This window comes from Hanstruepera ponticola (assembly GCF_012931685.1).
GTDB lineage: Bacteria > Bacteroidota > Bacteroidia > Flavobacteriales > Flavobacteriaceae > Hanstruepera > Hanstruepera ponticola.
The window spans coordinates 115,344-173,014 of record NZ_JABANC010000002.1 but is presented as its reverse complement, the minus strand read 5'-3'; the positions used below and the strand labels follow the sequence as shown (position 1 = coordinate 173,014).

The following is a 57,671-nucleotide window of genomic DNA, read 5'->3' as shown; positions in this document are numbered from 1 at the left end:
GGAGCTATTATAATAAAGGAAATGTTAAAAAGGCGTTAAGCATTATGGAAGATTATGTGGTTGGTTATACTTTTGAACCGCTTGCTATGTATCACTTGGCAATTATTTATAAAGCCAATGGAATGGATGAAAAAGCCAAGGAATTAAAAGCTGAATTGGAAGCAAGTCTTTATGAACTTGGACCAGTTATGGAGCAAGATATCAAAAGAATTTAACCAACAAACCAACTTTAATTTATGCTTTTTAATATTAAACCCATTTTTTTATTTGTTTTCTTTTTCTGCTGTCATTGGATCATGGCACAAGACGATATTAAAGGTCTTGTTTTAGATGATTCAGGGCAACCTCTAGAAAACGCATATATCTATAATACAAACTCTACAAGTCATGCACATACATTAGCTAACGGGTCATTTATTTTAGAAAATAATCAGCTAGGTGACACCTTAAATATTGGGCTTTTAGGATTTGAAAAAGCCATTATTACTGTCACCAACACACATCTTTCAGAAGGGTTAGAAGTCAGTTTAAAGGCGAAAGCCATATTACTAGATGAACTTATTATCACTGAACAAGTGAGTGCACTTAACAGTGTGGCTAAAATAGATTTGGAAACCAATCCTGTAAATTCCTCACAGGAAGTATTACGAAAAGTGCCTGGCCTCATTATTGGACAGCATGCAGGAGGTGGAAAGGCAGAACAGATTTTCTTACGTGGTTTTGATATTGATCATGGTACCGATATTAGTTTGGCCGTTGATGGTATGCCTGTAAATATGGTATCTCATGCTCATGGACAAGGCTATAGCGATTTACACTTTTTAATTCCAGAAACAGTCAATGCCATTAACTTTGGTAAAGGACCGTATTATGCTAATAAAGGTGATTTTGCTACTGCTGGTTTTGTAGATTTTAATACCAAAGACAGGCTAGAAAGCAGTGAAATTAGTTTGAGTATTGGTCAGTTTAATTCCTTAAGAACATTAGGTATGTTTGACCTATTAAAAAACAACAAACGTTCCAATGCTTATATGGCTCTTGAATACATTGCCTTTGATGGACCATTTGATTCACCACAAAATTTTAACCGTTTAAATCTTTTTGGGAAATTCAGTACCTACTTAAAAGGCAATGATAAATTATCGGTAAGTATATCTCATTTTACGAGTCGTTGGGATGCATCTGGACAAATACCACAACGCGCTGTTGATAGTGGTTTAATCACACGATGGGGAGCCATAGATGATACCGAAGGCGGAACTACTTCTAGAAGTAACGTAAATGTGAGTTATAACGCTTTGTTAAAAGAGGATTTGCAATTCAAGTCTAATGTATTTTATTCCAAATATGACTTTGAGCTGTTTTCTAATTTCACATTCTTTTTAGAAGACCCTATTAATGGTGACCAAATAAAACAACATGAAAGCCGAAATATTTATGGGTTTAACACCCAGTTCATAAAAGACACCCAACTGGGAAATATTGAAACCAAATTAACATCAGGTTTTGGTTTACGCCATGATCAGGTAGATGATGTCGAGTTATCACATACCTTAAATCGGAATGAAACTTTAGATTATTTGGCTTTAGGCGATGTAAATGAAACTAATATGTTTGGGTTTATTAACGCCGAATTTGAGTTGAACAAGTTTGTAATTGCACCAGCTTTGCGTTTGGATTACTTTAAGTTTATGTATAATGACGACTTGATAACGCCTTATGAAACTCAAGCTGAAACTAAAACAACATTCAGTCCTAAACTGAATGTCTTTTTCAATCAGAATAAAAACTTACAATGGTTTTTAAAATCAGGAATTGGTTTTCATTCTAATGATGCTAGAGTAGTGGTGGCACAAGGTGGTGAGGAAATATTACCAAAAGCCTATGGTACCGATTTAGGCGCTATCTGGAAACCCTTTCCAAAAATGGTGTTCAATTCAGCTGTTTGGTATTTATTTTTAGAACAGGAGTTTGTATATGTCGGTGATGCAGGTATTGTTGAGCCTAGCGGAAAATCAGAACGTTATGGTTTAGACATTGGTTTGCGTTATCAATTTACAGATTGGTTGTATTTTGATACCGATGCTACGTTTACACATGCAAGAAGCGTTGATGAACCAGAAGGTTCCGATTACATTCCTTTGGCACCAGACTTTACACTTACAGGAGGTTTGGCTATTAATGATCTAAAAGGCTTTTCGGCAGGCATACGCTATCGTTATATTGATGACAGACCAGCCAATGAAGACAACTCCATTGTAGCTGAAGGCTATTTTGTAACCGATTTAAATATGAATTATGCCCTAACCAAAAACTTGAGTTTTGGCGTAGTTATAGAAAACGTGTTTGATACCGAATGGAACGAAACCCAGTTTGCAACCGAATCACGATTGCAAAATGAACTAAATCCAGTTGAAGAAATACACTTTACACCTGGTACACCATTTTTTATGAAAGGTGTTGTAAGTTATAGATTTTAAGAATTTGTTGTTAATGAAGAAACTAACAAGAGTCTGAAGTTTTATACTAAGAAGTTTGTTAGGAGTTTTTTGTTAGTTGGAAAGCGTCTGTGAAAGCAGACGCTTTTTTTAACTTTCAATTATGGACATTTAAATATTCATCAATTGAAGATACAAGTTCCATTGCCTTAGATAACGCATCTTTTGACCTTTCTATCTCTCCATTAGATCGAAATTTTCTCCCTATTAGGGTATTTTCCAAAACTGTACTTTCTCTTAAAATGGCAGTATTGTCAAGTTCTGGATCCCGTTTTTTTGAATAAGGATTTGAATTTGGCAATAGTGAACCAAACTCAACTTTATTATAGGTAAAATCTTCAATGTGATTCTTTACGAATTGATTGTTTTCATTTGTTAGGCTTGAAATTTTGTCAACCATCGCATAATAGCTGTAAATTGCCTGGGTTAAATCTTGATTTTTAATCCATTGAAAATGAGAACCAGATTCCATAGAATTAAAGGTTGTAGTAGTTGGAAAAAATGTTTTTTCTGTCGCTATATGAAATATACTATCAGCAAAAGTAGATAAAGGTTTGTCGCTATATTCAGGTAATGAAATAACTCGAAAAGAAAAATCAACAGCTTTCAATACTTTTTTGTTATACGCAATTTGCTCATTTAGATTATCTATATCATTTTGAAGATTTAATTTCAACGAGTTTAAAGAGGCATTTAAGATATTCTGTTCTTTTTTGGATTCATTCCAATTATTGATTTGAAGTGCTATCAAAATTCCAATAACCACAAGAATAATTTCTCCAATGGCGTATTTCAAGTATTTAGTAGTTTTTCCTGTTCCCATTAGGTCGTAACGTATTTTTCTAAAAAACTTTATCATATGCTATTTCCCATAAGTGGGTGTTTAAGTGGTTAGTCAATAGCTACAAAGTCTCCTTTGCTATGGGTTTGGGTGTTGGTGTTTGAATTTTTATTTCATCTGAAAATTTCATCCATTCTTTTAACAGTTCGGCATATTTTTCTTTCTCAAATTCCTTAAGATCATTTTGCTCGCCAATATCATTTGAAAGGTTATAAAGTGCAAAATTTTCAACTTTAAAAGGGCGTGTGAAGTTTGTAATTTTCCAATGCCCTTTTCGTAGCATAGCATGTCCGTAATGCTCCAATGCAAAAATATAATCTGAATCATGAATTTCATTGGTTTCCCCAGACACAAAGGGAATTAGTGAATTACCTCTTAATGGATAAACTTTATTCCCATCGTAAGCTTCAGGATACTTAACATTGGCTACCTCATAAAAAGTGGGTGCCAAATCCAATAAGCTGGTAAAACCATGATGGATTTCATTTTCTCTAGTCACATTTGGCCCTTTAATAATCATTATTGTATTTATACCTCCTTGGGTAGCATAATCTTTGAAATATCTAAAGGGAGACGAACCAGCTTCTGCCCATTGCGGGCCATAGGAGATATAAGAATTAGCATTGCCCATATTATCATAATCATCATTGTAATAATCTTTTAAACTTCCAAAACTATCATGACTTATAAAGTCTCTGTAGGCAGCGCCATTATCAGACATGAAAACAAACAATGTGTTTTCATATTCTCCAATGTCTTTTAGGTGGGTAATCAATCGACCAATATTATAGTCTAAATTATCAACCATACCTGCATATAATTCCATTTTTCTAGCTTCCTTCATCTGGTCTTGAGGTGATAAAGAGTCCCAAGGCACCACGTCTTCATGACTAGGAGGAGCTATAACCTCATTTGGAATTATTCCTGCTTTTTTAAGACTGTTTAATCTTCGTTCACGTAACTTTTCATAGCCGTCATCATATTGCCCCTTATATTTTTTCCAATATTTTTCATCTACTTGTAAAGGCCAATGTGGCGATGTATAAGTTGCAAAAGCAAAAAATGGCTGCTTATCATCTTTATTAGAATCAATGTATTCTATAATTTTATCTGTATAAAAATCTGTAGAGTAGTTGCCAGCTTTCCATGAAATAGAATCTCCATCCTCGGTATAATTTGAATATCCATTATGCAAAGCGCTTCGGTTGTTGTAATGATTGCCTGCACCTTCTAGAAGAACAAACGAATGTTCGAATCCTTTTTGATGCGGATTAGATTCAGGCTCTTTACCTAGATGCCATTTGCCAGCCATATAGGTATGGTAGCCAGCATCTCTTAATAATGCTGGAATGGTTACTATCCGGTTGGTTAATTTTCCTTCATAGCCAAACTCGGTCGTAATCCGACCTTGACCACCCATTCCTGCAATATGGTTGTCATTTCCAGACAACAGCATGGCACGAGTAGGCGCACACATAGGAGCCGTGTGGAAACTACTAAACTTAATGCCTTTATGGGCTAAAGCATCTATGTTTGGTGTTTGAATATCTCCACCATAACAACCTATATCACCATAGCCTAAATCGTCGGCAACTATTAACACAATATTAGGTCTCTCGTAGATTTCCTTTTTAGCATCCTTTTCGGAACATGATAATATGATTCCAAATACGAGTAAGATTGAGAAGACATGTGTGATAGACTTGTAACTTTTGAAATTATATGCTTTGATTTGCACGTGTCTAAAATCGAATAGTTGTGATTTTTTCATCGGAATTTATGGTTTTACAATCCCTTTATACACTCTATTCTAGAGTCTTGTAAATAGATTTGACGTAATTTAGTAAATAAAAACCGAATAAACGCAAGTGGAGCTATCTGGCTTAAGCAATTGTAGTTAGTAGGCGAGAGCAAGCAATTATTTTTATACATTGCTAGCAAAAGTTTTTCATTCCTTATTCAAAAATTCAAAAACTATATTGTTCTTTTCAGATTCCATTTCACAAGTCCAACTGTCAATAAACCATCTTCCATTTTCATAATGTAGTTGGATACTATTCAGTCCTCTAATATTAGATTCCGTTTTTGGGTCAGTTCGGATTTCAAAAGCACTCCAAACCTGAGCAATATTTCCATACTTACTTACTATTCTTTTAAGTTCCTTTTCGTAAAAATCCTCTTTAGGTGATAATCCAATTGGTATATATTCCGCTTCAAGAGTATGTGATTCTGCTTTCCCATTTTCGTCTAGTCTTGTTATAACAGCATTTTCCGAATGAATATATTTATCTCGCTCAAATTCCCAAGGCTCACTACTCGAACCTGAAACAACATCATAATATGCATTTATGATTGCATCTACTGATATTACGTCTTTTGCATACTCTTCTTTAGTAGTTTGCCCTAAAATTGAATTGAAAGCAAAAAATACGCTGATTGATGTAAGAATGATTTTGTTCATAAGATTGGTATTAAATTTTTGCTGACGTCTTTATATATATTGTTACGCGTTAAAGCATCTATTTAGCAAATGTTTTTCCATATAAATAAAATGGGTTAATACTTTTCTTTACTATTTAATGCCCTTGGTCATTAAAAACTAAACCGTAAATTATCAACAGCGTATTTTCATAACAATCTAAAATCAGTAGTTTGTGATATGTGTCCTAGTTTATGGTGTACTGGCTACAGCTCCTAATGTGTACAGTTGTTCCATAGTCGGCGTTTCGCTACCACCTGCAGGTTCTAGTGTAATACCAAAGGCTTCAGAAGCATTGGCATTGCTAATAGTAAATACTTTGTTGTCATCCGTAGCAAAGTTGTCAATAGTTCCTAAACTAGTAGGCGTGAGTGGGCTTAATGTTAAAGACCAAACCTGATACACCTTGCCTCGTGGAGGTTCTGGTAAGCCTTGGGCGTCCAGGTAAATGTTATTAGTCTTTTTATCCCAATATACCTTGGCATAGGCTTCCGGATACACAGCTTGTCCGGCTAAAGGCACGGCTATGATATCTTTATCACGTATTACTGAAAGTAGTTTGTTGGCTTCTTCCAAACTTGCGTTGGCTCTGCTTATTTGTTCTTCCAGAAGTTGGTTGTCTATAAGCTGCTTATTAATTTCAGTTTCAACCGTATTTATTTCAGATTGTAAGGCACTATTTTGGTTCAATAACCAGATGAGGCCACCAGCCAGTAATACCGATGCTGCCCAACCTGTATAGGCAAACCAATTGGTTTTTGGTTTTCCAGGTAGCGGAATAACTTTAGGTTCTGTTTTACTCAAACCTAATGCTTCTTTAACAGCAGTAAATATATGTTTAGAATCCGATGGTCTTGCGGCAGCTGTTAGCTTAATAATAGCCGCTTCAATTTTTAAAACTTCATCTAAAATATCTGGATTTTCTAAAAGCTTTTGATACACGGCTTCGTTTTCTTCTTCAGAAAGTGCACCAGCTACATAAAGCTCTAAAATTCCAGATTCTATGTATTCTTTATTCGTCATTAGGTTACATCCAACATATTTCGCAATTCGTTAATACAATTTCTATTGCGTGTTTTTATAGTGCCAATAGGCATTTCTAAAGTTTCTGAAGCTTCTTTTTGCGTATATCCTTTAAAGTATAACAGCTCAATGACTTCAATGCATTTTTTGGCTAACTTTTTTACAAATTTTTTAATGCCAATGGCATCGGTTTGGCTGTTTAGGTTTTCATGGTTCTCAAGTATATCTACGAAAAAATCGGCATGAAGGTTTTTTTTAGAATTTTTAAAGGTTTTAGACCGTGTTTTATCTATAGCGGCATTTCTGGCAATGTTTATAAGCCAGGTAAAAAATCGGCCTTTTTTAGATGAATAACTACTGGCATTATGCCAGGCTTTAATAAACACGTCTTGCATCACTTCTTCGGCAATATCATGATCTCGAACAATGTTATAAATAACGCCATGCATACTGTCACTATACATATTATAAAGTGCTTCAAAAGCTTTTTCATCTTTGTTTTGAAACTTTGAAACCAGAAGCTCTAATTGCATGTAGTGTTTATTTTTCACCAAAGTAGTCAATAATTAGCAATAAAAAAAGCTGCACCAGGCAGCTTTTACAAATTTGTTTTGTGAGATAGTTATTCAATAACACCTGCACAACTTACACGAGCACCAGCGGCTCCAGAAGGTTGCGAGGTAAAATCATCGGCACCTTTATGTACAATAATGGCTTTGCCCAATACATCTTTTGCAGGATCACCACAACCAATGCACCATTGATCAGTAGTTATGGTAATGGTTCCATTACCTTTTTCATCAGCATTAAAATTGCCTATATCGCCTTTGTGATAACCTGCAGCATCACCCCATTTTCCATGTGGTTGTCCCGTAGGGTTCCAATGACCACCTGCTGAAGTACCATCATCAGCCGAACAATCAGCTGTTTCATGCAGATGAATAGCATGTGTTCCTGGCTCTAAACCAGACATGATAGCGGTAAAAGTAACCTGACCATTCTCTTGCCTAAATACAGCATTACCAGTTACATTACTACCGCTTTTTGGACTTAATGCCACTTTTATTTTTTCAACTTCTTCAGTTTTGGTCTCAATCACAGCTGGTTCTTCTATTTCTGTTGTTTCAGTTGTTTCCATTTCTGTGTTTTCCTTTTTATCCTTCTTACAAGCAAAAACAGTAACAAGAATACATAGTGTAAGTAATAAACTTATTTTCTTCATGATGTTTAATTTCGTTTTAGTTACTATAAAATTACATATTATTTAAATCATAATAAAATATGTATAGGTAAGAATATGATAATTATCATATTATGTTTAACGCATTCGCAATAATTTTGAGCCATATTACAAAAGGTATGTCAAGCAAGTTGATAAATAAATATAATATAGCAGGACCTCGTTACACGAGTTACCCAACCGTACCGTATTGGGATAGCGCAACGTTTTCTCAATCAAAATGGTTGCATACTGTACAAACGTCATTTAAAGAAAGTAATCATGATGAAGGTATTAGTTTGTACATTCATTTACCATTTTGTGAAAGTTTGTGTACGTTTTGTGGCTGCAATAAGCGTATAACTAAACGTCATGAAGTAGAGTCGCCATACATTTCCTATGTGCTCAAGGAATGGGATTTATACTGTGAAAAATTTGAAGGTAAGCCCCTAATTAAAGAATTACATTTAGGAGGCGGTACCCCTACTTTTTTCTCGCCAGATAACTTAAAAAGATTGATAGAAGGTATTCTATCTAAAAGTCAGGTTGCCCAGAATCATGAGTTTAGTTTTGAAGGTCACCCTAATAATACAACTCGAGAGCATTTACAAACGCTTTACAATCTTGGCTTTAGACGTGTAAGTTTTGGTGTGCAGGATTATAATTTAAGCGTTCAAAAAGCTATCCATCGTATTCAACCTTTTGAAAATGTGCAATTTGTAACAGAAGCCGCTAGAGAGATTGGTTATACATCAATTGGTCATGATATTATTTTTGGATTACCCTTTCAAACGATTAATCATGTACAGGAAACGATTACAAAAACCAAATTATTAAAACCTGATCGCATTGCTTTTTATAGTTATGCACACGTACCTTGGATAAAAGGAAATGGTCAACGCGGTTTTAGTGAAGCCGATTTGCCAAAACCTGCAACCAAACGTGAACAATATGAATTAGGCAAGCAATTGTTGGCTGATTTAGGTTATCATGAAATAGGTATGGATCATTTTGCATTAGAGACAGACACGCTCTATAAAGCCATGTTGTCCAGATCATTGCATCGCAATTTTATGGGTTATACAGCTTCCAAAACACAAATGATGATTGGTTTAGGTGTGTCGTCCATTAGTGACAGTTGGTATGGCTTTGCTCAAAATGTAAAGGATATAAAATCATATTACAACCTATTGGATAAAAATCAAATTCCTGTTTATAGAGGTCATATTTTAAATTCTGAAGATTTAATTATTAGAACCCACATATTAAACTTAATGTGTCATTTTGAAACAACTTGGGATAATGACCAAATGAGATTTTATGATTTACCTGATGTATTAATAAAATTAAAAGAAATGGAAACTGATGGTTTGGTTGATATAGAATCAAAATCATTACAAGTAACAGAAAAAGGAAAGCCCTTTGTACGGAATGTTTGTATGGCATTTGACCTGCTTTTACAGCGCCAGCAGCCAGAAAAACAATTATTTTCAATGACTGTTTAACGCATGTTAATAAAAGATTAAAGCATTGATAATAAGAAAGGTTCTGTAAAAAATATCGTAAATTATAGTAGTATTTGTTTAACTTAAAATTAGAAACCATGAAAAAAATAATAGTCCCTATAGATTTTTCTGAATATTCAGATTACGCATTAGAAACGGCTGCCATGCTTGCCAAAAAAAACAATGCCGAGATTTTAGCCTTACACATGTTGGAAATGTCTGAAGCCATATTAACTAAAGGCGAGAATGAGATGCAAATGGAAACGGTCTTTTTCTTAAAATTGGCAGAAAAACGATTTAACGAATTTTTAGATAAAGACTATTTAGAAGGCTTAAAAGTAACACCTATTGTGAAGCACTTTAAAGTATTTAGTGAAGTAAATGAGGTTGCTAAAGAACAAGGTGCCGATTTGGTGGTTATGGGTTCTCATGGTACCAGTGGTATTAAAGAATTTTTTATAGGTTCAAACACCGAGAAAGTTGTGAGGTATTCAGAAGTACCTGTTTTGGTTATTAAACACAATCCTATATTAACAGAGTTTGATAATGTTGTTTTTGCTTGTGATTTTTCTGAAGAATCTGTTTCAGCCTACATAAACGCTAAAAACATGTTTGAAAGCTTACAATCAAAAATGCATATGATCTATGTTAATTTACCAAGTGAAAATTTCAGAAGCACTGCCGAAATGGAGGGCAAGGTTGTTAGCTTTTTAAAGAAAGCCGATGGTAATTTAGATAATTTATCTAACGTAACTTATGTAAGTGATTATACGGTAGAGAAGGGTATTACCAATTTCTCTAATTTGGTAGGAGCCGATTTGATAGCTATTGCTACACATGGTAGAAAAGGTCTAGCGCATTTCTTTGAAGGGAGTATATCAGAAGATATTGCCAATCATTCAACACTTCCTGTGATGACATTTAAAATATAAATTCAGATAAATATCATAAAAAAATCAAGCCTTAAGCTTGATTTTTTTTTGTGCCAGAGTGCTTATTATCAGTAGTATTTGTAGTTACAATTTTTAAATAGGATAAAAATATCCGAAATATGATTTTTGTCATGTTTTTAAAGCTTTTTAGTATTTAGTTTTGTTGTACAAATTATAAATAACATGAAAACAACACTAAAATTAATGACCCTATTATTTGTCCTACTAGTTATTAGCTGTGGTGGTAAAGAAGAAAAAAAAGAAGAAAAATTTTCTTACGAAAAGAAATCAACTAAAACTGAAACCGTCACTAAAAAAGAAGAAAAAGTTCCAGCATCAAAACGTGTAGATCTTACTAATAAAGGCGTTGGTCCAATTACTTCAGTTGATCTTGCAGCCGATATTGATCAGTCAATGGCTACCCATGGTGAAGATGTATTCAAGAAAATGTGTACCGCATGTCACAGACCAGACAAAAAATTTATTGGTCCTGCACCTACAGGCATATTAGAACGTAGAACTCCTGAATGGGTTATGAACATGATTTTGAATCCAGAAGAGATGGTTAAAAATGATCCATTAGCAAAGGACTTATTGATAGAGTTTAATGGTTCGCCAATGGCAAACCAGAATCTTTCAGAAGAAGATGCTAGAGCCGTATTAGAATACTTTAGAACACTAAAATAATACATTATGAATACATTTAAACAGTTATTTTTTGTTTTGGCATGTGTAAGTTTACTTTTCGCATGTAAAAACGAGAATCAGGAAGCCTCAACGACTAGTACAGTTACAGAAACTGAAAAAACAACAACTGAACGCTCTGGACAAGCTTTTATTGAAGATGATGAAGCCACGCCCAATTGCTTGCAAATTGCCATTGGTTCACCAGATCACAAGACACTAGTAGCAGCCGTACAAGCTGCGCAAGTAGAGAATGCCTTGGTTAATGTTGGTCCACTTACCGTTTTTGCACCAACTGATGCAGCTTTTGCAGCTTTACCAGAGGGTACTATTGACGATCTACTTAAACCAGAAAATAAAGAAGTTCTGGCTAACATTTTAAAGTATCATGTAACACCTGGTAATTTAAGTACATCTATTCTTACTAAACTTCCAAAACTAGGTCAAGCCAACAATCAATACGTTCAAGTTGAGGTTGTTGATGGTAAACCAGTAATTGGAGGCGCTAACATTATTGCAAGTGTGAAAGCTGGTAATGGTATTGTACATGTGGTTGATAAGGTATTATTACCACCAACAGAAGAAAAATAAATCACTAACTCAATTAATAAATAAACAATGAAGAATATTTTAAAATCAGTAGCTGCGCTTGTAACTGTTCTTATAGCATTTACAAGTTGTGACGACACCAAAAAATCAAATGCAAAATCTGGAGCTTTATCTAGTAATGTTGCAGAAAAGGTGTATGTAGCACCTGGAGAACATGATGAATTTTATGCTTTTATTTCAGGAGGTTATAGCGGTAACTTAACCGTTTACGGATTACCATCAGGGCGTATGTTTAAAGAAATCCCTGTGTTTTCTCAATTTCCAACGTCAGGGTATGGTTATTCTGAAGAAACAAAACCTATGTTAAACACCTCTCACGGTTTTATTCCTTGGGGAGATTCACACCATCCAGATATTTCTCAAACCAATGGAGAGATTGATGGTCGTTTCATTTTTATTAATGAAAACAACACGCCAAGAATTGCGAAAATAGATTTAAAAACATTTGAGACTACCGAGATTATTGAGGTGCCTAACAGTGCTGGTAATCACAGTTCCTCTTTTGTAACTGAAAACACTGAGTATGTAGTAGCAGGAACCCGTTTTTCTGTTCCAGTTCCTCAACGCGATATGCCAATTAAAGACTACAAAGGAAACTTTCAAGGAGCCTTATCATTTATTAGTGTAGAGCCAGAACATGGCCATATGGATATTAAATTCCAAGTTTTAATGCCTGGTTTTAATTATGATTTAGCGCATCCAGGTCGTGGTGCATCTCACGGTTGGTTCTTTTTCTCAACCTATAATACAGAAGAGGCTAGTACCTTGTTAGAAGTTAATGCGTCACAAAATGATAAAGATTTTATTGCTGCTATTAACTGGAAGAAAATTGAAGAATATGTGAATAATGGTGGTGGTACTATGATGCCTGCTGAATATGCTCATAATGTATATGATGAGGCCACGCATACAGCTACTTCTACAATGAAAAAAGAGGTGCTTGTGGTTAATCCATCAGAAGTACCAGGAGCGGTATATTTATTACCAACACCTAAATCGCCTCACGGTTGTGATGTTGATCCTTCAGGTGAATACATTATTGGAAATGGTAAGTTATCGGCAAATTTAACGGTACACTCATTTAAAAATATGTTGGCAGCAATTGAGGACAAAAAGTTTGCTGGAGATGCTTATGGTATTCCAATTTTAAATTTTGAAGATGTATTAGCTGGTGTTGTAGAGCAGGCTGGTTTAGGCCCATTACATACTGAATTTGATGCTAATGGAAATGCTTATACTACGTTCTTTATTTCTTCGGAAGTAGTGAAGTGGAAATTAGGTACATGGGAGGTTTTAGATAGACAGCCAACGTATTATTCTGTAGGACATTTAACTATTCCAGGTGGTAACTCTAGAAAGCCACAAGGGAAATATATGTTTGCTATGAATAAAATCACAAAGGATCGTTATTTACCAACAGGTCCAGAATTGGAGCATAGTGCACAATTGTATGATATTTCGGGAGATAAAATGGAATTGTTATTAGATTTCCCAACACATGGCGAGCCACATTATGCTGCAGCTATGAAAGCTGACCTTATTAAAGAACGTTCTCAAAAAATATATGATTTAGAGGATAACAAGCATCCTTACGCTGCATTTTCTGATGATGATACAAAAGTTGTTAGAGATGGTAATAATGTACATATCTATATGACAACCATTCGTAGTCACTTTTCACCAGATAATATTGAAGGTATAAAAGTTGGTGATAAAGTATATTTCCACGTAACTAATTTAGAACAAGATTTTGATGTACCACACGGATTTGCTGTAATAGGTCAAAACACCTCTGAATTATTGATTATGCCAGGGCAAACTAAAACATCGGTTTGGGAGCCAACAAAAGTTGGTGTATGGCCATTCTATTGTACAGATTTCTGTTCAGCATTACACCAAGAGATGCAAGGTTATATTCGCGTATCTCCTGCAAATGCTAACACACCATTAAAATGGTCAATGGGAGAAGATATAGAATAAAACAGATTAGGAGAATTTTGTTTTAGTGTTTATTTTCCTATCAAAGGCGAGAGTAATTATTTCGCTCTCGCCTTTCTTTTTAAAAACACTATTATTCCTGCACGAGTAGGAGATTAAAACCACTAATTTTATCACGATGAAAAAGTCTAATATCATCATGCTGCTTGCAGCCATTCTACCACTTGGATTATTTTTATTCCCACTTTGGAAAATTACATTAGAAGCACCACAATACCCAACACCATTGGGAATGTATATTCACATTAATGATTTTTCAGATGCTAATCCGCATGATATTAAAAACATCAACCTCATGAATCATTATGTAGGAATGAAGTATATTCCAGATGCTATTCCTGAATTCAAAATTTTCCCTGCAGGCATTATAATAACAACTATAATTGGTTTGGCTATTGCATTTAAAGGCAATTACAAATGGTTTTTATATTGGTTTATACTCATGGTTGTTTTAAGCAGTGCTGGGTTGTATGATTTTTACATATGGGAGCATGACTATGGTCATAATTTAGATCCCAAAGCTATTATGAAATTTACAAATCCTGATGGTACACAAATGGGTTTTCAACCGCCATTATTTGGCAGTAAAGATATTCTTAACTTTAGAGCACATTCATACCCACGATTAGGAGCCTTATTTTTAGGATTAGGAATAGCAACATCCTTAATGGCCTATTTAGTTGGTAAGAAAAACCATAAAAACTCTTTAGATATGTAACAAACAGGTATTACAGTAAAAAACACTAAAACACTAAAAGAAAATGCAAACACTAAAACACTATCTAGCAATTCTATTGATGATAATGCTAGTAAGCTGTAACGTATCACCAAAGCCTATTGACTACGTCAATGACGGCTGTCACTTTTGTAAGATGACTATTGTTGATAAGTTACATGCTGCTGAAATTGTAACCACAAAAGGCAAGGTCTATAAATTTGATGCTACCGAATGTATGATTAATTTTATGGATGAGTTTGACACTTCTGAAATAGAATTGTACTTGTCCAATAATTATTCTGAACCCGGAGAATTAATTGACGCTACAAAGGCTACATTTTTAATAAGTAAAAATGTACCTAGCCCAATGGGAGCCTTTTTATCGGCTTTTAAAGAAGAAGCTGATGCTAAATACGTGCTATCTGAAAAAGATGGAACACTCTACACGTGGCAAGAATTATTAATGCACTTTAACGACTAAACATGAATTTTAAGCTCGGTTTTATAGCTACCATGTTTATGGTAACCAGCATGTATGCGCAAACTATTGAAGTATGCAAAACGTGCCCAGTTACTACCTTGAAGGATGGTATTTCTGCAGCCAAACCCTACGATACTGTTGTAGTAAAAAAAGGAACTTACAAAGAGTATAATGTGCTTGTAGATAAGCCTTTAACGCTTATTGGTGAAAATTATCCAGTAATTGATGGTGAATTAAAAGGAGAGGTTATTACAGTAGTGTCTGATAGTGTTACAGTAGATGGTTTATTTATTATAAATGTTGGGAATAGCTATACAGAAGATTATGCAGCTATACGAGTAAAAAGAAGCAAGCATTTTGTGATACAAAATCTTGTTTTAGAGAAATTGTTCTTTGGTATCTACATTGAAAAATCGAGTTACGGAAAAGTGTATCACAACAAAATAATTGGTGATGCTGTTGAAGAGTATAATTCGGGTAATGGTATTCAATTATGGTACAGCCACTACGTAGATATTGAGCATAACTTTGTTGAACATGTACGCGATGGTATTTATTTAGAGTTTTCTGACAATTGCATTATTAAAAATAATGTAAGTGCTGAAAATTTGCGTTATGGTTTACACTTTATGTTTTCAAATGATGATGTGTATCAAGACAACACGTTTGAAAATAATGGAGCAGGTGTAGCGGTTATGTTCTCAAAGAAAATAAAAATGGTTAACAATACCTTTAAAGAAAACTGGGGAACTGCATCTTATGGTTTACTATTAAAAGAAATAAATGATTCTGAAATAACCGGAAATAGTTTTAAAGAAAATACCATTGGAATTAATATTGAAGGTTCTAACAGAATAACTTATAAAAACAACAATTTTTCTAATAATGGTTGGGCTGTTAAAGTAAAAGGAGCCTGCTATACCAACCGTTTTATTGAGAATAATTTTTTATATAATTCCTTTGATATTTCATACAATAGTAAGGTTAATGATAATATTTTTGATAGAAACTACTGGAGTAATTACACAGGTTATGATTTAGATAAAGATGGTATAGGCGACGTGCCTTATAGACCTGTAAAGCTTTTTTCGTATATCGTAAACCGTACACCAGAAACTATAATTTTATTGCGTAGTTTATTTATAGATATAATTGATTTTTCAGAAAAAGTATCGCCAGTATTTACACCAGATAATCTTATGGATAATAATCCGCAAACAAAACGTATAACATGGTAAATATTGAAAATCTACATAAAAAATTCGGCAAAAACGAAGTGCTTAAAGGCGTTGATTTAAGCATTAAGGATGGTGGTATATTTGCTGTTCTAGGACCAAATGGTTCGGGTAAAACGACTTTAATTAAATCGGTTTTAGGTATGGTAATTCCAGATCAAGGAACCATTAACGTACAAGGTAAAAATATTAAGAAAAACCCTAACTACAGACATCAAATTGATTACCTGCCACAAATAGCTAATTTCCCTAGTAATTTAAAGGTAAAAGAGTTGATTCGTATGATAAAGGATTTACGAAAAATCACCAATGAAGATGAGCGTTTAATTGAGCTATTTAAGTTACAACCCTTTTTAGATAAAAAATTGGGTAACCTTTCAGGAGGAACCAAACAAAAAGTAAACCTAGTTTTAACCTTTATGTTTGATAGTCCTTTAATTATTCTAGATGAACCAACAACTGGGTTAGACCCTATTTCCTTAATTCGTTTAAAGGAGCTTATACAAGTAGAGAAAGCAAAAGGAAAAACAATCCTTATTACCTCGCACATCATGAGTTTTGTAGAAGAAGTGTCTGATGAAATTGTATTTATCCTAGAAGGTAAAATTTATTTTAAAGGCACTATTTCAGAATTAAAAACCAAGACCAATCAGCCAGATTTTGAACATGCTATTGCGTCTATATTATTAGAGAATCATGCTTAAAATTTTAAAATATAGTTTTTTCGACCTTATGCGTAGCCGATGGAGTTATGTGTATTTCGCCTTTTATTTATTGCTGGGAGTCGTGCTTTTGTTTTTGAATAATGATTTATCTAAAGCAGTGATTACTCTAATGAACGTAATCATAGTATTAGTACCATTAATAGGAACCATTTTTGGCGTGATGTATTATTATAATTCAAAAGAGTTTACCGAATTGCTGTTAGCACAACCCTTAAAACGATCGTCCATTTTTCTTGGGCAGTATTTAGGCGTGGCATTATCATTATCTATGAGTTTAATTCTAGGTTTAGGTATCCCATTTGTGTTTTATGGTTTGTTTAAAAGTAATGCCATTTGGGACTTTTCTTTACTGTTAATAACAGGTTCGTTTTTAACACTCATATTTACAGCTTTAGCATTTAATATTGCTTTATCTAACGAGAATAAGATAAAAGGCTTTGGTTACGCCATATTATTATGGTTGTTTTTAGCAGTAATTTATGATGGATTATTTTTAATGACACTTATTTTATTTGAAGATTATCCATTAGACAAATTATCATTAATCGGAACCATGCTAAACCCGATTGATTTGTCAAGGACTCTAATTCTGCTGAAGCTTGATATTTCTGCATTGCTAGGCTATACAGGAGCTATTTTTAAACAATTTTTTGGCACAAGTTTCGGACTCATAGTATCTTTTATTATGCTCATAGTTTGGGTTGTTCTACCCGTATTACGCATTATGTTTAAATCTAAAAGAAAAGATTTTTAATTATGAAAGTATCAAATTTAATAGTTGTTATTGTGTTACTCTCATTAGTGAGTTGTAAAAAAGAAGTAAAAACTGAAGCTAATAATACAGTTGACGATATTTCAATAGTTGATTCCTTAAGTTTAAAATTAAATGCAGGTGACAAATGGTTAGTGAATACAGAAACGCATGAAGGTGTCACAAAAATGAACGCTATAATTTCGGACTTTAAAAAAAAGGAAAACACCAATTATAAAACTTTGGGTGATTCCTTGTCCAAGCAAACCAGTTATATAATTAAAAACTGCACTATGACAGGTGATCCACATGATCAATTGCACGTTGTTTTGGTTCCTATGTTAGATGAAATTTCTATACTTCGTAAAACTGAAAATGTATCAGATGCAACAGAGGCATTGACTAATTTGCAGGCATTAATTCAGGCTTACTTTGAACACTTCAAATTATAATAAAATGTGACCAATATCATGTTTCAACATAAAAAGATGAATTAAATTTGTACCATGATTAAAAGTATAACCCATAAAATAACAGCGTATGTTTTAGTAGTTATTCTACTAGCTCATAATATCAATACGTTGGTTATTGTGGGTGATTATTTAGCAAATCAAGATTTTATAGCCAAAACACTTTGTATTCAGAAAGATGACCAACAAGGTTGTAATGGTAAATGTCATTTAAAAAAACAGTTAGCACAAAACGAATCTGGAACCAATGGTAAAGCACCAGTTCAAGAAAGCAAGCGTGTTGTTTTAGATGTATATTTTGTGTCCGATATTAATGCTGTTGAATCCCAATTTATTTCTTTTCATATAAATAAAAACAAAGTGTTTTATCAAACACCAATCATTACTGAAACATATCTCTCAATTGATACACCACCTCCAAACTTCGCTTAAGTTTCTATCAATTTAAATACGATGTTTTTTTCTTGGTCTAGCTTGATATAATAAGCCAGGAGCGGGATTCTGCATCAAAAGTTCAAAAAATAATACTTTAAACTCAATGTCAATGCATGTAACTTCTAGTGATGTTACCAGCAATTGATATGCTCTAAAACATATTAAAATGAAACTTAAATATATATTACCAATCCTTTTTTTAGCACTATTTACAGTATCGTGTTCAGATGACGAAAATGATGATTTCACACCTCCAACGAGTGAAGTTGAAGGGTTAAGACTTATTCAAGAATTAGATAACGATACGCATACTATTGAATTATACAACAAATCAGGTATGTTCTATACAGGCTATAACGCGGTAAGTATTCGCATTAAAGACAAATCAACCAATAATTATATTGAGAATGCTACAATGAGTTGGGTGCCAATGATGCAAATGCCAACCATGCAACACTCTTGCCCAAACACAAATCCAGTAAAGGCTAGTGGAAAAAACACGGTTTATACAGGAACTATTGTTTATCAAATGACTAATACAGACGGATCAGGTTGGTCATTAATGCTTGACTACATTATTGATGGTGTTGATTATATGGTTTCAGATACGATTACAGTTATGCAAAATGATAATCAAAACGTATCAAGTTTTATGGGAACGGATTCGAGTCGTTATGTTGTTGCTATTATAGAGCCAGAAAACCCAATTATCGGGAATAATGATTTGGTAGTAGGTGTTTATAAAATGGAAAATATGATGTCCTTTCCAGTTGTAGAAAACTACATCTTAACACTAGATCCTCGTATGCCAGGAATGGGTAATCATACTTCGCCAAATAATACCAATTTAACGTTTAATGTGGCTGACAATAAGTATCATGCCAACCTATCATTAACTATGACAGGGTATTGGGTGTTAAACTTAAAACTTATGAATGCAGATGATGAGGTTATAAAAGGGGAAGATGTAACTGATGGCAATGAGCAAAGTAGCTTATATCTAGAATTAGAGTTTTAATTTACTAAATATGAGATTTCATAGATGATATTACCATCTATGAATCTCATTAAACACTAAAGTCATGAAAAAGCTCATAATAGTATTGGGCGTTATATATAGTACGTTTTCATTTGGTCAAGACACTTTACCTTCAATAGAAAAAAAGGATACAACGCAATTAGATGAGGTTATTTTAATCACACAACGTAAATTAAGTAACTACCGTCAAGAGAAAACATTATCTAGTATAGACGATTATTTAGAAAAATCTAATCGTATTACTATGATTAAACGTGGTAATTATGCTTGGGAGCCCACATTGAGCAACATGACTAGCGAGCGACTGAACGTAACCATTGATGGTATGCAAATATTTGGCGCCTGTACAGATAAAATGGATCCTATTACATCATACGTTGATGTATCTAACTTAAAGAAAGTTACCATTGCATCAGGTCAAGAAGGTACCGAAAATGGGCATTGTGTTGGTGGCGCCATTGATTTGCAACTACCAGAATCTAAATATTATGATTTTGGTTTAAAATCGAGTGTAGATTTGGGTTACGAAACTAATGGTAATTACAGAACCGCTGGATTGGATGTTGAATACTCTGGAAATACCTTTTATTTGAATGCTGATGGTATTTTTAGAAAATCTGACAATTATGATGCTGGAGGTAATCAAGAAGTCTTGTATTCACAATTTCAGAAGTATAATATTTCATTACAAGGCGGTTATAAATTATCAGATAAGCATCAGTTAGATGCTAATGTAATTTATGATAAAGCCACCGACGTTGGTTATCCGGCATTACCAATGGATGTGTCGCTTGCTGAAGCTTTAATAACATCGGTTACACATACATTCAAAAGCGACTCTACGTTTATCAAGAATTGGGAATCTAAACTATATTTCAATACCATAACACATATTATGGATGATTCGCAACGGCCAGATGTACCTATTCGCATGGATATGCCTGGATGGAGCGATACCTATGGCTTTTACAGTAAGGTGAAAATTGAAGAAAACAAACACAATTTATTGTTCAATTTAAACGGATTTTATAATCGTTCTTTAGCTGAAATGACCATGTATCCTAACGATTCTAACCAACCGCTTATGTTTATGTACACATGGCCAGATATTAGAACCTTATATTCGGGTATTTATGCTAAAGATACTTATGCATTAAGTGGAACGTCAACTTTTTCGGCTTCAACTAGATTTGGTTTTCAGAATAATACAATAGGCGAGGAAGTCGGTTTAGAAAGTTTACAAATATTCTATCCAGAATTAACCGATTCTAAAAACCGATTTTTAATGGGCGTTTCAGCTGATTATCAATTAAAAAAAGATAATTATGATTTTGCCTTTGGTTTAGGTTATGGCGAACGCGCACCATCTGTAAGTGAAGGTTATGGTTTTTTCTTATTCAACAGTTTTGATAATTTTGATTATATAGGCAATCCGTATTTAAATAATGAAAAATCAATTGAAACGAATATTAAATTTAATTACTACTTAAAAAACTTTAAAGTAGGTATTGAAAGTTCGTATTTCTATATTATGGATTATATAATTGGTGAAATAGATCCAACATTGAGCCCTATGACTATTGGAGCAACAGGTGTTAAGATTTATACAGGAATAGAACATGCATCTATTTTTGATGTGTATTTAAATACATCATATAATTTTTCCAAAACATTATCATTTAATGGAACAATTGGGTATAATTATGGACAAGGCAGTAATGACGAACCTTTACCAATTATAAGGCCAATTTCATATCTAGCTGAAGTAGCGTATACAACATCAAAATTTAATGCAGCTTTGCAATTAGAAGGTAATGGAAACCAAACGCGTTTTAGTAGTTTTTATGGCGAAGATGAAACACCTGCCTATGGCGTATTGAATTTAAATTTAGGTAATATTGTAAACTTAAAAAGTAATAAAATGGTGTTTAAATATGGTGTTGAAAATATTTTAGATACCTTTTATTCAACATATGCCGACTGGAATAATATACCCAGACAAGGTCGAAATTTTTATGTTAATGCGTCGTTTGTAATTAGGTAAAATAAATATCTTATTTCCAAAATGCGTCAGTCAGATTATCTTGAAACGATTCTGATTGATGCATTTTTTCAATATCTAACATTTGGGCTTCACTAGCCATATTTTGTATTTCAGGAAACAGCACACGTTCTTCAAAACGAATGTGTTTTTCCAATAATACTTCAATAGCTGACAAGGTGTTTGTGGCCTTGTTAGATTCTGTAAATAGCATTTGTAGTTCTCTATGTTGCTCTATAGCTTCATTTACGAGATTATTGGTGTTATCAAGAATAGGGAAGACATGTTTTTCTTCAATTTCAAAATGCGGAATTAAATGTGTTTCGTAAAACCAATTGGCATACTTCCAAATTCTTTCAGACGATATATTCTTTTTAAATCCCATTTTTATCTTCCAGCACAGTAATAGGCCATGATGATGTTCTCTGCTTAAGGGTTGCAAAGCTATATGGCGTTTCTGTGGTTTATGATGTTTCATAGGTTGTTGATTTGATATTGATAATTAAAAAGCTTATGCCTAGTGGGAGTAAAATACTAAATAGAAATAACAATAAATAATAATGCGCAATGATACCTTCGCCTATATAATATCTATATCCTTGAAGGGCAATTAATAATTCGGTCAGCAGAAATCCTAAAATAAATGAATAGACTCCAAACTGCATGGTTTTAGAAAATCTAACAAGGTTGTTCTGTAATATTAGAGCAAATAAAAACCCAGAAATAACACCTAGCATAGTAAGATGAATGAATCCAATTACAAAATTTCGATGTTCGTAAACAACTTGAGAAAATTCAGGTAGTAACGCTGTAAATTGTAATACTATTTTTAATACCAAGCAAGCAATGGCAAACAGAAATAGATTTCGAGTAAGACTTGTTTGTTTTATGAAAAATTTTGATAATTGAGGATTAATCAATTTAAAGAACAGGATTAAAGCTATTATTTGTAGGGTAATACCAATCGTGTTTATCCAAAACAAACTATTATGAGGTGCAAACCATTGTATAGGTAATGCAAGGGTTAGAATGGTTGAGATAATTAACAGAATAAAAAAGTGTTTAAATGCTTTTGAGTTTTTAATCTGTAGTAAGTGAAAGAATATAGCAATAACGCCAATTAAAAACCACCCATTAAATTGAAAATGTAGAAAGAATTGAATGGCTATTTGATAAAATGCTGAAGCTTTACCAAATGTTGAAACTGCTGGACCCAAACACCAAACACCAAGGGTTGAAACCAGCATGAATAGGAGCGAAGCTCTCACTAAAAGTTTGGTGACTTTAGAATCAGATTTAAAGTGCTTCCATATTAAATAAACAAAATAGTAACTACATAGAATATGAAGCGTAGAAAACGTTATTGATATGGCAGCATAACCTTGAAAAGGGAAACTCAACAGCATACCAATAACAGCAAATTCAGTGAGCCAAAATAAGCGATTGTAAGTGGGTTTTTTATCAGGAATAAAGTAATACACATAAAAAGTGTATAACATTAAATACACCCAGCCTAACATAGCAACATGTGAATGTGCATGTGTTAGATATCGATAATTAATGGGTAAATCTCCCAAAAATGAATACCGTAATAACAAACCCATTATTGCGGCAATCAGGAAGTTTAATAAGCTAACTAATACTAGTTTTTTGAGCATGAAATATTTTATAGAAATTTAAAATAGGAATTTTTAAATAAAAATTCCAGAAAGCCTTTAGGTTAACTTTCTGGAATTTAAACAAACAAACTAATTATTAAGTACTACTCACTAAACAACTGTTCCAATTTTATGGCTTGAGGAAACAGTATATTATTTTCTAAATGGATATGTAAATGTAAATCTTGCTCAAACTCATTTAGCATAGCAAACGTAACTCTATACGTGTTACATGCATCTGTAGGCGGATTGTAATTATCGGTTAAGGCTGCTATTTCTCTAAAACGACCACCTTCATTATCATGTTCCTCTTTCATCAAGGCAATAGGGTTTTCGACCGTACCAAAATGTGGTGCTTCAATAGCTTTTCCGTCTAAAGTTGCGTTAACCATTTTTTTGATATATGGAAAAAGAATGAGTTCTTCTTTTTTCATGTGAGCTGCCAAATCACCAGCTGAACCAGTAAACAATTCATTAATTTTAAATAATTCTGGATGACGCTCACCATGAACACGACACAGTTTGTTTAAAAACTGACGAATTACAGGAATTTTTTCTTCAACATAGCGATGATGTTTTTTCTCTATATAATCAATTAACAAATCTAAAGGCCACGATTTGTAGTCTATGGCTTGGTTGCCTTTATTATTTAAAACAGCATTAAGTTCATCGAGCAATTGGTTACTGTCTATATCCTTTTTTTGGCAAGCTTCATCTAGGGTTCTGCCACCATTACAGCAAAAGTCAATTTTGTATTTCGAGAATACAGCAGCCGTTCTATAATCTTCTGCAACATATTCACCAATTTGTTTTTGAGTATTTTTTTCTAATGTTTCCATATTGTTTTTATTTCGGATAAAAATATCCTATTTAATATTAATTTTTTTTAGACTTTTAAAAACGAAGCACCAGATTTAATATCAAGGGCTAGTTCCTCTAATGTTGTATGTTCTAACATAAACTGTAAATTGTTACGAATACTTTTAAATTTGTCATGAACAGGACAAGGATGGTTTTCATCACATTTTTCAAGGCCTAATCCACAACCTCTATAAATTTTATCACCATCAATGGCATTTACAATTTGAGCTAGTTTAATTTTATTTATCTGATTTTTATCAATCTCAAAACCACCGTAAGCTCCTTTAACAGAATTAATGACATCGTGCTTTACAAGCGCTTGTAATATTTTTGCTGTAAATGCTTGTGGGGAATTTATCTCTTCGGCAATTTCCTTAGGAGTAACACGCTTTCCTTCAGATGAGCTGATGGCTATAAATATAGATGCTTTAATACCGTATTCACAAGCTTTGGAAAACATACGTTAGTAATTTAATACAAATTTAATGTAAAATTTAATTCGGACAAAATTATCTTAAATAAAATATTTAATGACATTCAATAATTCCATCGGCTGTTTCAACAATTGGAGCAGGAGAGAGGTAAGGTATGCCTAAACCTAGTCCTCTAATTATAAATAGCAATCCAATAATTACAACAAACACTGGAATAGCTTTCTGAATGCGTTGTTTGACAGTTACATTTAAAAACTTCCCCAAGTAAATAGCAACGGTCATTAAAGGGATTGTTCCTAAACCAAACAGAGTCATATATAAAGCGCCATAAGTAGCACTTTGCATAGCTAAAGAGGCAAAAACTGCCATATAAACTAAACCGCAAGGTAAAAAGCCATTTAAAAAGCCAATAGTTAAAAAAGTATCAGCAGTTTTTCTTTTTAAAGCTTTTCCCAAACCAGATTTTACTTTGCTAATTAATTTATAGATAGGTTTTGAAAAATTATATTTATTAAAAGTTTTTGCAGGTATAAGTATTATTACAATCATAACTATTCCAATGGCAATAGATAATTGTTGTTGTAAACCAAACAAATAAAGACTTTTTCCAACTAACCCAAAAACAAGTCCAATAAGTGAGTAAGCAAATAAACGACCAATGTGGTATGCAAAAATTTGAGTTGTTTTTTTGAATGAATTACTGCGATCAACAGGTAACATAAAGGCAATAGGACCACACATGCCAACACAGTGAAAGCTACCTAATAAACCCAATATAATTGCAGACCATAGCATTTAGTATATTATTTCTTTTTTGTAGAGATATGATTTTCCGTTATATTGCCAATCAACTTTAATGTTCCAACGACCATCTAACAAACGCTTGTCAGGTATGAGCAAATTGTGGTTTGACAAAGAAATGTCCGTTTCAAAGTCAAATTGTTTATTAGATGGTCTATATAGGAACACGTTTCCTGTTATGCTATTAATCTCCAGGGATTCAGGAAATGTTATTACGATACCTTCATTGGTTTTCTTCCAAGTTAAATTTTTGGTTAATGATTTAGAATTGTTTTCTTTATCAATATCATTTTGAAACTCTAATTCCTGTTTATAGTAATCTTCCGTTACTAAATCATGATCTAATGCTTTATCTGTATTCATGCTAATCACAAAATACATGATGAAAGAAATAAACCCTACAAAAGCAATCACAATACCTGTTCCCCAATTAAATTTCATAACACTTGTCTTAATTATAACTTCTAGGCCCTAAAAAGTTTACACTTGTAGTTTCAATTAATTCATCACCACTGTAAACTTCAATTATTAATTTATTCTTATCACCAGTCAAATCTTTTTTATCAATTTCAATAAACAATGTTCCTTCGGCTAGTCCTTCTTCAGGAATAATGATATTATCACTATTGGAAACAACTTTGATTTCGCCATCATATTTTCGCAGTTTAAAACTCACGTTGTTTATTTCATGTACTGTTTTGTTCACTAATTTATAGGTAAATACATTGCTGATTATGTCACCTTCCTTGTGCTCATATAGTTGTCCAGGTAGCCTTAAAACTCTGGCTTCAACATCATTTCTAATCATCAACATACCAATTAAAACACCAATTAAAATGATAAGAACAGCGATGTACCCTTTCATCCTAGCTGTGAGCTTAAATTTTTCTTTCTTTTCTATTTCGTTTTCACTCGCATAACGTATTAAACCTTTAGGAAGGTTGATGCTTTCCATAATATGGTCACATTCATCAATACAGGCAGTACAGTTTACGCATTCTAATTGTGTTCCATTTCTTATATCAATACCAGTAGGGCAAACATGTACACATTGTAAACAATCAATACAATCGCCATGACCTAAAGCTTCCCGATCTTCATTTTTTCTAAACTTTTTTCGACCGTTTTCACCTTCACCACGTTTATGATCGTAGGCGACAACAATTGATTTGTTATCTAAAAGAACACCTTGCAAGCGACCATATGGACAGGCAATTATACATACTTGTTCCCTAAACCAGGCGAATACAAAATAGAAAACTGCTGTAAATATGATTAATGGGAACAAGGTGCCTAAATGTGCTGTTGGCCCATCAATAACATACTTAATGAGTTTATCACTTCCTATCAAGTACGCTAAAAAAACATTGGCTATTAAAAACGAGATAATTAAAAACAGGAACCACTTTAGTAAGCGCTTTCTAATTTTTTCAGCATCCCATTTTTGTCTATCTAGTTTTCGTTGTTTATTTCTATCACCATCAATCCAGTATTCTATGCGTCTAAAGACCATTTCCATAAAAATGGTTTGTGGACAAATCCAACCACAAAAAACTCTTCCAAATCCAACCGTAAAAAATGTAATAAATACGACACCTATAATCATAGAGATTACAAACAGGTGGAAATCTTGTGGCCAAAACGGAAACCCAAAAATATTAAACCGTCGTTCTAATACATTAAACAACAGAAATTGATTACCATTAACTTTTACAAAAGGCGCGGCAAACAGAAAAACTAATAATAAATAGCTAACTATTTTACGTTTTTCGTAATAGCGTCCGCTGGGCTTTTTCGGATATACCCAAGCGCGTTTTCCGTCTTCGTTAATGGTACCTATCGAATCTCTAAACGATTCGTTTTCTGGAGCTTCCACGGTTTTTTTACAAGATTATATTAATTTTCTATTGTAATAATTGAATCTGTTTTTACTTCCATGGCTTCAGTAGGTATGTCTTCAACGGGTGCATTTTCATCTACCCAAATTTCGCCTTCAGCTTCTTTTGGTTTTGCCGGTGTGGTACCTTCGAATTGTAAGACATAACTAGAAACTTGAGCAATTTCTGATGGTTTTAAACTTTGTTTCCAAGCAATCATACCTTTTCCATTTCTACCACCTTCTGACACGGTTTTGAAAACATTTTTTATACCACCACCTAAAATCCAGTACTTATCGGTTAGGTTAGGACCAATACCACCACCTCCATCTGCCATATGACAGGCCACACAGTTTTCTTCAAAAATAACTTGGCCAGCTTTAATATCAGCAGCATCTGTTAAAACAGTAACGGTATTAATGTCAACAAGGTCTTTTGCTGTTCTCCTATATTCTTCTATTTCAATCTCTGCTTGAGCATATTTAGCCTCTAATTCTTCATATTGATTTGGACCATTAAAAACATGATATCTAATTAAATAGATAGCACCAAATATTATGGAAGCATAAAAGCCATATAACCACCAAGGTGGTAAATCGTTATCCAATTCTCTAATACCATCATAGTTGTGATCTAAAATAATTTCATGTTCTTCTTCAACAGGTTTTTGCCCTAATAGTTTCTTGTAAGTATTCTGAATCCAGATAATAACTTTTGGTGTACTTGATTTTCTAGCATCGTATCGTGCTTTAGCTTTAGCATCCAGGCTTTGATATAAAATGTTATCCATAGAACTTACTATGGCTTCTACTGCAACTAGTATGAGCAAAACCAAAACTAGGAAAAGCATAATTACAGGTTGCTCCATGAATGCAGGTTTTTCTCCTGATTCAATAAAATATTCTACTAGTCCATAGATTATAAAAAATACTACTGGAACTCTTATCCAAGATGGGATATATTGTCTCATAGTTTTGTTTGGTTTTGGTTATCTAAAGGGATATTGCTTACAGTCTTGATATAGTCTTTTTTTGCGGTAAAAACCCACCAAAAAAGGACTACAAAAAAAATGAAAAATATAAGTAAGGAGATGATAGGGTATATTTCAATACCAGTAATACTCTCCATATGATTTTTTACAAATTTTAGCATAATTCTAGTTTTGAGTGGTTGTTTCTTCTAAATCGGTTACTTTAATATCAGTTCCTAATCGTTGTAAATATGCAATAAGTGCTACTATTTCACGATTTCGCATTTCAACAAAGTCAGCTCCTCCTGATTGTTTGTCAGCCTCATATGTTTCGGCAAAATCAGGGTCAGCATACAAGTTCTTTTCTATTTGAGTTCCTTGTTCCAACATGGCTTCTTGTGCATTGACTATGTCTTCATCACTATAAGGAACACCTAGCTTGACCATAGCGTTCATTTTAGCTTCGGTTTGTGATTTATCCAGTTCATTATGAACAAGCCACTGGTAAGCTGGCATGATAGAACCAGAAGAGGTACTTTGTGGATCGTACATATGGTTTAAATGCCAGTTATCTGAATACTTACCGCCTATACGGTGTAGGTCAGGTCCTGTACGTTTACTTCCCCAAAGGAAAGGGTGGTCATAAACATATTCACCAGCTTTTGAGTATTCACCATATCGTTCAACTTCACTTCTAAAGGGCCTAATCATTTGTGAGTGACAACCTACACAACCTTCTCTAATGTAAATGTCACGCCCTTCTAATTCCAATGGTGTATAAGGTTGAACACTACTAATAGTTGGAATATTGGATTTTACCATAATAGTTGGAACAATCTGTACAATACCACCAATTAATATAGCAATAGTGGCCCAAATGGTCAATCTTATTGGTTTACGTTCTAACCAAGTATGCCAACCTTCACCAGCTACTCGGTGTTTTGACACGCGTTGTAGTGCAGGTGCTTCGGCTAATTCATCAGTAACTTTACTACCTGATTTTATAGTTACAATTACATTATAAATCATGATAAGCATTCCTGTAATGAATAGGGTACCACCTATAGCACGCATCCAATACATAGGAATGATTTCAGAAACAGTTTCTAAAAAGTTTCCATAAACCAATGTACCATCGGGATTGAATTGTTTCCACATACTTGCTTGGGTGAAACCAGCTACATACATTGGTAACGCATATATGATTATTCCCAAAGTTCCTATCCAGAAATGCAAATTAGCCAGACCTATTGAGAATAATTTTGTTTTGAAAAGTCTTGGTATTAAATAGTATATCATACCAAAGGTTAGGAAACCGTTCCAAGCCAACGCTCCAACATGAACATGCGCAATAATCCAATCGGTAAAGTGTCCAATGGCATTTACATTTTTAAGTGAAAGCATAGGGCCTTCAAAGGTTGCCATACCATATCCAGTAATGGCCACAACCATAAATTTTAAAACAGGATCAGTTCGTACTTTATCCCAGGCACCACGTAATGTTAATAATCCGTTTATCATACCACCCCAAGATGGCATCAATAACATAACAGAAAAGGCGACACCTAAATTTTGAGCCCATTCAGGTAAGGCTGTATATAATAGGTGGTGAGGTCCTGCCCAGATGTAAATAAAAATAAGTGACCAGAAGTGAACAATAGATAATCTGTAAGAGTAAACAGGTCTGTTAGCCGCTTTAGGAACAAAATAATACATCAATCCTAAAAAGGGTGTGGTCAGGAAAAATGCAACAGCATTGTGTCCGTACCACCATTGTACTAGTGCATCTTGAACACCTGCATAAACCGAGTAACTTTTCAAGGCGCTTACAGGCATTTCTAAACTATTGAAAATATGCAGTACTGCAACCGTTACAAAAGTTGCTATATAAAACCAAAGTGCTACGTAAAGGTGACGTTGTCTACGTTTTAAAATGGTAGCAATTAAATTCCACCCGAAAACAACCCAAACTAATGCAATAGCAATATCAAAAGGCCATTCTAATTCGGCATACTCTTTTGAAGTTGTGTAACCTAATGGTAAGGTGATAGCAGCACCAACAATAATAAGTTGCCATCCCCAAAAATTAATTTTACTTAATAGGTCACTTGCCATTCTGGCTTTCAATAAGCGTTGCGAGGAATAATAAACACCGGCAAAAATGGCATTTCCAACAAAGGCAAAAATTACAGCATTCGTATGCAAGGGTCTTAAACGACCAAAACTTAACCATGAAATACCATCGGTTAAATTGGGGAATAAAAACATGAATGCTAGTAATAAACCTACCAGCATACCTACAACTCCCCAAAGCATTGTAGCATATAGGAAATTTTTAACGATTTTGTTATCGTAATGAAATTGTTGTACTTCCATAATAATTAATTAGTCTTTTTGGTTTTAACAGTTGGATTTTTTTGATCTTTTATAATTTCATCTTCAAAAAGCATACGTACTGAAGGTGTATAACTATCATCATACTGCCCATTTTTGACAGCATAAATGAAAGCGATAAAGAAAATTATAGCAACTACTATGCTAATACTCAATAAAATATATATAACACCCATACCTATTTGAAGTTATTTGTCAAAAATATTATTAAAAGATACTTAAAAATATGATATAAGTCATGTTTCATATTATTTGTAATTATTCTAGTTTTCTTCCTATTATATTAGTTGCAATAGTTGTAAACACCACAATACTTATAGAACTTAAAGGCATTAAAATAGCTGCTACAACTGGAGCTAGCTGACCTGTAACTGCAAAATAGAGTCCGACAATGTTGTAAATAAAAGACAACACAAAACTCCATTTGATGATTTTTATAGCATTTTTAGAAGCTTTTAAAAACTTAACTAATTGATTGATTTTTGAAGCATCTAAAATAGCATCACAAGCTGGTGAAAATACATTGACATTTTCAGAAATAGCAATTCCTACATTACTTTGGGCTAATGCTCCAGCATCGTTTAAGCCATCACCAACCATAAGCACTTTAGCACCTTCAGATTGATGATATTTAATGTATTCTAATTTATCATCAGGTTTTTGATTAAATATCAATTTTGTTTTGGAAGGCAAAAGTTTTTTTAAGTTTTCCAGTTCTCCTTCATTATCTCCTGAAAGAATCACCAAGTCATAGTTTTTTTTCAGTTTGTTAAATAGTTTTGAAATACCTTTTCTATAACTATTGTAAAACGTGAATTTTCCTTTGTATTGACTATTTGCACTTATATGAACTGCAGTATTAAGCAAAGCTGTTTCATTTGCTCCAACAAAACTGGCCGAACCTATTTTAATGGAGTTTTGCTCATAAGACGCTTCAATACCCTGACCTAAATGCTCTTCAAAGTGATTTAAGGAAATGATATCTTGTTCATCTAGAATATCATAAAGTGTTCTACTTAAGGGATGGTTTGAGCCACGTAGTGTGTTCTTCAGAAGTGTTTCTTCAGAACCAGTAAGTGCTTTCCCCTCATAGCTAGCTGTACTTTTTTGATTGGAGGTAATTGTTCCAGTCTTATCAAAAATAACCGTATTTATACTGGCTAATTGCTCCATAATTGAAGCATTTTTAACATAGAACTTTAATTTCCCGAAAATACGCAGTAAATTTCCGTAAGTGAAAGGTGCTGAAAGTGCAATGGCACAGGGACAAGCAATAATTAATACAGCGGTAAATACATTCATAGCTTTTGACGAATCTACAACCAACCAATAGCTTGTGGCTAAAATGGCAATACTTAAAACAGCAATAGTAAATCGTTTACTAATAGCATTTGTTAAAGTAGTAAACCCATCATCCTTATTTTTACTGAAAACATCGTTACTCCATAATTGCGTAAGGTAACTTTGCTCAACAGATTTTAAGGCTTCCATTTCAATAACTCCAGATGTTTGTTTGCCACCAGCAAAAAGTTTGTCGCCAGATTGTTTTGAAACCGTTTCAGACTCTCCAGTCACAAAACTGTAATCAATGCGTGCTTTACCATTTATTAAAATACCATCAACAGGAATAAGTTCCTCATTTCTTATAAGTAATCTGTCACCTTTTTTAATGTCATAAACTTGAATAGGTGTTTCTTTTCCTTCAAAAATTTTGGTCACAGCAATAGGAAAGTAGGATTTGTAATCCCTTTCAAATGATAAAAAAGAATATGTTTTTTGTTGAAAAAACTTTCCTAGTAATAAAAAGAAGACTAATCCAGTTAAGCTGTCAAAAAAGCCAGAGCCTAGATCAAAGATTATTTCAACTGTACTTCGTATAAAAAGCACAGCTAAGCCGAGAGCTATTGGTACGTCAATGTTTAATAATTTGGAACGTAAGCCTTTGTAAGCTGAAATGAAATAATCTTGTCCAGCATAAAATACTACTGGTAATGAAAAGAAAAACATGAGCCAGCGAAATAGATGCTTATATTTTTCCAGCCAAAACTCACCTACTTCAAAATATTCTGGAAACGATAGAAACATAACATTACCAAAGGCAAAACCGGCTATACCCAATTTGTAAATTAAGGTTCTGTTTATATGCTGATTACCTGTTTTAAAATCGTCTAGTGATATATAAGGCTCATAGCCAATGGAACTCAATAATAAAACAACTTCTTTGAGTGATGCTTGTTTTGAATTGTAAGTTACACGTACATTTTTTTTACCAAAATTCACTTGAGATGAACTAATATTGGGATTTAGTTTGGTTAGGTTTTCCAAAATCCAAATACAAGAACTACAATGGATATGTGGAATATATAACGTAACAATTTGAATGTTACCATCATTGAATTCAGTAAGTTTTTCAATTATATTTTCTTGAGAAAGAAAATCATATTTTCCCGCTATTTCCTTTGGAACAGCCCCTGGAGCATTTTGTAAATCGTAATAGCAAGTTAAATCGTTTTCTTGAAATATTTCAAAAACTGTTTTACAACCATTGCAACAAAAAGATTTATCGTTGTAAGTTATTAGTTCTGAAATACATATATCACCACAATGGAAACAAGAAGCCTTGCTCATAATAATTTGCTCAATTTACCTATTACAAAAGTCACAAAACATGTGTCAACAATATATGATTTTTGTCATGTTTTGCCTAAATTTACAAAACATTTAATATGGGTATGAGTAAATGTGAACAATGTATTATTAAGCAATTTAACTCTTTAAAGGCATTAACAAAGGATGAATTATTGCGCATCTCTGGATGTAAAACATCTAAAGTCATAAAAAAAGGTGAAGTCATCTTTGAAGAAGGCGATATGCTTAATGGTGTATTCTGTGTTAAAGATGGTATTTGTAAACTTTCGAAATTAAGTGCCAACGGAAAGGATCAAATTGTCAAGCTTGTTGTGAAAGGCGATTTGCTGGGTCAACGTTCGTTGATTGGTGACGAATCAGCCAATTTGAGTGCTGTGGCATTAAATGATATGGAAGTCTGTTTTATTCCCAAAAGTGAAATTATGTCTGATCTCCAAAATAATTCGAACTTCTCAATGGATGTTTTGCAGCAGATGGCACATGACTTAAAGGAAAGTGACAATGTGATTGTTAATATGGCACAAAAGTCTGTAAAACAACGATTAGCAGAATCCTTATTATACATATACGAACATTTTGGGAATAATGATGACGGGTATTTGAGCGTTGTTTTGTCTAGAGAGGATTATGCTAATATTGTTGGAACTGCTACAGAATCTGCAATCAGAATATTGTCTCAACTAAAAAAAGAAGGTTTGATAACTACTTCTGGTAAGCAGATTAAAATTGAAGATGTTAATGGTCTTAAACGTATAGAATAAAAAAACGCTCCCAAATCTGGAAGCGTTTTAACTTATCTATTATTTAGCTTCAATTTCTGTATTTGGAATTTCACCATCGACAAGCTTGTCAACTTCTTTTAAATACGTATCTAAAAATTTCAGAATACTACTATAAGCTTCAATTTGATTTTCTTTTTTAACGAATCCATGACCTTCATCTTCAAATAAAACATATTCTACAGGAACGCCATTTGCTTTTACTCCAGCGACTATTTCATCAGATTCTACTTGTAAAACTCTTGGATCTTGTGCACCTTGTAATACAATTAATGGTTTTTTGACTTTATCAGTATGAAATAAAGGGGAAATTTTCTTTAACCTAACAGAGTCAGCTGAATAAGGATCACCTAATTCTAGATATAGTGATTCTCTAAACGATTCCCAGTAAGGTGGAATACTTTTTAAAGTGCGCAACCAGTTTGTTACTCCAAAAATATTGACACCTACATCAAACTCTTCAGGTGTATAAGTCAATGCAGCCATAGTCATATAACCACCATAAGAGCCGCCAATAATACCAATTTTATCACCATTAATTTCAGGTTGTTTGGCCAACCAGTTTTTACCTTCTACACAATCTTGTAAATCCTTTTCACCATGGTTCAAATCATCCATTTTATAAAAGGTTTTGCCATAACCGCTACTACCACGATTATTGACAGCTAAAACAGCATAACCATGGTTAACCATGTATTGTATCAAAGAACTAAAATTTTGTCTAGTTTGACCACCAGGACCACCATGTACCCAAACCATGGCTGGTACTTTGTTGTTTTCAGAAGCCTGTTTTGGTAAATAATAGATTGCAGGAATTTCCACACCATCAAACGATTTATATCGCACAACTTTTGCAGATACCAAATCATCTGCGTTAATTTCATCATTTAATACATTAGAGAGTTTGTATTGCTCTTTAGTTTTCATATTGTATGTATATAAGTCCGAAGGCGTATTAGATCCGCCTACATACATGCGCATCCAGTTTTCATCATCAGAAAAACTAACACTGGTTATGCTTTTATCGCCAAAGTTTGGTAAATCAATTGGTTGCATAGTTGCAGCATCAAGAACTTCAATGGCATTTTTGCCATCTTCATTTACAAATATGGTCATGTAATTACCGTTATCAGTGAAGCTAGCACCTAAAATATCCCATTTTTTTTCTAATACTTTAGATTTCTCACCTGTTTCAATATTATAAGCCATTAAATAGGCAAATTCAGCGCCATCATCTGTAGTGTAATACACTGTTTTATTATCCACAGAAAAATCTTCAAAAGAGTTACCACTTAAAGTGCTGTTAATTTTAGTTTTTTCATTTGTATCTCGATTAACTAAAAAAATATCACTGTCGTTTGTATTCAAGGATTTTGACAAGGTAATGTATTTTTCATTTCGAGAAATACCATTTAAATCTAGGCCATCATTATTTTGATAAAATAGTTTAGATGAAAAATCTGTTATGTCCATTTCATATACATCAAAATACCGTGGATCTCTTTTGTTTGAACCATAATAAAATGTTGATTTGTCGTCAGACCAGCCATAAAAATTTGATTTGGCACCTTTAAATGGTGTTAAATCTGTAATATTTCCATTAGGTTCTCTTAAATAAATATGGTCCAACTCGTCACCATTACCATCAGACGAAAATAAAATACGTTCATCATTAGGAAAGTATGAAATAGCAAAAATAGATGAACTATCTGATTGAGTTAGTGGTTTAAATTCACCTCCTTTGGTTGGTACTTCATATAAGTTAAAAATACCAGATTTGTTACTGTGCACCAGTAACTTTGAATTATCAGGTGCAAAACTACCATTACCCACAGATTCATTATCCATAAACTGTTCTATGGTATATTGTTGAATGTCAGGTGTTTTTTCTGCAACTGGTTCTTGTTTATCTTCCTTGCAGGATAAGAAAGCGCCAATTAAGCAAAGTACTAAAAGTTTTTTCATTGTTTAAAAATTTTAAGTTTTGCAGGTTTATTTTAATTGATTTTAAAGGTCTTTATTTCTTTAAACGGATTAATATTTAATGCTTCCATATTGGATTGATAGGTTTTCCAATCTTTATTGAAGAATTCATTAGTTTTTTCAAAGGCATCGTTAATAGCATTTTTTGCAAACTCTATCAGTTGCGTTTCTGTACGTGTTAATCCGTTTTGACTTGAACCCACATAACTACGTGCAGCTCCTAATCTATTATTAACAGTCATTTCTTTACTTCTAGTAATGCCTTGTCTTTTGTCTTCTTTTCCTAAATATACGGCTATTAATTCATCTATCTTTTCTATGATTTCTTTAGATGCTTTTATGTTATCCTCATATTTTTCGTCGTCAAGCTTTTTTAAATCTGATTGATACTTTTTCGCAATATTTTTGCTTTCAACTAATTGTTTTACAGCATAAGCTATTTCCTGTTGCATAACTTCTAATTGCTTTTCTGCATTATAAACGTCGTCAATATTTTTTTGAGAAATCGCTATTCTTGGATCTGATTTAACTGTAATAAATTCTTCAGAGGTTTGATCACCATATGTCATTATTACTTTATAGCGTCCAGGTTTTACGCTAACACCACTTGGCTCGCTTTTAGATTCTCTGATACTACGTGAGGGTCTTGAAACTCCAGCTTCATCCATATACCAAGTCCATTTATGAACACCTGTTTCTTTAGGCACTTTTCGTTTAAGCGTTCTAATGAGTCTGTCACCATCATAGAATTGCATAGTAATGGAATCCCATTTTATGACGTTTTTGTCTGTTTTTTCTTCTGATTCAGCATCCTCGTCAGTATTATCCTCTTCATCCAAATCTTCATCGTTTTCATTGTCATCTTTGTCCTCATCTTTTTTCTTTTCATCAACTTTGATAAAATAGGAGAGGGTAGCGCCATAGCCTCTATTGTCACCATGGAACATGGCATCTGCTCCAAAACGACTACCAGTTGGTTGCTGATAGGCGGCTTGATAAGCTGTTGGTGGCTCAAACAATTCTAACTTTGAATTTACAACCGACTTATCTTTAGCCATAGCGCGTAATGGTCTAATATCATCTAATACCCAAGCTGCACGACCAAAGGTTCCAATTACTAAATCGTGTTCTCTAGGCTGGATAACCAAATCTTTTACAGAAACTGTTGGAAAACTTTCTGTCCACTTTGTCCATTTATTACCAGCATCCAGAGAAATATATAAGCCATCATCTGTACCTAAAAAGAGTAAATTGGGTTCTTCAATATCCTCAATAATAGACAGTGTGTAGCTTTCAACATCATTTTCATCCACTATTCTTGACCATGTTTTACCATAGTCTTTTGTTCGATATGCATAAGGTGTATAATTGAAACGTCTATAATCGTTGGCAATAAGTAAGGCTTCACCTTTATTTTTATTACTCGCTTTAATTTGAGCTATCCAACTTCCTGCAGGCAATCCTTTAATATTTTTTGAAACATCTGTCCACGATTCTCCACTATTTTGTGTGACATGAACACGACCATCATCTGTGCCAACCCAAAGCATATCTTTCTCAACAGGCGACGGTTCTATTACTAAAATTGTACAATGGTTTTCTGCTCCTGTAGCATCCATGGTTAGTCCACCACTTTCAGATTGCTTTTGCTTTTCAGGGTCATTGGTTGTTAAATCGTCTGAAATAATATCCCATGTTTCTCCTTTATCGGTTGATTTGTGAACAAATTGACTTCCAAAATAAACGGTACTATTATCAAATGGGTCAATATTTATCGCTGAATTCCAATTGAAACGCAGCATGGTATCCTCGTCTGGAGGCGTAGGGCGGACCATATAATTATTGCCTGTTTCCCAGTCATAACGCATAACATAGCCTTGCTGACTCATTGTCCAACCATATCTAGAATCGTCTTTATCTGGTATTACGTCAAATCCGTCGCCAAAACTAATTTCTTGCCAGTATGAATTTCTGATACCTTGAGAACGCCAAACATATGCTGGTCCGCGCCAAGAACCATTATCTTGCATACCACCATAAACATTGTAAGGGAACTCATTATCAACATTGATATGATAAAATTGCGCAACTGGTAGATTACCAATAAAGCGCCAAGTTTTTCCACCGTCATGAGTTATGTTCATGCCTCCATCGTTACCGTCAATCATAAAACTACCATCGTTTGGGTGAATCCACCAGGCATGATGGTCTGGATGAACACCATTATCAACACCATAAGCAGGCATTAATTGACTAAAATTCTTACCGCCATCTTCACTTACATTTACATAGGTAAATACCGAATACACGCGATTTTCATTCTGTGGATCAGCATATATTTCAGAATAGTAAAATGGTCGGTTTCCAATATCATTTTTGTCGTTTACTTTTTTCCATTTAAACCCACCATCTTCACTTTTATATAAGGCGTTTTTTTTAGCTTCTACTAATGCATAAATGATATTTGGTTTATTGGCTGCTATTGCTACACCAATTCTTCCCAAATTACCTTCGGGAAAACCATCTTCAGACGTTACTTTTTTCCAAGTTTCTCCACCATCATGCGTAATGTGCAAACCCGAACCTACTCCTCCAGAATTAAAAAACCAAGGATCACGTTTGTGTTCCCACATGGCTGCAATTAACTTGTTGGGATTGGTTGGGTCCATTATTAAATCGGCAGCTCCAGTTTTATTGTTGGCAAATAGAATTTGCTTCCATGTTTTACCGCCATCTGTTGTTTTATATACACCACGTTCAGGATGTTCTCCCCAAGGCGAACCTATTGCTCCAGCATATACGACGTTTGGATTTGTAGGGTCTATAATTACGCGATGAATATGACGTGTTTTTTCTAATCCCATGAGTTGCCAGTTCTTACCACCATCTAGAGATTTGTAAATACCATAACCACCATTTAAACTATTTCTGGGATTACCTTCGCCAGTTCCCACCCAGATAACGCTTGGATTAGATTGTTGAATAGCAACCGAACCAATGGACGCAGTAACTTCGTTATCAAAAATAGGCTCCCATTTTATCCCTCCAGAGGTTGATTTCCATAACCCACCTGAAGCTGTACCAACATACATAACATCTGGATTATTATGAACCACATCAATAGCGGTAACACGCCCAGACATGCCACCTGGTCCAATGTTACGCGGTTTCATATTTTTTACTAAATCGAGAGAGAACTCTTGTTGTGCAAACAAAAGCGTCATGCAGAAAAACATGACAAGAGACACTATTTTTTTCATAAGTTTTGGTTTGTTAGGAAATAAAAATAAAGAAAAAGAAACGTTTAATTTCTGGATTTCTGGTTTTTAACACAGCAAGATATGGTTTCATTGATACGTTTCTTTCGAGTTTCAGAACGTTTAGCTTGATGAATCCATGATAAATACCCTTTTCTGTATGAAGGTGCGAAATTTTTGAAATTTTCAAAAGCACTGGGGTTTTTGTCAAATGCTTTTTGTAGATCGCTAGGAATTATGCCTTTTTCAACGTTATCCATGGCTGTCCAGGTTCCTGTTTTTTTAGCATGTTGAATCGTTTTGTAACCAGGCTCTTGAATTAAGCCTTGCTGCTCAAGTTCAACTATGTACTTTTTATTTAGAGCGCTCCAATTACTTTTTGGATTTCTGGGTGAGAAGTATTGTTTTCGTTTTCCATTACCTAAACTTTTTACAGTAGAATCTATCCAGCCAAAACACAATGCTACTTTTACGGCTTCTTCCCAGCGCATGGTTGGTACTTTAGCCTCAAGTTTGTAAAATATAAGATAAACCGCATCATATTTTTCATGATTCTGTAAGAGCCAATCATACCAATCAGTATCTCGAGGAAAGTAAAGTTCTGGTATTTCCAATTTTAGAGTTCTTTACTGTAAACATAGAAATCTTTATCTATCTCTATACCGTCAGATTTTATGGCTAATGTTTTCCATTCTGAATTTGGAAATAACCACTGCTTTTTACTATCTATAGTTACTTCGATTGGCATATCAAAATTATTTACAATATTGGTCCAACGATACTTTAGTTTTCCATTTTGTATTTCATACTCAAAAGTAGGAATCATGGTAGTCCTTAAATACTGATTAAAGAATTCAGTTAAATCAATACCAGTTTGTTGGCTAATATAATTTTCAACCTGCTCTGTTGTCACTGTTTGATGATAAAAAACGCTATTTAATCCTCTTAAAATTTGTCGCCATTTTTCATCATCCTCAATAAGTTGTCGAAGCGTATGTAATATGTTAGCACCTTTACTGTACATATCACCAGAACCTCCTTTGTTTACATTATATTCTCCAATAATCGTACGTTTATTTGAGATACCTTTTCTTTGCCCAATAACATATTCTGAACCAGCCTGTTTTCCATAGTAGTATTCTACAAATAGGTTTTCTGAATATGTGGTAAACCCTTCATGTACCCACATGTCTGCAATATCTTTATAAGTAATATTATTGGCAAACCATTCATGTCCTGCTTCGTGAATGATAATATAATCGAATTTCAAACCCCATCCAGAACCTGAAATGTCTCTGCCCAAATAGCCTTTTTTATATTGGTTTCCATATGTAACAGAACTTTGGTGTTCCATACCTAAATAGGGTACTTCAACGAGTTTAAATCCATCTTCATAAAAGGGATAAGGTCCAAACCAATGTTCAAAAGCTTTCATCATTTTTGGTGTGTCTTTAAAATGCTCTTTTGCTTTTTCAAGATTATAGCTCAATACGTAATAATCTAAATCCAAAGGCCCTTTTTCACCTTCATAGACTTCAGAAAAGTGCACGTAATCACCAATATTGACATTTACGCCATAATTATTTATAGGATTATTAACAAACCAATGCGATGTTACGGTGTCATCATTGTTTTCAGTTTTAGATCGTAATTTTCCATTAGAAATATTACTCAAACCTTTTGGATTTGTAACACTAATGAGCATACTGTCTACTTCATCATACATATGGTCTTTATTTGGCCACCATACGCTGGCACCTAAACCTTGACATGAAGTTGCAACGAAGTGTTTGTTGTTATCATCTTTTTTCCAGGAGAAACCGCCATCCCAAGGAGCGCGAACTGCTTCTTTTGGATAACCTTCGTAAAATACATCAACCGAATATACTTTTCCAATTTCTTGATCATCCTTTAGACTTATAAAATGCGCATTACCATCATGTCTAACCGCTAATGTTTTTCCATTTTGAATAACCGAATTGATTTTCATTGGCTCTTGTAAATCAATTTGTAATTCTTTATTGTCTTTTAATACTCTATAATAAACAGATGTTTTACCAGAAATAAATTTATCTTCTGGGTTTATGTTAACATCTAAATGATAATAGGTGAGATCCCACCATGATCGTTCTGGCGTAATGGTTCCTCGTAAGGTATCTTGATGAGTGAAATTGGATTTTTCTTGAAGTAAGCCTTGACTGAAGCAATTGACCGAAATAGATATTAAAACAAGAACTAGTGTTAGTTTTTTCATTTTTAAATTTTTACTAAAATAGGAAAAAAGAAAAGCCGTTCCAATTAAGAAACGGCTTTTCACTTCTAACTAAACTTAACTAAATTTAAAAGCAGTATTTATTTTCAGCTTTTACTTTTTCGGCAATCTCGTTGCGTAAATCCACAATATCTGGATAGTTTTGATATTTTGTGAAACGTTTAAGTCCCATTAACATCATACGTTGTTCATCACCTTCAGCAAATGAAATGATGCTTTCACGACCTTTATCTTCAACAATATTTACAGCATTATATAAGTATAATTTAGCCATTGCAATTTGAACGGATTGTTCTTTTTCTCCAAAACGCTTGGCATTCTTTTCTGCACGAAGTATAGCAGATTCAGCCATATATATTTCAATCAATATATCTGCTGCTGCAACTAATAATTGTTGATGAGCTTCTAAATCTGGACCAAATTTCTGAACAGCTCCTCCTGCTACCATTAAAAATGTTTTCTTCAACTTTTTGATCATTTCCTTTTCTTCAGAAAATAATTCGGAATAATCTGGTGTTTCAAATGAAGGAATACCCATAAGTTCTTCCTGTACGGCTTGTGCTGGACCTAATAAATCCACATGGCCTTTCATAGCTTTTTTAACTAACATACCAACCGATAGCATGCGGTTGATTTCATTTGTGCCTTCATAGATTCTAGCGATTCTAGCATCTCTCCACGCGGCTTCCATAGGTGTTTCTTTAGAGAACCCCATGCCACCAAATATTTGAATGCCTTCATCGGCGCAATTCTGAATATCCTCTGAAACAGCCACTTTTAAAATAGAACATTCTATAGCATATTCTTCAACGCCTTTAAGTTCTGCCTCTTGATGTGAGTTGCCAGCAGCTTCACGAAGAGCTATACGGTCTTCAATGTTTTTAGAAGCTCTGTAAGTTGCAGCTTCACCTGCATAGGCACTTGCAGACATTTCTGCTAATTTCTTTTTTATCGCACCAAAATCAGATATTCTAGTTTTAAATTGTTTACGTTCATTGGCATATTGAACCGCAGTTGTTGTTACACGACGTTGTGAATCTAAACAAGCGGCAGCCAATTTAATACGTCCAACATTAAGTGCATTCATGGCGATTTTAAATCCTTCTCCACGTCCAGCTAACATGTTTTCGACAGGCACAACCGTATCATTAAAGAATACTTGTCTTGTTGATGATGCATGAATACCTAATTTATGCTCTTCTTCACCTAATGTAATACCATTTGGATTTTCAGGATCATATTCTACGATAAAACCAGTAATATTTTTATCATCTTCAATTCGTGCAAAAACGATCATTAATCGGCAGAATCCAGCATTAGAAATCCACATTTTCTGACCATTAATTTTATAAGTTTTACCATCTTCAGAAAGTTCAGCCGTAGTTTTACCTGAATTAGCATCACTACCAGCACCAGGTTCTGTTAAACAGTAAGAGCCAAACCACTCACCAGTGGCTAATTTTGGTACATATTTTTGTTTTTGTTCCTCAGTTCCGTAGAGTGTTATTGGCATTGTTCCAATTCCTGTATGTGCACCAAAAGCCGTACTAAACGAACCGGTTCCACTCGAAATATAATCGCAGGTTAATACTGTTGAAACGAATCCCATACCTAAACCACCATAAGCTTCAGGTACAGCCACACCTAAAAAGCCAAGTTCACCAGCTTTACGCATGCACTCTTCGGTTAAAGCATAATCTTTTGCTTCAAAACGGTCTTTATGTGGGATGATTTCACGATCATTAAATTCCATAACCGCTTCTTTCATCATGTTTTGTTCTTCTGAAAAGTCTTCAGGTGTGAAAACATCTTCACAGTTAGTTTCCTTAACTAAAAACTGACCGCCTCTTAATAATTCTTTTTCTGTTGCTTCCATTGCTTTTTATTAGATTAAAGAAGAAAGAGTATAGAATACAGACTTTAATTGAGCCCATTTTGGAATCCCATTGTCATTTTTTGGAACTCTTCTATCTTTTCTTCAAATTTTTTTAATGTTTCTATATTTATATATTGTCTATGTTTTGCTACTAATAGTTGTGTGCCTAATTCGAAAGATGAACCTAAAGCTATATCTATAAAGTGACTAAAAGATTTATCTGACCTAGCTGAACCTTCCGCTATGTTGCTTGGCATTGAGATGGAACATCTACTAATTTGTGACACCAAATCATATCTTTCATGCTTAGGAAAACCCAACAACAAGTCTGAAATATCATTTGCAATCTCTAAACCGAGCTTCCAAATTTTTAAATTCTTGTAATTATGACGTTGTTTAGCACACATAACTCTATTCTCTAACCTCTATTCTCTATTTTCTTTTTAAGAAAGAAACTCAAATATGCCACAAGCTCCTTGACCCGTTCCAACACACATGGTTACAGCACCATATTTGCCAGTCATATTTCGTTTGCGCATTTCATCAAATAACTGCACAGATAATTTAGCCCCAGTACATCCTAAAGGATGACCTAGAGCAATAGCTCCGCCATTTACATTCACGATGTCATTATTCAAATCGAGTTCTCGAATTACTGCTAATGATTGCGAGGCAAATGCTTCATTTAATTCTATAAGTTCTAAATCAGATTGCTTTAATCCTGCTTGCTTTAGTGCCTTTGGAATGGCTTTTACTGGTCCAATTCCCATAATTCTGGGTTCAACACCAGCAGCGGCATAATTCACTAAACGTGCAATAGGTTCAAGATTTAATTCTTTCACTAAATCTTCACTCATAACCATTACGAATGCTGCACCATCACTCATTTGTGAGGAGTTACCTGCAGTAACGCTACCGCCTTGAGCAAATACTGGGCGTAATTTTGCCAATGCCTCTAAATTGGTTCCTTTTCTAGGACCTTCGTCTTTGGTTACGGTATATGATTTTGTTGCTTTTTTTCCGTTTTCGTCTATATAAGTTTGCTCTACATTAATAGGAACTATTTGATCCTGAAAACGATCTTCAGCCTGTGCTTTTAGAGCTTTCATATGTGAATTGTAGGCAAACTCATCTTGGTCTTCACGAGAAACGTTGAATTGATTTGCAACGGCTTCAGCCGTGTTGCCCATTCCCCAATAATATTCTTCATGACCTGCTTTTACAACATCGTAGTTTAATTCCGGCTTAAACCCTGTCATTGGGACAGCACTCATACTTTCGGCACCACCAGCAATAATACAATCAGCCATTCCTGCCTGAATTTTTGCTGTTGCAATACCTATGGTTTCAATACCAGAAGAACAAAACCTGTTTACTGTTACACCAGGAACATCCACAATATCTAATCCCATTAACGAGATTAGTCTACCCATATTTAAGCCTTGTGAACCTTCAGGCATGGCATTACCAACAATAACATCATCAATGCGCTTTTTATCAAAATCTGGTAGATCTTTCATCATATGCGCAATAGTTTCTGCGGCTAACTCGTCCGTTCTTTTAAATCTGAACACGCCTTTAGGAGCTTTACCAACAGCGGTTCTATATGCTTTTACTATATATGCTTGTTTCATTTTGTTTGAGATTTTTAGAGACAAGATTCAAGAGTCAAGATGTCTTGGTTCTTGAATCTTGTTTCTATATTCTAATTTCTTAAAGGTTTACCCGTTTTTAACATGTGTTGTATGCGCTCTAGTGTTTTGCGTTCTGTGCATAGTGATAAGAAAGCTTCACGTTCTATATCTAATAAATACTGTTCTGATACTCGAGTTGGCTCAGATAAATCGCCACCAGCCATTACATATGCTAATTTGTTCGCAATTTTCTGGTCATGTTCGCTAATATAATTGCTCGCGTTCATCGAGTCTGTTCCAACTAAAAACATACCTAAAGCTTGTTTACCTAATACTTTAATATCTTTTCGTTTTACAGGTTGTGTATAGCCTGCTTCAGCCATTAATTTTGCATGAGCTTTAGCTGTAGCAATCTGTCTGTCTTTGTTAACGACAATAACATCTTTTCCTTTTTGTAGAATTCCTAAATCAAATGCTTCATAAGCCGAAGTTGAAACTTTGGCCATACCTATAGTTAGAAAATATTCTTGTAGTACATTTAATTCAACGTCACCTTTTCTAAAGGTATCTTGAGCTCTTAAAGCCATTTCCTTAGAACCTCCACCTCCGGGAATAACACCAACACCAAACTCTACGAGTCCGATATAAGTTTCAGCAGCAGCAACAACCTTATCAGCATGCATAGACAATTCACAACCACCTCCAAGCGCCATGCCATGAGGAGCCGCAACTGTTGGAATAGAAGAGTAGCGCATACGCATCATGGTATCTTGGAAATATTTAATGGCCATGTTTAGTTCATCATACTCCTGTTCGGCAGCCATCATGAAAATCATTCCAATGTTAGCTCCAACCGAGAAATTAGCAGCTTGATTACCAACAACTAAACCTTCAAAATCTTTTTCAGCTAAATCTATAGCTTTATTTAAACCAGCTAAAACATCACCACCAATGGTATTCATTTTCGACTGAAATTCACAATTTAAAATACCATCACCCAAATCTTCAATTACAACACCTGAATTTTTAAAGACTTCATTAGATTTTCTGATATTATCTAAAATAATAAAGCTGTCTTGACCTGGCTTTTTAAGGAATTTTTCTGTTTGTATATCATAATAGTATGTTGCACCATCTTTTACGGTATAGAAAGATGAAAAGCCTTTTGCTACTAAATTGTTAACCCAATCAGCTACCTGATGACCTTCAGCTTTTATAAGCTCTAATCCTTTTTCAACACCAACTGCATCCCATATTTGAAAAGGACCATGCTCCCAGCCAAATCCTGCCTTCATAGCATCATCTATTTTGTACAATTCATCAGAAATTTCAGGTACTCTGTTAGAGACATATGCAAACATGGCTGCAAAATTCTTACGATAGAATTCACCTGCTTTATCTTTTCCTTTTGCCAAAATAGGGAAGCGGTCTATGACCTTGTCAACCGTTTTGGTTAATTCTAAAGTGGCAAATTGTGCTCTTTTTTTAGAACGGTATTCTAAGGTATCTAAATCCAGTGATAAAATTTCGCTTTTGCCTTTGTTGTCTTTTACTTTTTTATAGAAACCTTGTCCTGTTTTACTACCCAACCATTTGTTTTCCATCATGGTGTTGATAAAGTCTGGTAGTTTGAATAGCTCATGAGCTTCATCATTAGGACAATTATCATAAATACCATTGGCAACATGCACCAACGTATCTAGACCAACGACATCAACTGTTCTAAAGGTTGCTGATTTTGGACGGCCTATAACAGGTCCCGTTAATTTATCAACTTCTTCTATAGTTAAGCCTAACTCTTTTACTTGATGAAATAAACTTTGTATACCAAAAATGCCTATTCGGTTACCAATAAAGGCTGGTGTGTCTTTTGCGATAACAGACGTTTTGCCAAGAAATTTTTCACCATATTCGTTTAAGAAATCGAGAACGTCCTGTGACGTTTTAGGACCTGGAATAATTTCAAATAATTTCAAGTAACGCGCCGGATTAAAGAAGTGCGTTCCGCAGAAATGCTTTTGAAAATCATCGCTTCGACCTTCGCTCATAAACTGAATTGGAATACCAGAAGTATTAGATGTTATAAGTGTTCCCGGAGTTCTATGTTTTTCAATATTTTCAAAAACTTGTTTTTTAATATCTAACCGTTCAACAACAACTTCAATAATCCAATCAACATCTTTGATTTTTGATATATCATCTTCTAAATTACCAGTAGTAATTCTGCTAGCGAATTTTTGATGATAAATAGGAGAGGGTTTTGATTTTAAAGCCGCTTGCAGTGAATTGTTTACAATACGGTTGCGGACTAACTTATCATCTAACGTTAAGCCTTTAGCTTTTTCAACATCGTTAAGTTCTCTTGGAACAATATCAAGCAGTAACACGTCCAGACCAATATTGGCAAAATGACATGCAATACCGCTACCCATAATTCCGGAACCAATAACAGCTACTTTTTTAATTCTACGTTTGCTCATGTTATTTAAGTATATGTTCTTTTTGGTTATATATTTTTTTATTAGAAATCATATTATTAATCAATTCTGCAACTTCATAAAAGTTGTCTAGTTTGTCTTGAGAAACATTCTTTCGAATGGCTTCATTAAAGGTTAATACTTTCTCTCTGGAGTAAGCTCTTTTCTCACGACCAAATTCGGTTAAGTGAATAATAACGCCACGACCATCTTCTGGGTTTGGTTTACGCTCAATTAGGCCTTTTTCTTCCATAGACTTTAATGTTCTCGAGAGACTGGTGGCTTCCATGCCCATTTTTGGACCTAAAGAGGTTGAAGGTGTACCGTTTTCTGGGTCTATACTTAATAATGCAAAACCTGTTGCCATAGTTGTTTCGAATTGCGCAGCTTCTTCGTTATACATTTTATTAATGGCTAACCAAGTGGTTCTGAAGACGTAATCGATGGTTTTATCCTTCATAGGTTGATTTTTAGAAAACCAAATATAAGAAATATTTATTATGCATGCATAATAAATTACAAAAAAATACTAAGCTTTAAACAAAAAAAAGCGCTTCATAATTGAAGCGCTAATAAAACGATAAAAAAGTGTTTTAATTCATTTTACCATTTACAATCCCTATGGCTGCACCGACTATACCTGCCATAACAATCGAAATGAATAATACAATTCCAAACAATTCATAATTTGGTGTTGATTGATCTGCCAGACTGAAGAACCCTTCAATCAATCCCATAAATAAACCAATAATTGCTCCAGCCTTTAATCCTGCACTTAACGTCGCTATTTCTGCCCATTTGTTATAAATAAACGACATAAAGAAACCAAAAGCAAAGCATCCACATGTAATAAATAACATGGCATTAGTTGTTTCGTCTGGTTGTGGGAATTTATCTGAAAAAATAATTCCGTAAAATAACCAGCCTAAAAGCCAGTCAACAATACCACCTACTAAACCACCTACAATAAAAGTTTTTGTATTCATAATATTAAAAAGTATTAGTTAGTGTTCTAAAAATAGAATATTAGTAGCTAACATACTTATAAAGAGCAGGATAGTTATTAACTGAAATACTAAGGGTTAATTTATGACCGGTAAATTTTCTCAATGAGATTAAGATATTTTTCTTTAATTATCTTACGTCTCATTTTCATTGTGGGAGTGAGGTGACCATCTTCAATGGTCCAAACATCGGGTGTGATTTCAAACTTTTTAATTTGTTCCCATTTACCAAATTTTTTATTGGCAGAATCAATTTCTTCCTGAATGCGGTCTTTTAATTCTTGATTGTCTCTAATAGAGTCATGTGAGAAAGGAATGTTATGGCGTTTAGCCCATTCTTCGGCAAATTCGTAGTTAATCTGAATTAATGCTGCTGGCATTTTTTCACCTTCGCCAATCACCATTATTTGTTCAATAAATCGCGATTGCTTGAATTGATTTTCAAGTAGTGCAGGTGCAACATACTTACCACCCGAAGTTTTAAATATTTCTTTTTTACGATCGGTTATTTTTAAAAAGCCATCCGTATCAATTTCGCCTATATCGCCTGTATGGAAATAATCGCCAGACATGACTTCTGCTGTTTTTTCTGGATCCTTATAATAGCCTTGCATAACGTTGGGTCCTTTTACCAAAATCTCACCGTCTTCTGCAATTTTCACTTCAACATTATCAATAACACGACCAACAGTTCCAATTTTAAAACCACCATCTCTTTGATCGTTAACTGATATTACAGGTGAGGTTTCTGTAAGTCCGTAACCTTCCATAATGGGCATGCCAGCAGCAGCAAATACACGTGTTAGTCGTGGTTGTAGTGCTGCAGACCCAGACACCATAAGCTCTAAATTACCACCGAGACCTTCTTGCCATTTACTAAAAATGAGTTTGCGTGCTATTTTTAATTGCTTTTCATACCACCAACCATTAACACCATAGGGTTCGTATTTTAAACCAATATTAATAGCCCAAAAGAAAAGCGCTTTTTTAATACCTGATAAATCACTGCCTTTAGCGACAATTTTATCGTATACTTTTTCATATAACCTAGGAACAGCTGTCATGACATTGGGCTTAACTTCTTTTAGGTTATCGCTCATGGCTTCTATAGATTCGGCAAAGTAGATTTCTACACCACAAAATTGATAGAGATATAAAATCATACGTTCAAAAACATGACAGACGGGAAGAAAACTCAAAGACTTTGATTTACCATAATCAAAAGGAACCCGTTTTTCACTGTCCAACACATTAGAAACTAAATTATTATGTGATAACATAACACCTTTGGGTGTTCCTGTTGTGCCAGATGTATAAATTAATGTGGCTAAATCATCTGGTTTCACTTGTTTTTTTCTATCCTCAACCACATCTTGATTTGATGCGTCTTTACCCAAATCTAAAATGTCTTTCCAGTTGGCTTCATCTGCTACATCGTCAAAAGTATAAACGCCTTTTAGTTTTGTATTACTTTTAATGGCATTGAGTTTATTTATTATCTCTTTATCTGAAACAAAACAATAAGTGGCTTCAGAATGATTCAAAATATACTCGTAATCTTCTTTGCAAATAGTTGGATAGATTGGTACATTTTGAGCTCCTATTTGAAGGATACCAATATCCATCACATTCCACTCTGTTCGGTTATTAGTCGAGATAACAGCAATCTTATCGTTAGGATTTACACCTAAACGCAACAAACCTCGACTTATAGCATTTGCTTGATTAATATATTCCTGTGTTGAAATGGAAACCCATTCACCATCATATTTTGTAGAAAAAGCTTTATTTAAATTATAGGATTCTAACTGGTGGTAAGGAAAATCAAAAAGTCTCGTAATTTTTGTCATATTGGATAGGGAAAATTGCTTGGGCAAAATATAAAATTACTGAAGATATTTCAAATCTTTATAACATCTTTAGGTTTTATTATTTTGGGACCTAAAAATTATTTTAATAATTTTTATCGTGACTTATAAATTAAATGGATTTTTCATTTAAAATTTTATTTTTGTCTACTGAAATTTAATTTCGGGATGTGGCGCAGTCCGGTTAGCGTACACGGCTGGGGGCCGTGTGGTCGCAGGTTCAAATCCTGTCATCCCGACAAGATAAAGCGGAGAGTTCTTGTAGAAAGCTTGCTTTCTTAAAAGAACTTTATGCTTTAGATTAAAAATAAAGCACTGCTTTATTTTGCAACATAAGCGATGTAAAGGGATTCTCTAAATCCTGTCATCCCGACTTAATAAAAGCTTTGGTTCGTGCAGAAAGCTTGCTTTCTTAAAAGAATTGAAGCTTTATTTTCAATGAGGTTTTATCAGGGTTCTATAAACCCTGTCATCGCGACATAAAAAAGGAGCTTTTTTTATAGCTCCTTTTTTAATTACCTATTTTCAATCCATTTTCTAGCATTCACGAAAGCTTCAAGCCAAGGAGATACTTCGTCTTTTCTGTCTTTTGCATAATGAGCCCAGTTCCACTGAAATGTTGAACGCTCAATATGTGGCATCGTGACCAAATGGCGCCCCGATTTATCACTCATCATAGCCGTATTATAATCGGATCCATTTGGATTATGTGGATAATCACTATAACTATAATTAGCTACAATGTTATACTGGTTTTCGGTTTTTGGTAAACTGAATTTTCCTTCACCATGTGAAATCCAAACGCCTAAAGTGCTTCCTGCTAATGACGATAACATGACTGAATTATTCTCTTGAATTTTTACAGAAGTAAATGAACTTTCATGTTTTTGAGATTCGTTATAGGTCATTTTTCCATGTAGGTCGTGTTCTGGATTAATAAGGTCTAATTCCATCCAAAGTTGGCAACCATTACAAATACCGACTGATAATGTATCTTCTCTTTCAAAGAAATTTTTAATGACTTTATTAGCTTGTTCATTGTATTTAATGGCACCTGCCCAACCTTTTGCAGAGCCCAAAACATCAGAATTTGAGAAACCACCAACGGCTCCTAAAAACTGAATGTCCTCCAAAGTTTCACGACCAGAAATTAAATCTGTCATATGCACATCCTTAACATCAAAGCCTGCTAAATACATGGCGTTTGCCATTTCACGTTCGGAGTTTGATCCTTTTTCGCGAAGGATGGCAGCTTTAGGCCTTGATTTACTATTATCTAGTTCAGGAAGTTTTCCTGTAAAATGTTTTGGGAATGTATATTGAAGTGGTTGAGTTTTATAGTTGTTAAATCTATGTTTTGCTAAATTATTAGCAGTTTGCTTTTGGTCAAGTAGGTAAGAGGTTTTGTACCACATATCACGTAAGCGTGACACGGTCATGGTGAAAACATCTGTATCATTAATAATACTTAACACATCACTTTCAGTTACTTTTCCAATATTGAAAAACTCAATTCCAGCATCTCTTAATTCTGTTTCTATTGAATTACTTTGAGCCTGAAAAACAATTCCAGAATTTTCGGCAAATAATACTTTAAAAGAATCGTTTTCTGCTAAAGCAGACAAATCTAATTCGGCACCTAAATTATTATCAGCAAAGCACATTTCAAGCAAAGTTGTTATTAAACCACCAGAAGCCACATCATGTCCTGCAACAATTTGTTCATCAGCTATTAATTTCTGAATGGTGTTAAAAACTGTTTTTACATAATCAGCTTTTTGAACACTTGGTGTTTCATTGCCTATTTTATTTAATATTTGGGCGAATGAACTACCACCGAGTTTAAATTCGTCTTGAGAAAGGTTGATATAGTAGATGTCGCCAGCATTTCTTTGAAATACAGGTTCAACAACATTCATAATATTATTACAATTTGCAGCCGCAGAAATTATAACAGTTCCGGGAGCAATGACATCCTCGTTAGGATACTTTTGTTTCATGGAAAGTGAATCCTTTCCGGTAGGCACATTGATGCCTAAATCTATAGCATATTCAGAAACTGCTTTCACAGCTTCATATAAACGTGCGTCTTCACCTTCGTTTTTACAAGGCCACATCCAATTTGCAGAAAGCGAAACACTTTTTAGACCATCTTTTAAGGGTGCCCAAATAATATTGGTTAATGCTTCAGTAATGGCATTTCGGCTACCCGCTTTAGGATCAATTAATCCTGATATTGGTGCATGACCAATACTAGTGGCAATACCTTCTTTACCCTTAAAATCTAAAGCCATTACGGCAACATTGTTTAATGGTAATTGTAAGGGTCCTGCACATTGTTGTTTCGCGACTTTTCCACCAACGCAACGGTCTACTTTATTAGTTAACCAATCTTTACAGGCTACAGCTTCCAATTGTAACAATTGATCTAAATAATCGTAGAATTTGGTTTTATCGTAAGCTGTATCTGAATAATTTCTTTGTACAGTTTTATCATGCATGAAGGTTTTAGGAGAACTACCAAACATATCATCCATACCTAAATCCATAGGCTTTTTGCCAGTTGTTTTAGATTCAAAAGTAAATCGATGATTTCCAGTAACATCACCTACAGTATATATTGGCGAGCGTTCACGCTCTGCAATTTTTTGAAGGGTTTCAATATGTTTTTGAGCAATAACTAATCCCATTCGTTCTTGAGATTCGTTACCTATTATTTCTTTAGCAGATAGGGTAGGGTCGCCAACTGGTAATTTATCTAAATCTATTTTTCCACCCGTTTCTTCAACCAATTCACTTAAACAATTTAAGTGACCACCAGCACCATGATCATGAATGGATACAATATGGTTTTCTTCACTTTCAACCATACCACGAACAGCATTAGCTGCACGTTTTTGCATTTCTGGATTAGAACGTTGCACAGCATTTAATTCAATTCCAGAAGCAAATTCACCAGTATCGGCAGATGATACTGCAGCACCACCCATTCCAATACGATAATTTTCGCCACCAAGAATGACTACTTTGTCACCAACTTTAGGCGTGTCTTTTAAAGCTTGACTGGCTTTACCATAACCAATTCCACCAGCTTGCATGATGACTTTGTCATAGCCTAATTTGCGAGGTTGAGACCCTTCGACTGTGCTCAGGGTGACATCGTTAGATTCATTATGTTCGAAAGTTAGAACTGAACCGCAAATTAAAGGTTGACCGAATTTGTTTCCAAAATCTGACGCACCATTACTCGCTTTTATTAAGATATCCATTGGTGTTTGATATAGCCAAGGTCGTTCAGCCATAGCTTGTTCCCAAGGTCTGTTGTCTTCTAGTCGCGAATACGATGTCATATACACAGCTGTTCCTGCTAACGGAATAGAACCTTTTCCACCAGCTAATCGGTCTCTTATTTCTCCACCAGATCCCGTTGCAGCACCATTAAAAGGCTCTACTGTTGTTGGGAAATTATGTGTTTCCGCTTTTAGTGAAATTACGGATTCGAAATCTTGAGTTTGATAATAATCTGGAATATCAGCACGTTTTGGCGCAAACTGTTCAACTTTTGGGCCTTTTATAAATGCTACATTGTCTTTATATGCCGAAACAATATCGTTTGGATTTTTATTAGACGTTTCACGAATCATCTTAAATAATGAAACCGGCTTTTCTTCGCCATCAATTACAAAGGTTCCATTAAATATTTTATGACGGCAATGCTCACTATTAACTTGTGAAAAGCCAAAGACTTCAGAATCTGTTAATAGTCTTCCTATTTTTTTAGCAACACCTTCTAAATATTCTATTTCTTCATCGCTTAAGGCTAAACCTTCTTGCTGATTATAAGCCGAAATATCTTCGATATTAATAATAGGTTCTGGCTTAATATTTATAGTAAAGGACTCTTGATTCAGCCCATTGAACTTTTCTGAAATCATTGGGTCGAAATCTTTAAAGTCTTTATGGCAAGATTCAAATTCTTCAATTCTGATTATGCCTTCAACGCCCATATTTTGGGTTATCTCAACCGCATTAGTACTCCAAGGTGTAATCATGGCAGCTCTAGGGCCAACAAAAAAAGCATCGATTGATGCTTGTTCTATTTTTGGCTGATTACCAAATAACCATACTAATTTTGAGATATTTTCAGTTGATAATTCTTTTGTTGCTTGAACAGCAAATACTTTACTGTTTTGGTTTCCGAAGAAGTGAATCATTATGTTTTAGTTTGTGTGTTGTTTTAAAGATGCAAATTTACTTTTTTTTGATGTATTTTATCCTATTACTTGATTTGAAAAATTAGAGTTATTCACGTGTTTATTAACCAAAAAAAAAGCGACTTAAAAAAGCCGCTTTATTTTTATCGTTTTATTAATTTTTTGGTGATGATTTTATCACGAGTTTTTAATTTAATTAAGTAAATGCCTCCATTAATATTGTTTAAATAAATATTTCCATTTTCAGTTTTTCCTTTTGAAACAACCTTACCTAGTATATTGTATATTTCAAATTCAAGTGATTCATTATAATTAACCGTTACTGAATTGCCAGAAACTGGGTTCGGATACATGTTAAATGAATTTGTTACGTATTCTTCTGTACTCAAATTTGTATAGCATGTCCACGAAAGATCATCAAACATCACACGATTAGAAGTGCTTGTGTTATTATTAATTAAAACGGTTATAGACCCTTCCATGTTAATGTCTGAAATGGTCACTGTTTGTGCAGTATCACCATATGGAATAGTAGCGATGAAATTACCATTTACATTTAAATCAAATGTTCCAGTATCTCCAGAAAACACGCGTTGTGTAACAACGGTTAATGTTCCAATACCTCCTGAAACGGTAGGCGCAATTAAGGCACCATCACGAATAGTTATAGCCCGACCATTGATAGTTTGATCTGTTCGTGCTTCGGTGGCATTCCAGTCAAAACCATTATCACCTGCCCAATTTCTATTAGAGTATGAACTTGAATTGGCAGGCATATTTTCAAAAGTTTCGCTTGAACATGCTGAACCGCTAGTGCCATTGTTAGTTGTGGTTTCACAAGCTTCATTACTAAAAACAGACTCATTTCCGGCTGCATCTTTAGCTTTTATTTTAAAACAATACGTGGTATTTGCTACTAATGAATTTACTGTAAAGCTGGTATTTGCAGTATTGTAAGTATTAACATCATCAATGTAAATATCATAAGACGAAACACCTATATTATCCGTTGCGGCATCCCAGTCTAAATCAATAGAATTGTCCGTTGGGTTTGACGCTATTAAATTTGTTGGAGCTGAAGGGTTTTCAGTATCTGGGTCTGTATCCCAAACTAGAGCTACCCATTCTGGATGATCTATAAATGGATTTCTATTGGCTTGATGATTGTAGTAAATGTTATTATTTCGATCTATTTCCTTTTGTGAAACCGGGTCCATTTCGTGCCAAGTTCTTAAAATGTTTAAAAACGGATCGGCTATGGCTTTGTCACTACTACCATCAAACATATCATAAGCAGACCAATTGCTTACTTGATCTTCATAGCGTGTGACAAAATAAAAATAGATACGTGCTATATCACCCTTAAATTCATCAATGGGTTCAAAAACGTCGTTAGTATAGCCTGCTGAATACCCAGTGTTTAAATTATTACCTAGTTTAGAACCATTTTGCGTTGGATTGCTTATACCACTTTGGCTTGTCAATTGACTATCATCAACACGACCAAAAGGTGTATTACTTCTAAAACCATTAACACGACCATCAGTAGGTAATAATTGATGCGCATCACCTCTCATAGGTGAATTAGAACCAAATATTGATTGTGGGATAACATGTTCTTTGTTATAGCAATCTCCCTCACTATCATACTCACCACATTCACCAGTGACAGGTGTATAATTATAAGGGTCGTTACCAGTTGGGTTTTCAGAATAAACATCTAAAATCGTATTACTAGTTGTTTCATAATAATTATCAAGATCGTATGAAGCTATAAAAGCATCTATGGCATCATAGCCTTGATCATTGTGGTCATCAATGATATTGTGTAATTGTGTTTTAAGCGTGTAACCCGTTCCTGTTGCCGTATCATAATACCCAGCTGGAATTTGGGCACAGATAAGAGTTGGTATTAATACTAATAATAACGTGTAAAATTGTTTCATTTTATTTTTTTTCCATTAAGGCCATATAAAATCCATCGTATCCAGATTTATGGGCCAATATTTTTTTGTCTTCTACAAATTTAAAATCTTTTCCTAAATCAGATTTTAAGAATGTTTTTACTTGTTCTTGATTTTCTGATGGTAAGACAGAACAAGTAGCATAAACTAGTTTTCCACCTGGTTTTACTATGCGTGAATATTGCTGTAAAATATCTTTTTGGGTAGCTTTTATTTTTTCTAAAAAAGATGCTTCAAGCTTCCATTTAGCATCTGGATTACGACGTAACACACCTAATCCAGAGCATGGTGCATCAATCAATACACGATCGGCTTTATCATACAGTTTTTTGATGACTTTAGTTGAATCAATAACTCTTGTTTCAATATTATGTGCGCCATTTCGTTTGGCTCTACGTTTTAACTCATGAAGTTTATTGCCGTAAATATCTAATGCGATTATTTGTCCCTTATTCTCCATTAATGATGCCAGATGCAAGGTTTTACCACCAGCACCAGCACAGGTATCAACAACACGCATACCTGGTTGTACATCAAGAAAATCAGCTACTAATTGCGAAGATGCGTCTTGAACTTCAAATAAACCTTCTTTAAAAGCTTCTGTCTGAAACACATTGGCACGTTCTTTTAGTTTTAGAGCATTTGGGTATCCTTTAAGGAATTCAGTCTCTATATCTAAATCAAACAATTCTGCTTGTAACTTTTCTTTAGTTGTTTTTAGGGTATTAACTCTTAAAATTACATCGGCTTGTTCGTTAAGTGCTTGAATTTCTTTTGTCCATTGACTTTCACCTAATTCCTTAACACCCAATTCATCAATCCAATCTGGTATAGATTCTTTTATTCTTCTAATTTTTGATAATTCGTCAAATCGACCTTTAATTTTTCGCGTAGGTGTATTTTCAAAATACTTCCAGTCTGGTAGTTTGATGCCTTTTAGAGTAGCCCAAACAGCGAACATACGCCACAGATTATCACGATCAAAGGGTTCTTTGACTTCAGCTATTTCCGCATAT

49 protein-coding genes and 1 tRNA gene (2 of these 50 cut by a window edge) are annotated in these 57,671 nt (G+C 34.1%); 18 read left to right on the top strand and 32 right to left on the bottom strand.

The annotated features are described in order from the left end of the window. Positions 1-215 carry the 3' end of a tetratricopeptide repeat protein gene (locus HGK31_RS06570; protein ID WP_233451018.1) on the top strand. The gene continues 1,084 nt to the left of window position 1, outside the view, so the window shows 215 of its 1,299 coding nt (coding positions 1,085-1,299); its start codon lies off the left edge, out of view; its stop codon occupies positions 213-215. A gap of 81 nt (positions 216-296) precedes the next feature. Next, the gene (locus HGK31_RS06565; RefSeq protein ID WP_233451017.1) at positions 297-2,480 is read left to right on the top strand and encodes a TonB-dependent receptor; all 2,184 of its coding nucleotides are present in this window, start codon (positions 297-299) and stop codon (positions 2,478-2,480) included. A gap of 115 nt (positions 2,481-2,595) precedes the next feature. Here the strand turns inward: HGK31_RS06565 and HGK31_RS06560 are convergent, their stop codons facing one another. The 6 genes from HGK31_RS06560 to HGK31_RS06535 form a co-directional block, all read right to left on the bottom strand. Then, complete coding sequence (locus HGK31_RS06560; RefSeq protein ID WP_191859039.1) at positions 2,596-3,321, bottom strand: DUF6090 family protein; 726 nt, start codon at positions 3,319-3,321, stop codon at positions 2,596-2,598. Positions 3,322-3,400: 79 nt separating this feature from the next. Further along, complete coding sequence (locus HGK31_RS06555; RefSeq protein WP_191859038.1) at positions 3,401-5,110, bottom strand: arylsulfatase; 1,710 nt, start codon at positions 5,108-5,110, stop codon at positions 3,401-3,403. A gap of 177 nt (positions 5,111-5,287) precedes the next feature. Then, a complete protein-coding gene (locus tag HGK31_RS06550) occupies positions 5,288-5,800 on the bottom strand; it encodes a hypothetical protein (RefSeq protein WP_191859037.1) in 513 nt (170 codons plus the stop codon). Positions 5,801-6,010: 210 nt separating this feature from the next. After that, positions 6,011-6,841: an anti-sigma factor gene (locus HGK31_RS06545; protein ID WP_191859036.1), complete on the bottom strand. Its 831-nt coding sequence runs from the start codon at positions 6,839-6,841 to the stop codon at positions 6,011-6,013. Further along, positions 6,841-7,374: an RNA polymerase sigma factor gene (locus tag HGK31_RS06540; RefSeq protein ID WP_104734154.1), complete on the bottom strand. Its 534-nt coding sequence runs from the start codon at positions 7,372-7,374 to the stop codon at positions 6,841-6,843. Before HGK31_RS06540 ends, HGK31_RS06545 begins: the two co-directional genes overlap by 1 nt. An 89-nt stretch (positions 7,375-7,463) precedes the next feature. Continuing rightward, on the bottom strand, positions 7,464-8,063 hold the full coding sequence (locus tag HGK31_RS06535; protein WP_191859035.1) for a superoxide dismutase family protein: 600 nt from the start codon (positions 8,061-8,063) through the stop codon (positions 7,464-7,466). Between the two features lie 137 nt (positions 8,064-8,200). Here HGK31_RS06535 and hemN point away from each other — a divergent pair, with 137 nt between their 5' ends. The 14 genes from hemN (at position 8,201) to HGK31_RS06465 (ending at position 21,686) form a co-directional block, all read left to right on the top strand. Next, entirely contained in the window at positions 8,201-9,565 is a 1,365-nt protein-coding gene (gene hemN, locus HGK31_RS06530) for an oxygen-independent coproporphyrinogen III oxidase (RefSeq protein WP_191859391.1), read from the top strand. Positions 9,566-9,663: 98 nt separating this feature from the next. Beyond that, positions 9,664-10,497 (top strand): universal stress protein, encoded by an 834-nt coding sequence (locus HGK31_RS06525; RefSeq protein ID WP_191859034.1) that lies wholly within the window; start codon positions 9,664-9,666, stop codon positions 10,495-10,497. Between the two features lie 183 nt (positions 10,498-10,680). Further along, on the top strand, positions 10,681-11,184 hold the full coding sequence (locus HGK31_RS06520; protein WP_191859033.1) for a c-type cytochrome: 504 nt from the start codon (positions 10,681-10,683) through the stop codon (positions 11,182-11,184). A 6-nt stretch (positions 11,185-11,190) separates the two neighbouring features. Then, positions 11,191-11,772: a fasciclin domain-containing protein gene (locus tag HGK31_RS06515; protein ID WP_191859032.1), complete on the top strand. Its 582-nt coding sequence runs from the start codon at positions 11,191-11,193 to the stop codon at positions 11,770-11,772. Positions 11,773-11,799: 27 nt separating this feature from the next. After that, on the top strand, positions 11,800-13,770 hold the full coding sequence (gene nosZ / locus HGK31_RS06510) for a Sec-dependent nitrous-oxide reductase (protein ID WP_191859031.1): 1,971 nt from the start codon (positions 11,800-11,802) through the stop codon (positions 13,768-13,770). A 136-nt stretch (positions 13,771-13,906) separates the two neighbouring features. Next, a complete protein-coding gene (locus HGK31_RS06505; protein ID WP_191859030.1) occupies positions 13,907-14,506 on the top strand; it encodes a hypothetical protein in 600 nt (199 codons plus the stop codon). A gap of 43 nt (positions 14,507-14,549) precedes the next feature. Further along, the gene (locus HGK31_RS06500) at positions 14,550-14,987 is read left to right on the top strand and encodes a nitrous oxide reductase accessory protein NosL (RefSeq protein WP_191859029.1); all 438 of its coding nucleotides are present in this window, start codon (positions 14,550-14,552) and stop codon (positions 14,985-14,987) included. A gap of 2 nt (positions 14,988-14,989) precedes the next feature. Continuing rightward, positions 14,990-16,225: a nitrous oxide reductase family maturation protein NosD gene (locus HGK31_RS06495; protein ID WP_233451016.1), complete on the top strand. Its 1,236-nt coding sequence runs from the start codon at positions 14,990-14,992 to the stop codon at positions 16,223-16,225. Further along, complete coding sequence (locus tag HGK31_RS06490) at positions 16,219-16,926, top strand: ABC transporter ATP-binding protein (protein WP_191859028.1); 708 nt, start codon at positions 16,219-16,221, stop codon at positions 16,924-16,926. The genes HGK31_RS06495 and HGK31_RS06490 overlap by 7 nt, the downstream gene beginning before the upstream one ends. Beyond that, on the top strand, positions 16,919-17,701 hold the full coding sequence (locus HGK31_RS06485; protein WP_104734144.1) for an ABC transporter permease: 783 nt from the start codon (positions 16,919-16,921) through the stop codon (positions 17,699-17,701). Before HGK31_RS06490 ends, HGK31_RS06485 begins: the two co-directional genes overlap by 8 nt. A 2-nt stretch (positions 17,702-17,703) precedes the next feature. Next, on the top strand, positions 17,704-18,150 hold the full coding sequence (locus HGK31_RS06480; protein ID WP_191859027.1) for a hypothetical protein: 447 nt from the start codon (positions 17,704-17,706) through the stop codon (positions 18,148-18,150). 54 nt (positions 18,151-18,204) lie between these two features. After that, a complete protein-coding gene (locus HGK31_RS06475) occupies positions 18,205-18,600 on the top strand; it encodes a hypothetical protein (RefSeq protein ID WP_191859026.1) in 396 nt (131 codons plus the stop codon). A gap of 169 nt (positions 18,601-18,769) precedes the next feature. After that, entirely contained in the window at positions 18,770-19,621 is an 852-nt protein-coding gene (locus HGK31_RS06470; protein WP_191859025.1) for a hypothetical protein, read from the top strand. A gap of 64 nt (positions 19,622-19,685) precedes the next feature. After that, complete coding sequence (locus tag HGK31_RS06465; RefSeq protein ID WP_191859024.1) at positions 19,686-21,686, top strand: TonB-copper family protein; 2,001 nt, start codon at positions 19,686-19,688, stop codon at positions 21,684-21,686. 10 nt (positions 21,687-21,696) lie between these two features. Here the strand turns inward: HGK31_RS06465 and HGK31_RS06460 are convergent, their stop codons facing one another. The 12 genes from HGK31_RS06460 to HGK31_RS06410 all read right to left on the bottom strand — a co-directional run bounded on the left by HGK31_RS06460 (position 21,697) and on the right by HGK31_RS06410 (position 33,306). After that, complete coding sequence (locus tag HGK31_RS06460; protein ID WP_191859023.1) at positions 21,697-22,161, bottom strand: hemerythrin domain-containing protein; 465 nt, start codon at positions 22,159-22,161, stop codon at positions 21,697-21,699. Continuing rightward, the gene (locus HGK31_RS06455; RefSeq protein ID WP_191859022.1) at positions 22,148-23,341 is read right to left on the bottom strand and encodes a hypothetical protein; all 1,194 of its coding nucleotides are present in this window, start codon (positions 23,339-23,341) and stop codon (positions 22,148-22,150) included. The genes HGK31_RS06460 and HGK31_RS06455 overlap by 14 nt, the downstream gene beginning before the upstream one ends. 104 nt (positions 23,342-23,445) lie before the next feature. Next, positions 23,446-24,180 carry an iron-sulfur cluster repair di-iron protein gene (ric, locus tag HGK31_RS06450; protein ID WP_191859021.1) on the bottom strand — a complete coding sequence of 245 codons (735 nt, stop codon included), beginning with the start codon at positions 24,178-24,180 and terminating at the stop codon, positions 23,446-23,448. 47 nt (positions 24,181-24,227) lie between these two features. After that, complete coding sequence (locus HGK31_RS06445; protein WP_191859020.1) at positions 24,228-24,662, bottom strand: RrF2 family transcriptional regulator; 435 nt, start codon at positions 24,660-24,662, stop codon at positions 24,228-24,230. A gap of 67 nt (positions 24,663-24,729) precedes the next feature. Then, a complete protein-coding gene (locus tag HGK31_RS06440; RefSeq protein WP_191859019.1) occupies positions 24,730-25,431 on the bottom strand; it encodes a sulfite exporter TauE/SafE family protein in 702 nt (233 codons plus the stop codon). Further along, positions 25,432-25,878 carry a FixH family protein gene (locus HGK31_RS06435; RefSeq protein WP_191859018.1) on the bottom strand — a complete coding sequence of 149 codons (447 nt, stop codon included), beginning with the start codon at positions 25,876-25,878 and terminating at the stop codon, positions 25,432-25,434. It lies immediately after the preceding gene. Between the two features lie 10 nt (positions 25,879-25,888). Next, entirely contained in the window at positions 25,889-27,313 is a 1,425-nt protein-coding gene (ccoG, locus tag HGK31_RS06430) for a cytochrome c oxidase accessory protein CcoG (RefSeq protein ID WP_191859017.1), read from the bottom strand. A 20-nt stretch (positions 27,314-27,333) separates the two neighbouring features. Next, positions 27,334-28,284: a cbb3-type cytochrome c oxidase N-terminal domain-containing protein gene (locus HGK31_RS06425; RefSeq protein ID WP_191859016.1), complete on the bottom strand. Its 951-nt coding sequence runs from the start codon at positions 28,282-28,284 to the stop codon at positions 27,334-27,336. Then, complete coding sequence (locus HGK31_RS14665; RefSeq protein WP_104734131.1) at positions 28,281-28,466, bottom strand: CcoQ/FixQ family Cbb3-type cytochrome c oxidase assembly chaperone; 186 nt, start codon at positions 28,464-28,466, stop codon at positions 28,281-28,283. The genes HGK31_RS06425 and HGK31_RS14665 overlap by 4 nt, the downstream gene beginning before the upstream one ends. A gap of 4 nt (positions 28,467-28,470) precedes the next feature. After that, positions 28,471-30,660 carry a cytochrome-c oxidase, cbb3-type subunit I gene (gene ccoN / locus HGK31_RS06420; RefSeq protein ID WP_191859015.1) on the bottom strand — a complete coding sequence of 730 codons (2,190 nt, stop codon included), beginning with the start codon at positions 30,658-30,660 and terminating at the stop codon, positions 28,471-28,473. A 5-nt stretch (positions 30,661-30,665) separates the two neighbouring features. Then, positions 30,666-30,854 (bottom strand): cbb3-type cytochrome oxidase assembly protein CcoS, encoded by a 189-nt coding sequence (gene ccoS / locus HGK31_RS06415; protein ID WP_104734129.1) that lies wholly within the window; start codon positions 30,852-30,854, stop codon positions 30,666-30,668. Positions 30,855-30,936: 82 nt separating this feature from the next. Continuing rightward, complete coding sequence (locus HGK31_RS06410; RefSeq protein WP_191859014.1) at positions 30,937-33,306, bottom strand: heavy metal translocating P-type ATPase; 2,370 nt, start codon at positions 33,304-33,306, stop codon at positions 30,937-30,939. A gap of 104 nt (positions 33,307-33,410) precedes the next feature. On the opposite strand from HGK31_RS06410, the gene HGK31_RS06405 reads away from it, so the two are divergent. After that, complete coding sequence (locus HGK31_RS06405) at positions 33,411-34,088, top strand: Crp/Fnr family transcriptional regulator (RefSeq protein WP_191859013.1); 678 nt, start codon at positions 33,411-33,413, stop codon at positions 34,086-34,088. Positions 34,089-34,127: 39 nt separating this feature from the next. Here the strand turns inward: HGK31_RS06405 and HGK31_RS06400 are convergent, their stop codons facing one another. From HGK31_RS06400 to HGK31_RS06350, 11 genes are all read right to left on the bottom strand, one after another. Beyond that, on the bottom strand, positions 34,128-36,071 hold the full coding sequence (locus HGK31_RS06400) for a S9 family peptidase (protein WP_191859012.1): 1,944 nt from the start codon (positions 36,069-36,071) through the stop codon (positions 34,128-34,130). A 32-nt stretch (positions 36,072-36,103) separates the two neighbouring features. Beyond that, the gene (locus tag HGK31_RS06395; RefSeq protein ID WP_191859011.1) at positions 36,104-39,349 is read right to left on the bottom strand and encodes a WD40/YVTN/BNR-like repeat-containing protein; all 3,246 of its coding nucleotides are present in this window, start codon (positions 39,347-39,349) and stop codon (positions 36,104-36,106) included. A 44-nt stretch (positions 39,350-39,393) separates the two neighbouring features. Further along, positions 39,394-39,960, bottom strand: coding sequence for a YdeI/OmpD-associated family protein (locus HGK31_RS06390; RefSeq protein ID WP_191859010.1), 567 nt, complete (start codon positions 39,958-39,960; stop codon positions 39,394-39,396). 2 nt (positions 39,961-39,962) lie between these two features. Beyond that, positions 39,963-41,600 carry a M1 family metallopeptidase gene (locus tag HGK31_RS06385; protein ID WP_191859009.1) on the bottom strand — a complete coding sequence of 546 codons (1,638 nt, stop codon included), beginning with the start codon at positions 41,598-41,600 and terminating at the stop codon, positions 39,963-39,965. A gap of 85 nt (positions 41,601-41,685) precedes the next feature. Next, positions 41,686-43,494 (bottom strand): acyl-CoA dehydrogenase family protein, encoded by a 1,809-nt coding sequence (locus HGK31_RS06380; RefSeq protein WP_191859008.1) that lies wholly within the window; start codon positions 43,492-43,494, stop codon positions 41,686-41,688. A gap of 44 nt (positions 43,495-43,538) precedes the next feature. Next, positions 43,539-43,901 (bottom strand): four helix bundle protein, encoded by a 363-nt coding sequence (locus tag HGK31_RS06375; RefSeq protein WP_191859007.1) that lies wholly within the window; start codon positions 43,899-43,901, stop codon positions 43,539-43,541. 36 nt (positions 43,902-43,937) lie between these two features. Further along, on the bottom strand, positions 43,938-45,128 hold the full coding sequence (locus HGK31_RS06370) for an acetyl-CoA C-acyltransferase (protein WP_191859006.1): 1,191 nt from the start codon (positions 45,126-45,128) through the stop codon (positions 43,938-43,940). Between the two features lie 71 nt (positions 45,129-45,199). Then, complete coding sequence (locus HGK31_RS06365) at positions 45,200-47,608, bottom strand: 3-hydroxyacyl-CoA dehydrogenase/enoyl-CoA hydratase family protein (protein WP_191859005.1); 2,409 nt, start codon at positions 47,606-47,608, stop codon at positions 45,200-45,202. 1 nt (position 47,609) lies between these two features. Further along, positions 47,610-48,065, bottom strand: coding sequence for a MarR family winged helix-turn-helix transcriptional regulator (locus HGK31_RS06360; RefSeq protein ID WP_191859004.1), 456 nt, complete (start codon positions 48,063-48,065; stop codon positions 47,610-47,612). Between the two features lie 133 nt (positions 48,066-48,198). Next, positions 48,199-48,591, bottom strand: a complete 393-nt coding sequence (locus HGK31_RS06355; RefSeq protein ID WP_191859003.1) for a hypothetical protein — start codon at positions 48,589-48,591, stop codon at positions 48,199-48,201. A 101-nt stretch (positions 48,592-48,692) separates the two neighbouring features. Next, positions 48,693-50,459, bottom strand: coding sequence for an AMP-dependent synthetase/ligase (locus HGK31_RS06350; RefSeq protein WP_191859002.1), 1,767 nt, complete (start codon positions 50,457-50,459; stop codon positions 48,693-48,695). Between the two features lie 182 nt (positions 50,460-50,641). Between HGK31_RS06350 and HGK31_RS06345 the strand changes: the two genes are divergently transcribed. Next, positions 50,642-50,716 (top strand) — tRNA-Pro (locus HGK31_RS06345). Positions 50,717-50,992: 276 nt separating this feature from the next. Here HGK31_RS06345 and purL read toward each other — a convergent pair. From purL to HGK31_RS06330, 3 genes are all read right to left on the bottom strand, one after another. Beyond that, entirely contained in the window at positions 50,993-54,691 is a 3,699-nt protein-coding gene (purL, locus tag HGK31_RS06340) for a phosphoribosylformylglycinamidine synthase (protein WP_191859001.1), read from the bottom strand. A 143-nt stretch (positions 54,692-54,834) separates the two neighbouring features. Then, positions 54,835-56,637: an endonuclease gene (locus tag HGK31_RS06335; protein ID WP_191859000.1), complete on the bottom strand. Its 1,803-nt coding sequence runs from the start codon at positions 56,635-56,637 to the stop codon at positions 54,835-54,837. A 1-nt stretch (position 56,638) separates the two neighbouring features. Beyond that, positions 56,639-57,671, bottom strand: partial view of an RsmB/NOP family class I SAM-dependent RNA methyltransferase gene (locus tag HGK31_RS06330; protein ID WP_191858999.1) — the 3' portion only. It continues 179 nt past the right edge of the window; the window shows 1,033 of its 1,212 coding nt (coding positions 180-1,212); its start codon lies beyond the right edge, outside the window; the stop codon is at positions 56,639-56,641.

Coding starts and splice junctions, on each gene's coding strand:
- HGK31_RS06565 (WP_233451017.1), top strand. CDS start 297: ATGGCACAAGACGATATTAAAGGTCTTGTTTTAGATGATTCAGGGCAA.
- HGK31_RS06560 (WP_191859039.1), bottom strand. CDS start 3,321: ATGGGAACAGGAAAAACTACTAAATACTTGAAATACGCCATTGGAGAA.
- HGK31_RS06555 (WP_191859038.1), bottom strand. CDS start 5,110: ATGAAAAAATCACAACTATTCGATTTTAGACACGTGCAAATCAAAGCA.
- HGK31_RS06550 (WP_191859037.1), bottom strand. CDS start 5,800: ATGAACAAAATCATTCTTACATCAATCAGCGTATTTTTTGCTTTCAAT.
- HGK31_RS06545 (WP_191859036.1), bottom strand. CDS start 6,841: ATGACGAATAAAGAATACATAGAATCTGGAATTTTAGAGCTTTATGTA.
- HGK31_RS06540 (WP_104734154.1), bottom strand. CDS start 7,374: ATGCAATTAGAGCTTCTGGTTTCAAAGTTTCAAAACAAAGATGAAAAA.
- HGK31_RS06535 (WP_191859035.1), bottom strand. CDS start 8,063: ATGAAGAAAATAAGTTTATTACTTACACTATGTATTCTTGTTACTGTT.
- hemN (WP_191859391.1), top strand. CDS start 8,201: ATGTCAAGCAAGTTGATAAATAAATATAATATAGCAGGACCTCGTTAC.
- HGK31_RS06525 (WP_191859034.1), top strand. CDS start 9,664: ATGAAAAAAATAATAGTCCCTATAGATTTTTCTGAATATTCAGATTAC.
- HGK31_RS06520 (WP_191859033.1), top strand. CDS start 10,681: ATGAAAACAACACTAAAATTAATGACCCTATTATTTGTCCTACTAGTT.
- HGK31_RS06515 (WP_191859032.1), top strand. CDS start 11,191: ATGAATACATTTAAACAGTTATTTTTTGTTTTGGCATGTGTAAGTTTA.
- nosZ (WP_191859031.1), top strand. CDS start 11,800: ATGAAGAATATTTTAAAATCAGTAGCTGCGCTTGTAACTGTTCTTATA.
- HGK31_RS06505 (WP_191859030.1), top strand. CDS start 13,907: ATGAAAAAGTCTAATATCATCATGCTGCTTGCAGCCATTCTACCACTT.
- HGK31_RS06500 (WP_191859029.1), top strand. CDS start 14,550: ATGCAAACACTAAAACACTATCTAGCAATTCTATTGATGATAATGCTA.
- HGK31_RS06495 (WP_233451016.1), top strand. CDS start 14,990: ATGAATTTTAAGCTCGGTTTTATAGCTACCATGTTTATGGTAACCAGC.
- HGK31_RS06490 (WP_191859028.1), top strand. CDS start 16,219: ATGGTAAATATTGAAAATCTACATAAAAAATTCGGCAAAAACGAAGTG.
- HGK31_RS06485 (WP_104734144.1), top strand. CDS start 16,919: ATGCTTAAAATTTTAAAATATAGTTTTTTCGACCTTATGCGTAGCCGA.
- HGK31_RS06480 (WP_191859027.1), top strand. CDS start 17,704: ATGAAAGTATCAAATTTAATAGTTGTTATTGTGTTACTCTCATTAGTG.
- HGK31_RS06475 (WP_191859026.1), top strand. CDS start 18,205: ATGATTAAAAGTATAACCCATAAAATAACAGCGTATGTTTTAGTAGTT.
- HGK31_RS06470 (WP_191859025.1), top strand. CDS start 18,770: ATGAAACTTAAATATATATTACCAATCCTTTTTTTAGCACTATTTACA.
- HGK31_RS06465 (WP_191859024.1), top strand. CDS start 19,686: ATGAAAAAGCTCATAATAGTATTGGGCGTTATATATAGTACGTTTTCA.
- HGK31_RS06460 (WP_191859023.1), bottom strand. CDS start 22,161: ATGAAACATCATAAACCACAGAAACGCCATATAGCTTTGCAACCCTTA.
- HGK31_RS06455 (WP_191859022.1), bottom strand. CDS start 23,341: ATGCTCAAAAAACTAGTATTAGTTAGCTTATTAAACTTCCTGATTGCC.
- ric (WP_191859021.1), bottom strand. CDS start 24,180: ATGGAAACATTAGAAAAAAATACTCAAAAACAAATTGGTGAATATGTT.
- HGK31_RS06445 (WP_191859020.1), bottom strand. CDS start 24,662: ATGTTTTCCAAAGCTTGTGAATACGGTATTAAAGCATCTATATTTATA.
- HGK31_RS06440 (WP_191859019.1), bottom strand. CDS start 25,431: ATGCTATGGTCTGCAATTATATTGGGTTTATTAGGTAGCTTTCACTGT.
- HGK31_RS06435 (WP_191859018.1), bottom strand. CDS start 25,878: ATGAAATTTAATTGGGGAACAGGTATTGTGATTGCTTTTGTAGGGTTT.
- HGK31_RS06425 (WP_191859016.1), bottom strand. CDS start 28,284: ATGAGACAATATATCCCATCTTGGATAAGAGTTCCAGTAGTATTTTTT.
- HGK31_RS14665 (WP_104734131.1), bottom strand. CDS start 28,466: ATGCTAAAATTTGTAAAAAATCATATGGAGAGTATTACTGGTATTGAA.
- ccoN (WP_191859015.1), bottom strand. CDS start 30,660: ATGGAAGTACAACAATTTCATTACGATAACAAAATCGTTAAAAATTTC.
- ccoS (WP_104734129.1), bottom strand. CDS start 30,854: ATGGGTGTTATATATATTTTATTGAGTATTAGCATAGTAGTTGCTATA.
- HGK31_RS06410 (WP_191859014.1), bottom strand. CDS start 33,306: ATGAGCAAGGCTTCTTGTTTCCATTGTGGTGATATATGTATTTCAGAA.
- HGK31_RS06405 (WP_191859013.1), top strand. CDS start 33,411: ATGAGTAAATGTGAACAATGTATTATTAAGCAATTTAACTCTTTAAAG.
- HGK31_RS06400 (WP_191859012.1), bottom strand. CDS start 36,071: ATGAAAAAACTTTTAGTACTTTGCTTAATTGGCGCTTTCTTATCCTGC.
- HGK31_RS06395 (WP_191859011.1), bottom strand. CDS start 39,349: ATGAAAAAAATAGTGTCTCTTGTCATGTTTTTCTGCATGACGCTTTTG.
- HGK31_RS06385 (WP_191859009.1), bottom strand. CDS start 41,600: ATGAAAAAACTAACACTAGTTCTTGTTTTAATATCTATTTCGGTCAAT.
- HGK31_RS06380 (WP_191859008.1), bottom strand. CDS start 43,494: ATGGAAGCAACAGAAAAAGAATTATTAAGAGGCGGTCAGTTTTTAGTT.
- HGK31_RS06375 (WP_191859007.1), bottom strand. CDS start 43,901: ATGTGTGCTAAACAACGTCATAATTACAAGAATTTAAAAATTTGGAAG.
- HGK31_RS06370 (WP_191859006.1), bottom strand. CDS start 45,128: ATGAAACAAGCATATATAGTAAAAGCATATAGAACCGCTGTTGGTAAA.
- HGK31_RS06365 (WP_191859005.1), bottom strand. CDS start 47,608: ATGAGCAAACGTAGAATTAAAAAAGTAGCTGTTATTGGTTCCGGAATT.
- HGK31_RS06360 (WP_191859004.1), bottom strand. CDS start 48,065: ATGAAGGATAAAACCATCGATTACGTCTTCAGAACCACTTGGTTAGCC.
- HGK31_RS06355 (WP_191859003.1), bottom strand. CDS start 48,591: ATGAATACAAAAACTTTTATTGTAGGTGGTTTAGTAGGTGGTATTGTT.
- HGK31_RS06350 (WP_191859002.1), bottom strand. CDS start 50,459: ATGACAAAAATTACGAGACTTTTTGATTTTCCTTACCACCAGTTAGAA.
- purL (WP_191859001.1), bottom strand. CDS start 54,691: ATGATTCACTTCTTCGGAAACCAAAACAGTAAAGTATTTGCTGTTCAA.
- HGK31_RS06335 (WP_191859000.1), bottom strand. CDS start 56,637: ATGAAACAATTTTACACGTTATTATTAGTATTAATACCAACTCTTATC.